The sequence below is a fragment of the Duganella sp. Root336D2 genome (genome assembly GCF_001425005.1).
GTDB lineage: Bacteria > Pseudomonadota > Gammaproteobacteria > Burkholderiales > Burkholderiaceae_D > Rugamonas.
On the sequence record NZ_LMDB01000001.1, the window covers coordinates 229,906 to 287,576 of the forward strand.

At 63.9% G+C, this 57,671-nt stretch carries 38 protein-coding genes (2 of these 38 only partly in view); 10 read left to right on the plus strand and 28 right to left on the minus strand.

The features are described 5' to 3' along the window. The 9 genes from ASD07_RS00910 to ASD07_RS00950 all read right to left on the minus strand — a co-directional run. A protein-coding gene (locus ASD07_RS00910) for an AAA domain-containing protein (RefSeq protein ID WP_055923817.1) crosses the window boundary here: on the minus strand, positions 1 to 902 show its start. 1,822 nt of this gene lie to the left of the window's left edge; the window shows 902 of its 2,724 coding nt (coding positions 1-902); the start codon lies at positions 900 to 902; its stop codon lies beyond the left edge, outside the window. A 244-nt stretch (positions 903 to 1,146) separates the two neighbouring features. Then, positions 1,147 to 2,916 (minus strand): IlvD/Edd family dehydratase, encoded by a 1,770-nt coding sequence (locus tag ASD07_RS00915; protein ID WP_055925173.1) that lies wholly within the window; start codon positions 2,914 to 2,916, stop codon positions 1,147 to 1,149. 13 nt (positions 2,917 to 2,929) lie between these two features. Further along, positions 2,930 to 3,697: an SDR family NAD(P)-dependent oxidoreductase gene (locus ASD07_RS00920; protein ID WP_055923820.1), complete on the minus strand. Its 768-nt coding sequence runs from the start codon at positions 3,695 to 3,697 to the stop codon at positions 2,930 to 2,932. A gap of 17 nt (positions 3,698 to 3,714) precedes the next feature. Beyond that, a complete protein-coding gene (locus tag ASD07_RS00925; protein WP_229207014.1) occupies positions 3,715 to 4,869 on the minus strand; it encodes a fumarylacetoacetate hydrolase family protein in 1,155 nt (384 codons plus the stop codon). 118 nt (positions 4,870 to 4,987) lie between these two features. Continuing rightward, entirely contained in the window at positions 4,988 to 6,484 is a 1,497-nt protein-coding gene (locus ASD07_RS00930; RefSeq protein ID WP_055923823.1) for a tryptophan halogenase family protein, read from the minus strand. 13 nt (positions 6,485 to 6,497) lie between these two features. Further along, complete coding sequence (locus ASD07_RS00935; protein WP_055923826.1) at positions 6,498 to 8,144, minus strand: DUF5597 domain-containing protein; 1,647 nt, start codon at positions 8,142 to 8,144, stop codon at positions 6,498 to 6,500. 55 nt (positions 8,145 to 8,199) lie between these two features. Beyond that, a complete protein-coding gene (locus tag ASD07_RS00940) occupies positions 8,200 to 11,256 on the minus strand; it encodes a TonB-dependent receptor (protein WP_055923829.1) in 3,057 nt (1,018 codons plus the stop codon). 307 nt (positions 11,257 to 11,563) lie between these two features. After that, complete coding sequence (locus tag ASD07_RS00945; protein WP_055923832.1) at positions 11,564 to 13,225, minus strand: alpha-L-fucosidase; 1,662 nt, start codon at positions 13,223 to 13,225, stop codon at positions 11,564 to 11,566. Positions 13,226 to 13,251: 26 nt separating this feature from the next. Next, the gene (locus tag ASD07_RS00950; RefSeq protein ID WP_055923835.1) at positions 13,252 to 14,736 is read right to left on the minus strand and encodes a tryptophan halogenase family protein; all 1,485 of its coding nucleotides are present in this window, start codon (positions 14,734 to 14,736) and stop codon (positions 13,252 to 13,254) included. 159 nt (positions 14,737 to 14,895) lie between these two features. Here ASD07_RS00950 and ASD07_RS00955 point away from each other — a divergent pair, with 159 nt between their 5' ends. Further along, the gene (locus ASD07_RS00955) at positions 14,896 to 16,893 is read left to right on the plus strand and encodes a glycoside hydrolase family 2 TIM barrel-domain containing protein (RefSeq protein WP_082507034.1); all 1,998 of its coding nucleotides are present in this window, start codon (positions 14,896 to 14,898) and stop codon (positions 16,891 to 16,893) included. 4 nt (positions 16,894 to 16,897) lie between these two features. On the opposite strand, the gene ASD07_RS00960 is transcribed toward ASD07_RS00955, so the two are convergent. After that, the gene (locus ASD07_RS00960; protein ID WP_055923840.1) at positions 16,898 to 18,481 is read right to left on the minus strand and encodes a beta-xylosidase; all 1,584 of its coding nucleotides are present in this window, start codon (positions 18,479 to 18,481) and stop codon (positions 16,898 to 16,900) included. 181 nt (positions 18,482 to 18,662) lie between these two features. Here ASD07_RS00960 and ASD07_RS00965 point away from each other — a divergent pair, with 181 nt between their 5' ends. From ASD07_RS00965 to ASD07_RS00975, 3 genes are read left to right on the plus strand one after another with little or no spacing between them, the layout of a single operon-like run. Next, a complete protein-coding gene (locus ASD07_RS00965; RefSeq protein WP_082507035.1) occupies positions 18,663 to 19,562 on the plus strand; it encodes an alpha/beta hydrolase in 900 nt (299 codons plus the stop codon). A 10-nt stretch (positions 19,563 to 19,572) separates the two neighbouring features. Next, positions 19,573 to 21,912, plus strand: coding sequence for a glycoside hydrolase family 31 protein (locus ASD07_RS00970; protein WP_055923846.1), 2,340 nt, complete (start codon positions 19,573 to 19,575; stop codon positions 21,910 to 21,912). Then, positions 21,909 to 23,555: a family 43 glycosylhydrolase gene (locus ASD07_RS00975; protein WP_055923849.1), complete on the plus strand. Its 1,647-nt coding sequence runs from the start codon at positions 21,909 to 21,911 to the stop codon at positions 23,553 to 23,555. Before ASD07_RS00970 ends, ASD07_RS00975 begins: the two co-directional genes overlap by 4 nt. Here the strand turns inward: ASD07_RS00975 and ASD07_RS00980 are convergent. Then, positions 23,552 to 24,385, minus strand: a complete 834-nt coding sequence (locus ASD07_RS00980; RefSeq protein WP_229207015.1) for a galactose-1-epimerase — start codon at positions 24,383 to 24,385, stop codon at positions 23,552 to 23,554. The two genes, ASD07_RS00975 and ASD07_RS00980, sit on opposite strands and share 4 nt — an antisense overlap. Positions 24,386 to 24,728: 343 nt before the next feature. On the opposite strand from ASD07_RS00980, the gene ASD07_RS00985 reads away from it, so the two are divergent. Continuing rightward, positions 24,729 to 26,405 carry a sodium/solute symporter gene (locus ASD07_RS00985; protein ID WP_055923852.1) on the plus strand — a complete coding sequence of 559 codons (1,677 nt, stop codon included), beginning with the start codon at positions 24,729 to 24,731 and terminating at the stop codon, positions 26,403 to 26,405. Positions 26,406 to 26,577: 172 nt separating this feature from the next. Further along, positions 26,578 to 28,980 carry a sialidase family protein gene (locus ASD07_RS00990; protein ID WP_055923855.1) on the plus strand — a complete coding sequence of 801 codons (2,403 nt, stop codon included), beginning with the start codon at positions 26,578 to 26,580 and terminating at the stop codon, positions 28,978 to 28,980. Positions 28,981 to 29,040: 60 nt separating this feature from the next. On the opposite strand, the gene ASD07_RS00995 is transcribed toward ASD07_RS00990, so the two are convergent. The 5 genes from ASD07_RS00995 to ASD07_RS01015 form a co-directional block, all read right to left on the minus strand. Beyond that, a complete protein-coding gene (locus ASD07_RS00995) occupies positions 29,041 to 31,281 on the minus strand; it encodes a glycoside hydrolase family 3 C-terminal domain-containing protein (RefSeq protein WP_055923859.1) in 2,241 nt (746 codons plus the stop codon). Positions 31,282 to 31,493: 212 nt separating this feature from the next. After that, positions 31,494 to 32,681, minus strand: coding sequence for a DNA-binding transcriptional regulator (locus ASD07_RS01000; RefSeq protein ID WP_055923861.1), 1,188 nt, complete (start codon positions 32,679 to 32,681; stop codon positions 31,494 to 31,496). Positions 32,682 to 33,040: 359 nt separating this feature from the next. Beyond that, positions 33,041 to 34,261 (minus strand): AraC family transcriptional regulator, encoded by a 1,221-nt coding sequence (locus ASD07_RS01005; protein WP_156397801.1) that lies wholly within the window; start codon positions 34,259 to 34,261, stop codon positions 33,041 to 33,043. A gap of 113 nt (positions 34,262 to 34,374) precedes the next feature. Continuing rightward, entirely contained in the window at positions 34,375 to 36,609 is a 2,235-nt protein-coding gene (locus ASD07_RS01010) for a glycoside hydrolase family 3 C-terminal domain-containing protein (protein WP_055923864.1), read from the minus strand. A 145-nt stretch (positions 36,610 to 36,754) separates the two neighbouring features. Further along, complete coding sequence (locus ASD07_RS01015) at positions 36,755 to 38,167, minus strand: glycoside hydrolase family 5 protein (protein ID WP_055923866.1); 1,413 nt, start codon at positions 38,165 to 38,167, stop codon at positions 36,755 to 36,757. A gap of 174 nt (positions 38,168 to 38,341) precedes the next feature. Here ASD07_RS01015 and ASD07_RS01020 point away from each other — a divergent pair, with 174 nt between their 5' ends. After that, entirely contained in the window at positions 38,342 to 40,468 is a 2,127-nt protein-coding gene (locus ASD07_RS01020) for a beta-galactosidase (protein WP_055923869.1), read from the plus strand. Positions 40,469 to 40,495: 27 nt separating this feature from the next. On the opposite strand, the gene ASD07_RS01025 is transcribed toward ASD07_RS01020, so the two are convergent. The 5 genes from ASD07_RS01025 to ASD07_RS01040 all read right to left on the minus strand — a co-directional run bounded on the left by ASD07_RS01025 (position 40,496) and on the right by ASD07_RS01040 (position 44,198). Then, positions 40,496 to 41,218, minus strand: coding sequence for a GDSL-type esterase/lipase family protein (locus tag ASD07_RS01025; protein WP_055923873.1), 723 nt, complete (start codon positions 41,216 to 41,218; stop codon positions 40,496 to 40,498). 4 nt (positions 41,219 to 41,222) lie between these two features. Then, positions 41,223 to 42,482 (minus strand): GDSL-type esterase/lipase family protein, encoded by a 1,260-nt coding sequence (locus ASD07_RS31540; protein ID WP_055923876.1) that lies wholly within the window; start codon positions 42,480 to 42,482, stop codon positions 41,223 to 41,225. A gap of 75 nt (positions 42,483 to 42,557) precedes the next feature. Further along, positions 42,558 to 43,301, minus strand: a complete 744-nt coding sequence (locus ASD07_RS01035) for an ABC transporter substrate-binding protein (RefSeq protein WP_162246521.1) — start codon at positions 43,299 to 43,301, stop codon at positions 42,558 to 42,560. A gap of 82 nt (positions 43,302 to 43,383) precedes the next feature. Beyond that, positions 43,384 to 43,515 (minus strand): hypothetical protein, encoded by a 132-nt coding sequence (locus ASD07_RS31995; protein WP_255356972.1) that lies wholly within the window; start codon positions 43,513 to 43,515, stop codon positions 43,384 to 43,386. 5 nt (positions 43,516 to 43,520) lie between these two features. Continuing rightward, positions 43,521 to 44,198 (minus strand): esterase family protein, encoded by a 678-nt coding sequence (locus ASD07_RS01040; RefSeq protein ID WP_055923882.1) that lies wholly within the window; start codon positions 44,196 to 44,198, stop codon positions 43,521 to 43,523. Positions 44,199 to 44,457: 259 nt separating this feature from the next. Between ASD07_RS01040 and ASD07_RS01045 the strand changes: the two genes are divergently transcribed. The 3 genes from ASD07_RS01045 (at position 44,458) to ASD07_RS01055 (ending at position 50,082) form a co-directional block, all read left to right on the plus strand. Then, positions 44,458 to 45,462 carry a sugar kinase gene (locus ASD07_RS01045; protein WP_055923886.1) on the plus strand — a complete coding sequence of 335 codons (1,005 nt, stop codon included), beginning with the start codon at positions 44,458 to 44,460 and terminating at the stop codon, positions 45,460 to 45,462. 206 nt (positions 45,463 to 45,668) lie between these two features. Next, on the plus strand, positions 45,669 to 46,952 hold the full coding sequence (locus ASD07_RS01050; protein ID WP_156397802.1) for a hypothetical protein: 1,284 nt from the start codon (positions 45,669 to 45,671) through the stop codon (positions 46,950 to 46,952). Positions 46,953 to 46,992: 40 nt separating this feature from the next. Beyond that, complete coding sequence (locus ASD07_RS01055; protein WP_055923892.1) at positions 46,993 to 50,082, plus strand: TonB-dependent receptor; 3,090 nt, start codon at positions 46,993 to 46,995, stop codon at positions 50,080 to 50,082. Between the two features lie 75 nt (positions 50,083 to 50,157). Here ASD07_RS01055 and ASD07_RS01060 read toward each other — a convergent pair whose 3' ends face one another. The 7 genes from ASD07_RS01060 to ASD07_RS01090 form a co-directional block, all read right to left on the minus strand. Beyond that, positions 50,158 to 52,314, minus strand: a complete 2,157-nt coding sequence (locus ASD07_RS01060) for a hypothetical protein (RefSeq protein ID WP_055923894.1) — start codon at positions 52,312 to 52,314, stop codon at positions 50,158 to 50,160. 141 nt (positions 52,315 to 52,455) lie between these two features. Next, complete coding sequence (locus tag ASD07_RS01065; protein ID WP_055923897.1) at positions 52,456 to 53,409, minus strand: GntR family transcriptional regulator; 954 nt, start codon at positions 53,407 to 53,409, stop codon at positions 52,456 to 52,458. A gap of 13 nt (positions 53,410 to 53,422) precedes the next feature. Beyond that, positions 53,423 to 54,106 (minus strand): FadR/GntR family transcriptional regulator, encoded by a 684-nt coding sequence (locus tag ASD07_RS01070; protein ID WP_200953734.1) that lies wholly within the window; start codon positions 54,104 to 54,106, stop codon positions 53,423 to 53,425. After that, entirely contained in the window at positions 54,096 to 54,938 is an 843-nt protein-coding gene (locus ASD07_RS01075; RefSeq protein ID WP_200953735.1) for an amidohydrolase, read from the minus strand. The genes ASD07_RS01070 and ASD07_RS01075 overlap by 11 nt, the downstream gene beginning before the upstream one ends. Further along, positions 54,935 to 56,056 carry a D-mannonate oxidoreductase gene (locus ASD07_RS01080; protein WP_055923903.1) on the minus strand — a complete coding sequence of 374 codons (1,122 nt, stop codon included), beginning with the start codon at positions 56,054 to 56,056 and terminating at the stop codon, positions 54,935 to 54,937. The genes ASD07_RS01075 and ASD07_RS01080 overlap by 4 nt, the downstream gene beginning before the upstream one ends. Continuing rightward, positions 56,057 to 57,067, minus strand: a complete 1,011-nt coding sequence (locus tag ASD07_RS01085; RefSeq protein ID WP_055923906.1) for a zinc-binding alcohol dehydrogenase family protein — start codon at positions 57,065 to 57,067, stop codon at positions 56,057 to 56,059. 1 nt (position 57,068) lies between these two features. After that, positions 57,069 to 57,671: the end of a glycoside hydrolase family 97 protein gene (locus ASD07_RS01090; protein WP_082507037.1), read on the minus strand. It continues 1,341 nt past the right edge of the window; 603 of the gene's 1,944 nt are visible here — the last part of the coding sequence; the start codon falls outside the window, past its right edge; the stop codon is at positions 57,069 to 57,071.

Consider the following 57,671-nt stretch of genomic DNA (forward strand, 5'->3'; position numbering starts at 1 on the left):
CGCGCTACCCTGCCCCGGGCCTGGAGAAGCCCGCTCAACTTGCGCAGGCAGATCTGGATTTGCTCCATACTCGGCGCCGCGGCAGGATCGCAGCTGTGGACCGGGGCAAGCGACTTGAAGAACTCATGGCGATTTTCCTGGCTCCCCAGCCTGGCAACCAGCCAGTCCAGGTCAACCTTGGCAAGCTTCTCGTAGACGTTGTCGACCGCGGCGTTGTTGTTGGACAGGATCGCAACGGTCTTTCCTCGCAACACAATATTTGCGACCATGTTCAGGATTGTCTGCGTCTTGCCAGTACCTGGCGGACCTTCAACCAGACTTACCTGGGACGTGAAGGCCTGCTCTACCGCCTGCAACTGGCTCTCGTTCACACCAAATGGATAGATCAGTTCCCCGTCCGGTTGCCGCGATCGCCACTGCCCCGAACAATACGCGTCAAGTACGCTGTCTTCATGTGCAGGCAGCTTCTCAAGTTGACGCAGGATATTCTCGGTGATTGGCCTGTCCGCTGGCGCAGACATCGCGATCCTGGCTTGCGCGACGTCCGCCAGGTAGCGAAATACTGGTCCCTCCTTGACGGAGGATACTGAACTAAGGGTAATACCCGACGCATTCCAGACGTAGTCGTTGGGGTTTCCGGCGTACCGTACCACCGCATAGCGTCCGCCGTAAATTTCGGCGCTGTCGATCGCATTGAACACGCTTCCACCCGCGCGCGACAGCAATCTCGCATCCACTTTGACGGTCGGTTGAATCCGGCATTTACCAAGCGGGTAATGAAACGACTTTCCCGAATGAAAATAGCAGGTAAGAACGAGCTTCTTCTCCTTGTTATCCCGCCAAATCTTCCAATCCTTCACTTGCCGGGTTCTATCGACATCATCCACAAATATGGAAACCATACCCGCCTAAGCCCGTACTTGCGGCAACCAGCCGGCCGTGTGCGCGACGGCGCCTTGGCGTGAACGTTCCGGGGCGGGCTGGATAAGCAATTGCTTGAATCTCCTGTGAAATGAAGTGCCGGGCGTGCGACCGCGCCCCGTACACTATAGGCCTTCCTTCCCGGGAGATTCTCTTGAAATGTCACCGCCGCATATTGATGATAGTTCGCGTAAAAAAGCCCCTGCGAAATTCAGGGGCGGCAGCTTAATGGTTATGGCGCGGTAAATCGTGGCCAACCCCGCGGTATGATACGGCCAATTCCAGGCAGGCCCCGGATTGCAACTGGCCGACGGTAGCGCGGTACAGCTCCTGCCACGGCGTCTGGCTGGGAGGGACCGGTGCCGGAGCCAGCTTTTTCCGCTCGGCGAACTCCTCGTCGCCGATCAGCACATCGCAGCGCCCCTCGTTCAGGTCGACGCGGATAATGTCGCCGGTGCGCAGCCATGCCAGGTTGCCGCCGGCCGCGCTTTCCGGCGATGCGTTCAGGATCGATGGGCTGTCCGAAGTACCGGACTGGCGGCCGTCGCCCAGCGTCGGCAAAGCGCTGATACCCTGTTTCAGCAAGGCATCCGGCGGCTGCATATTGACCACCTCGGCCGAGCCCGGCCAGCCGATCGGGCCGGAGCCGCGAATGACCAGCATGGTGCGCGCATCAATCTCGAGCGCAGGATCGTTGATGCGGGCATGGTAATCGTCCGAGCCGTCGAACACTACTGCGCGGCATTCGAACACGCCTTCATGTCCCGGTGCAGACAGGTAGCGCTGGCGAAAGTCCGCCGAGATTACACTGGTCTTCATGATGGCGAAATCGAACAGGTTGCCTTTCAGGACCAGGAACCCGGCCTGCTTCTTCAGCGGCTGTTCAAACGGATAGATCATTTCACGGTCGGAAGTGGCGCGGCCTTCCAGGTTGGCGGCCATGCTGCGGCCCGTGACGGTTGGGCGATCGGAAAGCAGGCGGCCAGCCTGCAGCAGCTCCCACATGATGGCCGGTACGCCGCCAGCGCGATGGAAGCGCTCGCCCAGGTATTTTCCAGCCGGCTGCATATTGAGCAGCAAAGGCACGTCGTACCCAAAGCGCATCCAGTCCTCCGGCGTGATTTCAACGCCGGCATGGCGCGCCATGGCCATGATATGCGGCTGTGCGTTGGTCGAGCCGCCAATGGCGGCGTTGACCACGATGGCATCCAGGAATGCCGCGCGCGTCATGACCTGCGATGGCCGCAAGTCCTCATGCGCCATGGCCACGATGCGGCGCCCGGTTTCATACGCCATCTGCCCCCGTTCGCGGTATGGCGCGGGAATGGCCGAGCAACCGGTCAGCGACATGCCGAGCGCCTCGGCGATCGCATTCATGGTGGAGGCGGTGCCCATTGTGTTGCAATGTCCCGAAGAAGGGGCGGACGCCGTTGCGATCTGCAGGAACTTCTCTTCATTGATCTGGCCCGCCGCCATCATGCGCCGGCCTTTCCAGATGGCGGCGCCCGAACCCACCAGTTCCCCGTCGAGCCAGCCGTCCAGCATCGGCCCGCCCGACAGCACGATGGCTGGAATGTCGACCGTGGCCGCGGCCATCAGCTGGGACGGGGTGCTCTTGTCGCAACCGGTCATCAGCACCACCGCATCAATCGGATAGCCGTGCAGGATCTCTACCAGCCCCAGGTAGGCCAGGTTGCGATCGATAGCGGCAGTCGGCCGCCGGCAATTCTCGAAAGTCGGGTGTACCGGGAATTCCATCGGAATGCCGCCGGCGTCGCGGATGCCCTCGCGCACCCGCTTGGCCAGTTCCAGGTGGATGCGGTTGCATGGATTGATGTCGCTGCCGCTTTGGGCGATGCCGATAATCGGCCGGCCGGACCGCAGTTCCTCGGCCGTGATGCCGTAATTCATGAAACGCTCGAGATAGAGCGCAGTCATGTCGATGCGCTCTGGATTGTCGAACCAGTCCTGCGAGCGGAAGCGGCGTTTGTTCATGGTGTCACCCTCCTTAAGCGCCATACCAGCCGCCATCGACAAAATACTCGCGTCCGCTGCAGCGCGCCGCGTTGGACGACGCCAGGAACAGCGTCAGCGCCGCGACGTCATCCGGCTCAACGCGTTGCGGCAGGCATTGCGCTGCCAGGATTGCCCCTTCGCTCTCCGGCGTCTGCCACAGCGCCATCTGGCGCGGCGTGTTGACCGCGCCCGGCACGATGCAGTTGACGCGGATGCCGTGCGGGCCCAACTCGCGCGCCAGGCCGCGCGTCAGGCCTTCGATGGCAGCCTTGGCCGCCATGTACAGCGGTAAGCCGGCCAGCGCAAGATGCCATGAGATGGAGCCGAAGTTCAGGATCACGCCGGCGCCTTTCGACTGCATGCCGGGCACCACCGCCTGGGTGCAGAAGAACTGGTGGCGCAGGTTGACGGCCAGGCTCTGGTCCCAGTACTGCGCCGTAACGTCCTGCACCTGGTGGCGCTGGTCGTTGGCGGCATTGTTCACCAGGACGTCGACAGCGCCGTAGTCGCGCGTAATGGCGGTAAACGCAGCGCCGAGTTGCTCCAGGTCGGTCAGGTCGCAGTGCACATAATGCGGCGGGTGGCTGCTTCCGGCCAGCCTGGCGGCCAGTTCGCGCGACGGTTCGTCCTGCACGTCCAGGAAGACCACCTGCGCCCCCTGGCCGGCAAAGGCTTCGACGATGGCAGCGCCGATACCGCTGCCGCCGCCAGTGACCACGACCAGTTTGCCCGGCAGGTCCGGATAGCGCGCAAATTCCATTGGTTTGCCAGCCATGTTCACTCCCCGAGCGCGATGCCGCGCTGCGCCAGGTTGCTGTACAGGGCACGCACGCCGAAGGTCCAGGGCGGCAGCTGGTCGCTGCGCTGCACGTGGTTGGCCAGGGTTCCCAGCGCCGGGCTGCTGATGCTGACGCGGTCACCCAGGTGGTGGGTGAAGCCGCCGCCAGCCGCAGCGCGGTCCTTGGTCGGCGAAAACATGGTGCCGAGGAAGAGCATGAAGCCATCGGGATACTGGTGGTGCTTGCCGCAGGTCTGGGCCACCAGGTCGAGCGGATCGCGGCTGATCTCGCGCATGCGGCTGGTGCCCGCCAGCTGGAAGCCGTCGTCGCCTTCGATCGCGAGGCTCACTTCCGCGTTGCGGATTGTGTCCATGTCGAAGTGCTGGTCGAACAGGCGGATGAAGGGGCCAATCGAGCACGAGGCGTTATTGTCCTTGGCCTTGCCCAGCAACAGGGCGCTGCGGCCTTCGATGTCGCGCAGGTTGACGTCGTTGCCCAGGGTGGCGCCCAGGGCCACGCCGGCGCCATTCACCGCCAGCACGATTTCCGGCTCGGGATTGTTCCATTTCGAGGATGGATGGAGGCCCACGGCGTCGCCATGGCTGACGGCAGACATTGGCTGCGATTTGGTAAATACTTCGGCGTCTGGTCCAATGCCCACCTCCATGTATTGCGACCACAAGCCCTGCGCCAGCAGGTCTTGTTTCAGGCGCATGGCTTCATCGGAGCCGGGGCGGATTTCGGACAAGTCGACGCCAATGCGCGACTGGATCTCACGCCGCAAGCCCGCGGCGTTTGCCGGATCGCCCTTTGCGCGCTCTTCGATCACGCGTTCGAGCAGGCTGACTGCAAAAGTGACGCCGCAGGCCTTGATGGCCTGCAGGTCGCACGGCGCCAGCAGGCGCAAGCCGCGGGCGGCGGCCGAGCCATCCACCAATTCTTCCGCCGTCCCGAGCAGCTCGCCGTGCAGGTTCGCCAGCAGTTCCTGCAGGCCGGCGCGTTCGAGCAGCGCGGACACGGTCGGCGCGTGCTGCGTGATGTCGAATACTTCGCCTTGGCGCACTACGACGACTGCAGGGCCCACGTTTTCGCGCCAGACACGCCCTACCAGCAGCGCCCGCTCCAGGTCGGCCGGCAATATTCCATTCGTCACTTGAATCTTCTCCCTGACTGGGTTGGTTGATTTACGAATGGAATGTTGCCCGCTAGCGCTGGTCTCGGCAATTATGAAAGTCACCAACGGCGTTCATAATTACGCGTACTGGGTTCTTCTATCGTAATTGCGCAATGTATTGGCCATGCCCGGGCATGGCGGCCACTGCCTGGCTGATGGTCTCGCGCAGCCGGCTGAAGTGCTCATGCAGGCGCGCCAGGTCGAAAAGGTCGACCAGCGGATCGTAGGCCCTGGGTACGATCCCCAGCCCCATCAGGATCGAGACGTGGGAAGCGACGCTAAAGCCGTCCCGGTCGTAAATGGCCACGCGCCCAGTGGCCCGGAACAGCTCGATCTGGTGCCGCAAGGTGTCCGGGATCGCCATATTGGCGCAATAGCGCCAGAATTCGGAATCGTCGCGCCGGGTCGCCTTGTAGTGCAGGATGATGAAGTCGCGCACATACTCGTAGCGCTGCGACACCAGCCGGTTGAATTCATCGGCCAGCTCCGGGCTGGCGTCACGGTCGGGGAAATACTGCAGCAGCCAGCCAACCGAGTTTTCGATGATATTGATGCTGGTCGATTCAAGCGGCTCCAGAAAGCCGCTCGACAAACCGATTGCCACGCAATTCTTGACCCATGACTTGCGGCGCCGTCCGGTGGTGAATCGCAGCTGGCGCGGGTTATCGAGGGCGCGGCCGTCCAGGCCGGCCAGCAGCACGCGTCCCGCCTCTTCGTCACTGGTAAAGCCGTTGCAATACACATGGCCATTGCCGGTGCGGTGTTGCAGCGGGATTCGCCAGGTCCAGCCGGCGCTGCGGGCGGTGGACGTCGTGTATGGCGTCAGGGGCTCCACCTTTTCAGAGGGTACGGCCTGCGCGCTGTTACACGGCAGCATGGCGCTCCAGTCGTCGTACCCGGCCTGGTAGACGCCTTCGATCAGCAGGCCGCGGAAGCCGGAGCAGTCGATGAACAGGTCGCCCTCGACGCGGCGCCCGTCGTTCAGCTTCACCGCGGTGATGAAACCCGTTTCAGGATGCTGCTCGACCTCACTGATCAAGCCTTCAATGCGCTGCACGCCGCGCTCCATTGCATAATCGCGCAGGTAGGCCGCGTACAGGCTGGCGTCGAAATGATAGGCGTAAGAGAAGGCATTGGTCGCGGCAGGCTGGTCGCCGTAAGGCTCCATGAAGCGGTTACTGCGTGCCATGGCGGTCGCTGTCGACCATTCCTCGTAGGACGGCATGTCCTTGTATTCGCGGGCCAGGCGCAGCCAGTAGGTCACCGGCGAACGGTTTTCGATGGTGGGGCCGAAGTCGCCGAAGCCGTGGAAAAAGCGGTTGCCAACATGCCCCCAGTCCTTGAACTCGATACCGAGCTTGTAGGTGGCCTGCGTCTTGCGGACGAAATCGGCGTTATCCAGCCCCAGCGCGTGGTTGAAGTAGCGGATGGTGGGCAGGGTCGCCTCGCCAACGCCCACCGTTCCGATCTCCGGCGATTCGACCAGCACGATCCGGCAGGCCTTGCCAAGCTTGAGCGCCAGCGGCGCAGCGCTCATCCAGCCGGCGGTGCCGCCGCCGACAATTACGATGTTCCGGATCGGCTTACCTGCCATGCCTGCTTCTCCTTCAATAAGTGCCCAGGCGGATCTTCAGTACCGTGGGGTTGGCGGTGAAATTGATGCCATAGTCGGTCTGGTCGCCGTTCCAGTTGCGTTCCATAACCCATTTGCCCGCGTTGTCGAAATGACCCTCTTCCACGCGGGCGTACATCGAAGGCTTGCCGGCGTTCGCGCCGGCGCCCTCAAAGGCCAGACGTATATTCTGGCCGATCACCACAAACTCGTTGGCGGCCACCTGTGCCAGGGCGGCGCCGCCGTTGGGCGACTCGGTGCCGGGCGGGCGGTCGCCGTTGTTGGCAGTCCCGAATTGCCATTCGCGGAACGATGCCGTGATTTTCCAGCCATTGGCATCGATCGTTTGCGGCTTGCGGTCCTCGGCCTCGGCAATGCCGAAAGTGCGCCCGTCCAGCGCCCACTGCGCCCACTGTCCCTGCATCGGGCGGAACGCCGCGTAGATCCTGCCGAAAGGTTCGGCCATGGCCTTGTCCTTCAGCTTTGATCCGAGCGGGTAGTTGCTGTAGTCGGCATAGTCGATGCCGAATGGCGCGACCCCGATCGCTCCGCGGCCCAGGATCTGGTAGACATACCGTGCATATCCGGCCGCATTGCCCATTTCAGGCACAAGCAAGGCATTGTCCGGACGCTGGAACAGGGAGAGCGTGGCCCCCACCTTGCTCGATTCAGGCGAGTACACGTCCGGCGCGGCAATGTCGATATGCGGCGCGGCTGCCTTGTAGATATCGATCACGTCGAAAGTCGGCCCGCCGCTGGCAAAGTTGCCCTTCCATGGCGCCATCGGCTCGATCGGGTCGCGCAGCGCGTTGTTGACATACATCGGCAGGTCGTAGACCGCACGCCCTGCTTTGGCCAGCGCTTCGATATAGCTCGCCACCGCGTAAGCGTGGAAGTATTCGTCGGCGTACGGGCCATACACTTCGGCCCAGGTGCCGCTGGCCGCACCCGGCACAGGCGCCTTCTTGCGCGCCAGGATAGCCGGCGGCACCGGCTGGCGGAAGGCCGCCTCCGCCTTCGCCCCGAAGTCGCGCACGGTGCCATAGGTGCCCACTTCGTTTTCTACCTGCACCATGATCACGGTGCGCTGCGCTGCATCGATCTTTTTCAGGTGCGCCATCAGGGCGACAAAGGCTTTCTTATCGGCCTGCAAAGTCTGTTCGCCAAACGGCGACAAGCAGTAGATCCCCTTCCCCTCCCTGTCGACCATGCGCGGGAAACGCCGGTTATCAAACTTCACCCACTCTGGCGTGTACTGCGGTCCGGTGTTCTTCCAGGTGCCGAACCACAACAGGACCAGCCGCATCTTGTTCTGGCGCGCCTGCGCGACCAGGGTATCGACGAAGCTGAAGTCAAACCTCCCTTCGTCCGGCTCCAGCTGCTCCCAGGCCACCGGAATTTCGACCGTGTTGGCATGCGCATCTTTTGCCGCCGCCCATACCTTATCCAGTGCGGCCGGATAATTGCTGGAATTGTGGGCCTGCACGCCCAGCATGGTGAACGGCTTGCCGTCGACCAGCAGCGCATAGCGCCCGTCTTTACCTGCCAGCTGTGGAATCGGCGCCTGCGCCGCATCGGCAGTCGCAGCCAGCACGGCCATCAAGCCAAACGCCGCCATGCGGCGGCAGTGAATTCTTTTCATGCGTCTTCCATGATGAAATAGGCAGCACGCCGCCTCGGCGTGCCGCCAGACCGTTCTAGAACGAGTATCGCGCCTGCAGGTAGTAGCTGCGGCCGGTGAAGTTGGCGAAGTGCTCCTTCATGCCGATGTGCTGCTGCACGTACTGCTTGTACATGGCATTGTTCAGGTTGCCGACGTTGAACGCCACGGTCATATTGTCGGTCACCTTGTACTGCAGTCCCAGGTCCAGTTGGCCGTACGCGCCACCCCACACCGGCAGGGCGTAGTTCACCGAGTTCAATTGGCCCTTGTTCGGGCTATCCGGGTTCTGGTCGATACCATCGGTGCCATTGCTGCCATAGGCATTGATCACCTGCAGGTACTTCGAACGCCAGCTATATGCCAGGCGTCCCGACCACGGACCTTTATCGTACAACAACGCCAGGTTGTAGGCGTTCTTCGACATGCCCGTCAGCGGCATATTGCCGATCACGCGGCCGTCGGTATCGCAGCCGGCGAGGTCACGCAGCGTATTGGCCACCAGCGTGCCCTTCGGCGTGCACCACAGGCCGGTCGGCGCGTGCATGTCCAGCTTGCTGTCGATATAGGTGTAGTTGCCTGAGACACCAATGCCCGACAGCAAACCCGGCAGCTTGTCGAAATAGTGCTGGAATCCGAGTTCGGCGCCACGGGCGCGGCCCTCGGCACCGTTCACCGGTCCCGTAGTCAGGAAATCGTGCGCCGCGCCCGCACCATCGGTCAAGGTGTAGAACGAGGTGCGGTTGATGATGATGTCCTTCAGCCGTTTGTTGAACAGCGACAGCGTCGCCGAACTGCCATGGCTGCCATACCATTCTGCCGTCAGGTCCAGGTTGTTCGAAGTGGTCGGCTTGAGCATGGGGTTGCCGTTGGCGCTGCCCTTGTAGTCGATCGAATCGAGCACCGTCTGGTTGGTCGCCGCGTCGGTGTGCGTGTTCACCTTCTGTTCCAGCGTGGTGTACTGCTGCATCATGTAAAAGTCCGGCCGCGTCATGCCTTTCGACGCGGCGAAGCGGAACTGCAGCTCGCTGCCGACCTTCATGCGCAGGTTCAGGCTCGGCAGGACGTTGGTGTAATTATGTTCGACGGTACGCTTTTCAGACAGCTCCGCAATTGCCGGCACGCCCGGCGGCTGGGTTCCGGTCGGCGGGCTGAACAAGAACATCCCGACCGCCTGCGCTTGCGTCTTGACGACCCGCGTGCCGATGTTGCCATCGACCGGATAGGGCAAGCTGTCGATGGCGAAACGGAGCTGGGCATAGGCCGCCTTGGTGCGCTCGTGCTGCTCGTTGGTATCGCTCGGGCCGCCGAATGGCGAAGGCTTCCAGTTGGTGCAATCGCCGGTCGGCCCCGGGTTTTTGCAGAAGTTGTTGGCGTAGCCGTGCAATTCATTGAACATCGCCGGCGTGGCGTCAAAGGAGCCGGCCACTGTCGCCGGGGTTGGCACAACGATTGTCGGCGGTGCCGGCAAGGTGCCGTTGAAGAAACTGCCGAAAGCGTGCGTGGTGTAGTTCTGTCCCAGGCGCGGATCGGTCAGGACGGCGAACTGGCTGTATGGCTGCCAGCTGTCACCGACCGACCAGGTCTGCGTGATGTTGGACCATTCGTTGCCGCCATTGCCGCCATGGGTACGGTTGGTGAGCGAGTCGCGCTTGGTCGCGCGCACACCGAAACGCAGGTCCTGCAGGACGGGCGAATCAAAGATGAACCTGGCGTCCAGGCGTGCCGCATTTTGCGTGGCAACCGCCTTGTCGCGGTGCTCCTGGCCAAAACTCCAGTAATAGTGCGAGGGATCGGCCAGCCAGGCACGGTCGGCGGCGTCGAAGGTGTAGGTCGGCGGCGAGGTCCTCAGGTCCATCGTTTCCTTGGGCATGAAGCCGCCCAGGCCGACCGTGTTGTCAAATCCTTTGGTGGTGGCGCGGGTGTGCTGCAAGTCGGCCTTGAACACCCATTGGTCGGAAGCGCGCCACTGGGCGTTCCAGGACAGGTCGGAGGTGTCAGCCTTTCGGGCGGTGGTACGCGCGTCGGTGCCGAAGCCGATGCCGTTGCTCAGGCCAAAGCCGCCATCGGTCGGATTGCGCAATACGCCCGTCAACAGCGCCCCTTTTTCGTCGTACGTCGCGCCCGGATCGACGGTGAGCGTCGATGCAGTGGTGGTCATGAAGAACCCGCTCTCCTCCGTATGGATCTTGTACTTCGATTTGAAGTACGTCAGCCCGGAGGAGAGATCGCCCTTCTTCCATTGCAGGGCGCCATACAGGCCCTGGCGGGTGCGGTCGAACGTGTTCGAGTTCCAGCTGGCGCCCGGGCTGATCCAGCGCAACTGGCCTGGCGTGATATCGGCGCGCGGCAGGTAGTTGCTGACGCCGAGGGCATCGCTGGCGGTGGAAATCTGCGAATGCGAAAGGTCGAGCAGCGCGCCGACCTGTCCGATCGGGGTGTCCCAGCGGTTCGACACCAGGCCGGACACCGCCGGCTTGGTCTTGCCGCTGCGGCTGGCGCGCGAGCCTTCCACCGACAGCGCGGACTTGAAACCCTTGTAGTCGAATGGCATGGCGGTGCGCAGGTTGACCAGGCCGCCCACCGCGCCTTCGATCTGCTCGGCCGATGGATTCTTGTACACGTCCACGCCGGCCATCAGCTCGGGCGGCACGTCCTCGAAACTCAGCGCACGGCCACCGTTGGCGGAGAACGAATCGCGCCCGTTCAATTCCGAGCGCACATAGCTCAAGCCGCGCACCGACACGCCCGTACCTTCGGCGGCGAAGTGCTGGATGCCATCACCCAGGCCTTGCATCGGGTCAGCGCGGTTCATGGTGCGGTCGATGCTCACGCCAGGAATGCGCTGCAGCACTTCGGTAACCGAACGGTCCGGCAATTTGCCGATGTCGTCGGCCACGATCGAATCGACAATCTCGTCGGAATTCTGCTTGATCTTCAGTGCCGATTCCAGCGCGGCGCGTTGGCCCACCACTACCACGGTGTTCTCACTGCCCTTGCCGGCAGCTGCTGTTTGCGCCAGGGCGGCGCCGCTTGCCAGCAGTGCGATGTGCGCCGCGGCCATGGCGATCGCTGTCTTCCTCAAGTGTTTCACTCTGAATCCTCTCGTTCTAACTTATTGATCTGGTCACCGTGACCCGATGCAGCGCGGCTACGCCGCCGTGCCGGCGCGCGAGCTGCGCATTGCTTAGGAGTGCCTGGCGGGATAAGCCTGAATCGCGCCGCGCCTAGACGGCGCGTGCTGTTTCGCCGCTTTGCGCGGCAAGAATTCGAATTTTCATTGATATCTCCATTATCTGTTTTATAACCTCTGGCGGGCAAACCATTCTGCCTTCGGCTGCACCCGGCGGCAATTGTGAAAATCACCAATACAACAAACGAAAATCTGTAATCCCGCCCTGTCAGGTGATCTTCAGCACGTTGGCGTAGGCCAGCGCAGGTTTGTGTGCCGGCAGCGTCACCTGCAAACCGTCGGCGCCCTGGCGGAAAGCCAGCGGGCGCCCGCTGCTTGCCAGCTCAATGCGCGCAATGCGTTTTTTCAGGTACGGCGTTGCAGCGCGCAGCGTCTTGATCAGCACCTTGCCATCCTGCGGCCAGCCCATCACGAAGGCATACACCGCATCGCCCTTGGCGGTGAAGCGGATATCGGCCGCCGAGAACGGCTTACCCTTGCCTTCGTTGAAGCCCGCACCGGACACCGGTGCGGCTGCGTCTTCCATCACTGGGCCTTCACCAAACACAGTCCAGGGGCGCGTGTCGTAAATTGCCTCGCCGTTGCGCGCCATCCAGCGTCCGATTTCCTCCACAATCGCGGTCTCCTGCGAGTCGATGGTGCCATTGGCGCGCACCGGAACGCTGAGCAGAAGGTTGCCGTTCTTGCTGACCACGTCGATCAGGGTGTGCACCACGGCCTGCGCGCTCTTGTAGGCGCGGTTATCGTAGATGCGCCGGTCGTAGTGCCAGCTGCCGATGCAGGTGCAGGTCTGCCATGGCAATGCCTCAATCTTGTTACTCTGGCCGCGCTCGATGTCCCATACCATGCTGCGGCGCTGCTGTTCATTCAGGATCTTGCCGTTGACGACAGCTTCCAGCTTGCCCTTGGTGGCAATGCTGCGGTTATACATGTGGGCCGCAAGGCGCAGCCCGACATCGCTGAACGGATACAAAGGCAGCACGGTATCGTCGTAGTACACCAGGTCCGGATCGTAGGTATCGATCAGGTCGCGCGTGCGGTCGAAGAATTTGTCGCAGTAAGCCTTGTCCGGAATCGCGGCTCCTCCACCCCAGTGCCATTGTTCGTTGTTCACGCCGCCGTCGCCTTCCGCCTTGCTCAGCGGATGGCGCTGTGCATACAGTGCTTGCGGGTCGATCCCTTCCCACCACCTTCCCAGGCCATCGAGGCGCGTCAGGTTGCCGTCGTAAGGGATGCCGGCATAGGGACCGCTCTTGTCCGAACGCTGCGCCAGTTCATACCAGGTCCAGGCATGGGCGGCGTGCACACTGACGCCGAAACGCAGGCCGTTGGCGCGGGCTGCCTTGCTCCAGCCTGCGATCAGGTCCTTGCCCGGTCCGATCTTTGTCGAATTCCATTCCGGCTGGTAGCGGCTGCTGTAGGTGTCGAAGTTGTCATGGTGGTTGGCCAGGGCGACAAAGTACTTCGCGCCTGCTTTCTTGTACAAGGCGACCAGACCGTCCGGATCCCATTTTTCAGCCTTCCATTGATGGATGACGTCCTTGAAACCGGCTTGCGAAGGGTGGCCGTACTTCTGCAGGTGATTGCGGTAGGCGTCGCTGCCCTCCTCATACATCAGCCTGCCGTACCAGTCGCCGAACTCCGGTGCGCATTGCGGGCCCCAGTGGGCCCAGATGCCGAACTTGGCGTCGCGGAACCATTCAGGTACCTGGTATTGGTCCAGCGATTCCCATTCCGGCTTGAACGGCCCGGAGGCGATCGGGGTCGCGGCGCCCGGCGCCAGGGTGTCGGCCGCAGCGCGCGCCACGCCAGACAGTGCGGCTGCAGGCACGGCGGCTCCCATATGCTTCAATAAGTCTCGTCGTTTCATCAAACTTCCTATAAACAGCGTCTCGGTCAGCGTGCCAGCACGCTGTGCAGGTAATCCTGGTGGCTCGGCATGGTTGCGACGGTGGCGGCGATGCTGTCGCGCCGCATGCGCAGGGCGCGCAAGGCATCTTCGTGCGGCATTTCGTGCAGCGAGGGATCCGCGCGCTCGGGCCAGTGGCCCATGCCCGCGTGGATCGCCAGCCAACTGGTAGCGTCGAAACCTTCCTGGTCGTACTGGTGCAGGGCGCCGGCCTGGCGCCATGCGTGGATTTTGAAAGCCAGCGTCTCCGGCAATTCCATGCTCGCCATATCGCGCCAAAGCTGGCTGTCGCGGCGAGCCGTCAGGCAGTAGTGGAGGATGATGAAGTCGCGGATACGCTCGAACTGGCGCCGCATGCCGGCGTTGTAGGCGGCCACGGCTTCCTGGCCGGGGCGCGCGCCGGCCAGCAGCAGTTCGATCAGTCGTCCCAGGCCGCTCTGGACCAGGAAGATGCTGGTCGACTCCAGCGGTTCGAGGAAGCCGGAAGACAGGCCGAGCGCCACCACGTTGTGCACCCAGAACCGCTCACGGTGCCCGGCGCTGAAACGCAGCAGGCGCGCGTCGGCCAATGCTGCGCCGTCGAGCTGCTGCATCAACTGTTCCCGCGCCCGTTCTTCGTCGATGTAGCGGCTGGCGAACACATGGCCATGCCCGGTACGGTTGCTCAAGGGGATACGCCATGCCCAGCCCGCTTCCAGCGCGGTACAACGCGTAGAGGGCGTCAACGCCGCACCATTGCGCGCGGACGGGCAAGCCCAGGCCCGGTCCACCGGCAGCCAGCGGCTGAAATCGACGTAGCGCTCTTCCAGCGCACGCCCGAGCAGCAGCGAAGCAAAGCCCGAGCAGTCGGCGAACAGGTCGCCTTCCACCACGCGGCCGTCGGCAAGCGCCAGGTGGGCGATGCCGCCGTCGGCACGGCGCACCGCGTCGACGATACGGCCTTCGCTGCGGCGTACGCCGCGCTGCAGCGCCATCGTGCGCAGGAAGGCGGCGTACAGCGCAGCGTCGAAATGGTAGGCGTAATTGAACTGCCGCCCGTCGCCGGGACCGGGGGCCATGAAACGTCCCTGGCTGGCCATCACGCTGGGCAGGCATTGCCGGTCCAGCGCACCCAGCTCCGCCTCGCCGAGGCGGCGGTGCTGGCCCCACAGCGCATACGGGCCGCTCAGTCCACCGAAATCGCCGAAGGTATGGAAGTATTTCGCTCCCGCTTCGCGCCAGTCGCGAAACTCGATGCCCAGCTTGAAGGTGCCGTCGGTGGCGCGCAGGAATTGCGCTTCGTCGATACCGAGGATTTTGTGGAAGGCACGGATGGAGGGAAAGCTTGCCTCGCCAACGCCGACAATGCCGATTTCCTCCGATTCAACCAGCTCGACCGTGCTGGCCGGGAAAGCGGTCGCCAATGCGGTGGCTGTCATCCAGCCGGCCGTTCCGCCGCCAACGACCACGATGCGCTTGTATGCGGTATTCATCCTCGTCCCCTTCGCGATCTCGTGTGTGGATCGACTCTTTATGCGTCTGGATTGTGCAAGTGGCCACCGGCCTTCGCAATTGTGAAAACTACCAAGTCGCACAATGAAATCTTGCAGGGCAATTGAACTGCGGCGCACTGCGGTGGACAATGCGGCGCTATGAAACCGACCCTCGCATTGATATCGTGCGCATTGCTTGCGCCGCTGGCCGCCGCCGCACCACCGCGCGAAGCGATTGCGCTTGATGCGGATTGGCTTTTCCACAAGGTTGGCGACCATGGCTGGCAGGCGGTCACCCTGCCCCACAGCTACGGCGCCTACCGCGGGCCCGCCTGGTATAGCCGCACGCTGCACCTGTCGCGCGTGCGCAACGGCCAGCGCCATTTCCTGGAGTTCGATGGCGCCCTGCTGGTAACGGAAGCCTGGATCAACGGCCAACAGGCAGGCCGGCACGCAGGCGGCTTCGCCCGTTTCCGCTTTGACGTCACAAACCTGCTTCGGCAAGGCGACAACACGCTGGTGCTTCGCGTCGACAATGCGCCTGATGCCGCCGTCGCGCCGCTGGCCGGCGACTACACGCTCTCCGGCGGGCTCTATCGCAAAGTCCGCCTTGTGGCGACCAGCGATCTCCATTTCGACATGCTTGACTACGGCGGCCCGGGCGTCTACTTCAAGCCCTATGCCATCTCACACGAAACGGCATCGCTGGCCTGGACCGCACGGGTCCGCAATGACCGTGATCGCAGCGCGCGGGCCGTCGTCACCACGCGGCTGCGCGATGCCGGCCAACGGATCGTCGCCAGCGCGCGCAAAACCGTCGAGCTGCCGCCCCGCAGCGCGGTGGAAATCGATTTGCAAGCGGTGCTGCCGGCACCGCACCTGTGGCAAGGGACATCCGATCCCTACCTGTACACCAGCGAAGCCGAACTGGCCGAAGAAGGCGGCGCCGGGGCCAGCTTGCGCGACCGGCTCTCATTTGCAGCCGGCATCCGCGATATCCGGCTCGATCCCGAGCGCGGCCTGCTGCTCAACGGTGCGAGCTACCGGGTGCATGGCGTCAATGTGCACCAGACTTCGCTGCCCGGCAAAGGCATCGCCGCTTCCGACGCGGACATCGACGCCGACTACCGTATCCTGTCGGAACTCGGGGTCACCGGCCTGCGCTATGCGCACTACCAGCATCCGCAGCGCGGCTATGACCTGTCAGACCGTGCCGGATGGCTGGTGTGGACCGAACTGCCCCTGACCGCCGCCGTCAACGGCTCGGATGACTTCCTTGCCAACAGCACGCAGCAGCTGCGCGAGCTGGTGCGCCAGAACAGCAACCATCCTTCCGTCATGCTGTGGGGTCTGGGCAACGAGATTTACCAGAGCGACGCGGCGAGCGCGCGCGTATTGGCAAAGCTGCAGCAAATCGCACATGAGGAGGACCCGAGCCGCCCGACCGCCTACGCCAATTGCTGCGCACCGATCGATGGCCCGCAGGCGTCGCACACCGATGCCGTCGCTTCCAACGTCTATTTCGGCTGGTACGACGGACAATTCGCCGACCTGGGCCCCTTCCTTGATGCCAACCGCACGCGCCGCCCGGCAACTGCGCTGGCCATCAGCGAGTATGGCGCGGGCGCCAGTGCACTGCAGCAGGAAGACCCGCCGCGACGCCCGCAGCCGGGCGGCCGCTGGCACCCCGAGCAGTACCAGGCGCTGTACCACGAGGCGGCCTGGCCGCAGCTGGCGGCGCGGCCCTGGCTCTGGGCCAGCTTCGTCTGGGTCGGGTTCGACTTCGCGTCGGCCGGCCGCAACGAGGGCGACACCCCGGGATTCAACGACAAGGGCCTGGTCAGCTTCGACCGTACGATCAGGAAGGACGCCTATTTCTGGTACCAGGCCAACTGGGCGTCCCAGCCAATGGCCTATATCACCTCGCGCCGCCACGCCCTGCGCACCCAGGCTGCCACGCAGGTCAAGGTGTACAGCAACCAGGCCAGCGCGCGCCTGCGCCTGAACGGCGTCGACCTCGGCCAGCGGCCGGTGGCCGGCCACATCGCCACCTGGCAGGTGGAACTGGCCGAGGGCGCCAACCGGCTGCAAGTCTCGGCGGGCGGCGCCGCCGATTCCGTTGAATGGACTTTCCGGCCGGCGCCGCCGGCGCGCTAGCGCTTCAGCGCTTCCCCACCGGTTCCAGCGTCAGCAGCACCACGTCATTGCTGCGCATCGGTACGGTGAGCGAGAAACTGCCCGACTTGCCGATGCTGACTTCGCGCACCGTTTCCGGCGCGTCGCTGGTCAAGGCCGTGAGCTTGTCCAGCTGCTCCGGCGTCAGCTTTTCCGGCATGCCCATTTCAATGTAGGCCGTATGGGCATCGTTGGCGCGGAAGCCGGTGCGGTGCACCTGCACGCGATACTTGCCGGGCTTGGCGTGGCGCACCGTGAACGCCAGCGGCGCGGACGGCGTGGCCGGCAGCACCTTGGTGAAGAAGGAACGGTTGCTGACCGCCTGTTGCGGCTGCTGGAAGTCCCAGGCCACGGCGCGCACCGCCTTGCCATCGCTGGCCGCCATCACCTGCCCGTCGGCCACCGGAATTTCCTTGCCGCTCAAGGCGTGCAGGTATTGGTACGAGAAATACGGACCCTTGCGCACGCCCTGTGGCGTCATCAGGCCGAAGCCGCCGTCGAATGGCCTGGTCTGCGGCCCGGGTTCTTCGAACAGGTCGGTGTAGGTCCAGTAGCTCATGCCTTGCACCAGGCCCTTGGTCCCTTTCAGCTTGCTCAGGATGTAGGCCGCGCCGATATAGGAGTCGTGCACCTTGTCGCGCGGGTTGTAGCTGGTACTCCATTCGGTGAAGTACAGCGGCAGCTGCGGGTACTTCGATGCGGCGATCTGCTGGCGCACCTTGCGCACGTCGCCGATGATGGCATCGGGCGATGGCGACAGCTTGGTGTCCTCCACGCCCTTCTCGTCCAGGAAGCCGCTATCGACGCCGTAGGTATGGGTGCTTACGAAATCCACCGCCGCGCCGCTGCTGGCCACATGCTCGAGGAACTCGGGCACCCAGGCCGCGCCGGCAGTGGACGGACCGCCTACGCGCAGGGCCGGATCGATGGCCTTGATCGCCTTGGCCGAGACGTCGTACAGTTCGAAATACGCCTTCTGCTCGGCGCCCTCCCAGAACCCGTCGAGGTTCGGCTCATTCCAGACTTCAAAGAACCAGCTGCGCACTTCCTCCTTGCCATAGCGCTGCTGGCAGTGCTGGACGAAGGCCGTAACCAGGTCGCGCCAGCCAATGAGCTCAGGGTGCGAGGTATTGCCCTCCCAGTAGAAAATCCTGGCGTTCGAAGTGGCCAGCGCCTGGGGTGTAAAGCCCAGTTCGACGAAGGGCTTGATATTGCGCGCCAGCAGGTCGTCATACAGCTTGTCGATGCCGCTCCAGTCGTAGACCAGCTTGCCGTTTTCCTTCTTCACGGTCTGCAGCACGTCGTGGAAGATGGCGTGGAAGCGGATGTAGCGGAAGCCGGTTTCGTCGACCAGGGTCTTCAACTGGGCCATGCTGTCTGCACGCCGCAGGGTGCCCGGATAATCGGAGCCGATCGACAGATCGTAGAAACGGTCCAGGGCCTGGCCGGCTTTCGCAGCGTCCAGCACAACCTGGCGCGCCGCCGCCTTGGCGGGCGTGGCGGCATTCGCCGCGCTATTCGATAAACATGCCGCGCCCAGCGCGGCCAGGCAGATGTGTTGCAGCTTCATTCGGTCGGACTCCTGTTGTTTCTGGTTGTGCGAGGCATGCTATCACCGGGCATTCGGACTGGGAATGTGGCCGCTGCCGCTTGCGGTAAATCATTCTGCCGGTCGGTGATTTTCATAATTGCAGCGCCACGGCCAGTCTGCAAAGATGGCCTGGTTTGTCAATTCCCGGAGAATGCAACCAATGCGATCATGGATCCTGGCCCTGCTGTTCATGGCCGCCAACAGCGCCCTTGCGCAAACCAGCGTCATACCGGTCTGGCCCGATGGGGTCCCCAACGCGCGGCCGCAGGCCGGCCCGGAACGCGCCGACGGCGAGCGTATCAGCAATGTCAGCCAGCCGACCCTGGCGCTGTATCCGGCTGCCCTGGACCGCCCGACCGGCACGGCCGTCATCATCTGCCCTGGCGGCAGCTACCAGTTCCTGTCCAATACGCGTGAGGGCCAGCAATACGCACAATGGCTGTCCAGCCTTGGCATCACCGCCTTCGTCCTCAAGTACCGCCTGGCCGATTACGGCCATCCGGCTCCCTTGCAGGACGTCCTGCACGCGATCCGCCTGGTGCGCTCGCAGGCGGCAAAATACGGCATCGCACCGGACCGCATCGGCGTCATGGGCAGTTCGGCCGGCGGCCACCTTGCCGCCAGCGCCTCCACCCTGTTCAACCATCCGGCAGGAAGGGCCGGCGATGCGCTCGACCCTGTCAGCGCACGCCCCGATTTCGCCATCCTGATGTATCCCGTGATCAGCATGCAAGCGCCGGCCGTCCACGCCGGCTCGCGCGACGCACTGCTCGGCCCCAGGCCGCCGGCCGCACTGGTGCAGCTGATGTCGCTCGAGAAGCAGGTCAGCGCGGCTACGCCGCCCACCCTGCTGATCCACTCGCAGGACGATGGCCTGGTGCCGGTCGACAACAGCATCCTCTACTTCCAGGCCCTGACCCGCGCCAAGGTGCCGGCTGAAATGCTGGTCTTCGAGCACGGCGGCCACGGCATGGCCATGCGCACCGGCAACGGCACTGCCTCCAGCTGGACCCGGCGCGCCGAAGACTGGCTGCGCGACCGCAAACTGATTTCCCAATGAAGGAGTTTTGATGAATGTGCATTGCAAACGCACGGCCCTGGCCGCTGCGCTTTCCTTGACCGGCCTGGGCGCCGCCCACGCAGCGCCAATCGCTACCCTTGACCGCAACGGCGCCTGGGTCTCGGTGGAGGCCTATGGGCCGAACGTGCTCCACATCACCATTGCGGCCGACAAGGCCGAAGCACTGAAGGGTCCGGGATTTGGCATTTTGCCGCAGAACGCCGACAATTCGGCCTTCCGCCACAGCAGCGGAAAAGATGGCGACAGCTTCGCCTCGGCGGCGCTGAACCTGCGCCTGCCGCCCGCCCCGCAACCGCGCGTGCCAAGCCAGATGGAAAAGTACTTCGCACCGCAGCTGGCGCCGGTCGGCCTGCAGGTGCGCAACGCCAAGGGCGAGCTGGTGCTCGACATGACGGGCTGGGAGCTGGCGCCGCACACGGTTGCCGGCGAAAAGACCTACCAGGCCGGCGCCAGCTTCAGCGCGCCTGCCGACGAACATTACTACGGCATGGGCCAGAACCAGGAATCGACCGGCCCGCTCGACCTGCGCGGCCGTGTGCTCGACTGCAAGCACTGGTACGATGCACCGGCCGGCGAGACGGTCTGCGTGCCGTTCATGGTGTCCTCCAAGGGCTACGGCATTGTCTGGGACAATGCCTCGGCGACCCGCTTCATCGCCGGCGTCAACGGCCGTACCGCCTTCCAGTCGAACGTCGGCGAGCGTGTCAGCTTCTTCGTCATCACCGGCAGCACGCCGGAAGAAATCTATTCGGGCTACGCGCGCGTGACCGGCAAGACGCCGATCCCGCCCAAGGCCGCTTTCGGCCTGATCCAGTCCAAAGCGCGCTACGAAAGCCAGCAGGAAATCCTCAGCGTGGCGAACACTTACCGCCAGAAGAAATACCCGCTCGACATCATGGTGCTTGACTGGTTCCACTGGACCCGCATGGGCCAGCTCGATATCGATCCGGCGCAATTCCCCGCCCCGGCGGCCATGAACAAGGAGCTGCACGAGCTGGGCATGCAGTCGATCGTCTCGGTCTGGCCGCGCTTTGAAACCTCGGGCCGCTATTTCAACGAGCTCGATGCCAAGGGCTACTTCCTGAAGGACAAGGACGGCAAGACCGTTGACGGCCTGCCGTTCCGCTCCGACCGCGTGGGCGCCCTGATCGATGCCACCAACCCGGCCGCGCGCCAATGGTTCTGGGAGCGCATGCGCGACAATATCCTGTCGCAAGGCTTCGACTACCCATGGCTCGACGAAACCGAGCCGGACCTGGTACCGGACGGCTATTTCTATTCGATCGGCTCCGGCGACCGCTACCACAACCTGTTCCCGCTGCTGCATACCGAAGGCGTACACCAGGGCATGCGCGCCTGGAAGCCGAACAAGCGCGCCCTGATCCTGTCGCGCGCCGCCTACCTCGGTTCCCAGCGCACCGGCGCCCTGTTCTGGTCTTCCGACATCAACCCGTCGTGGGAAGCGCTGGCGCGCCAGATCCCGACTGGCCTGAACATGACCGCTTCCGGCATCGCCTACTGGGGCAACGATATCGGCGGCTGGCAATGGCTGCCGCAGTCGACCCGGGCCACCAGGCAGCCGCTGGTCGACCCGCGCGGCGGCGAAGAGACCATCGGCCAGAACCACGACTATCCTGAACTGCTCACACGCTGGTTCCAGTACGGCACCTTCCTGCCCACACTGCGCCTGCATGGCGACCGCAAGCATGCGGAAATCTGGGCCTTCGGCCAGCACGCCGAAAGCATCATGGCGCGCTACGACCGCCTGCGCTACCAGCTGATCCCTTACATCTACAGCCAGGCCAAGGCGACCTGGGACAATGGCGCGCCTTTCATGCGCCCGCTGTGGATGGACTTCCCGCAGGACCCGAACGTCGCCAATATCGGTACCGAATACATGTTCGGCCCGGCCTTCCTGGTGGCGCCGGTGACCGAGCAGGGCCAGACCGAAAAGGATGTCTACCTGCCCGCGGGCAGCGACTGGTACAACTTCTGGACCAATGAAAAACTGGCTGGCGGCCGCTGGATCAAGGTCGCGGCACCGATCGAGCAGATCCCGGTCTTCGTGCGCGCCGGCTCCATCGTGCCGCTGGGCGCCGAGATCCAGTCGACCGCCACCAGGCAGGCAATTGCCGAGATCAAGGTCTATCCGGGCAGGGACGGCGAATTCACCCTGTATGACGACGATGGCGTCTCCTACGACTACGAAAAAGGCAAGGCCACGCTGGCCAGGCTGAAATGGGACGACAGCGCCGGCCGCCTCACCGTCAGCGGCGACGCCGACTTGTCGCGCAAGGCGCCAGGCATCACCAGGGTGGCAGGAAAATGAGGCGCGACAGCAAACCAGCCGATCCGGCGCGCCGCCGCGGCCTGCTCAAGCTGGCCCTGGCCGGGGCCGGGGCCGCGGCAGCCCCCTTGGCGCCGCTGGCCGGCGCCGCCGCCGCCGGCGTGCCGGCATGCCCGCCGGGCGCGCCGCGCCCGCCGCAGCCAGCCTACGGCATCGAGGGGCAACGCAAGGCCGACTCAGGCAATGGCATGTTCATGAATCCGATCGTGCCCGGCGACCATGCCGACCCCACCATCCTGAAGGACGGCGACGATTACTACATGACGTTTTCGTCCTTCCTGTCCTACCCCGGCGCCGTCATCTGGCATTCGCGCGACCTGCTCAACTGGGCTCCCATCTGCGCCGCCCTGAGCCAGCCGATCGGCAGCGTATGGGCGATGGACCTGGTCAAGCACCAGGGGCGCTACTTCCTGTACATCCCGGCCGGCGACTCGATCCACGTCATCCATGCCGACAATATCCGCGGCCCGTGGAGCGATCCGGTCGACCTCAAGCTGCAAGGCTGCATCGACCCCGGCCACGCGGTGGGCGAGGATGGCAAGCGCTACCTGTTCTTCAATGGCGTGCGCCGCGTCGCCCTGTCCGACGACGGCCTCTCGACAGCCGGAGCGCTGGAAAAAGTCTATGAGCCCTGGCGCTACCCGGAGGACTGGGTAGTCGAGATGTTCGCGCCGGAAGGCCCCAAGCTATTCCGGCGCGGCGAATGGTTCTACCTGGTGACTGCCGTCGGCGGCACTTCCGGCCCGCCCACCAGCCATATGGTGACCGCGGCGCGCTCGCGGTCCATCCATGGCCCCTGGCAGGACTGCCCGGCCAACCCGATCGTACGCACCCGCAGCGCAGACGAACCGTGGTGGTCGCGCGGCCACGCCAGCGTCTTCGAAGGACCGGGCGGCGACTGGTGGATGATCTACCACGGCTATGAGAATGGCTTTCGCACACTGGGCCGCCAGGCCTTGCTGGAACCGGTCGAATGGACCAGCGACGGCTGGTTCCGCGCACGCGGCGGCACCCTGTCCAGGCCCCTGCGCAAACCCAGGGGCGGCCAGCTCTCGCCTGCCGGGCAGGCGCTGTCGGACGACTTTTCAAGCAACCGCTTCGGCGTTCAATGGAGCTTCTTCGCCCCCGGTGCCGATGAAATGCTGCGCGCCCGCTACGACGGCAAGGGGCTGGTCATCAAGGGCAAGGGCAGCTCGCCCGCCGACTGTTCGCCGCTCACCTGCATCGTCGGCGACCGCGATTACGAAGTGTCGGTGGTTCTTGATATTTCAGAAGGGGCGCAGGGCGGCCTGCTGCTGTATTACAGCCAGCGCGCCTTCTGCGGCATCGGTTTCAGTCCGGCGCAGATGTTCACCTACCAGTGCAGCGAAGAGCAAAGCTGGATGCGGCAAAACGTCGCCGCCGGCACCATCCACATCCGGCTCACCAACCGCAGCAACGTGGTGACTTACCATTACTCGCGCGACGGCGCAGCGTGGGTCAAGCACCCGTGGCAGATGGAAGTCTCGGGATTCCACCACAACGTGTTCGGCGGATTCATGAGCCTGAAAGTCGGCCTCTACAGCGCCGGCAGCGGCGAAGTCCGGGCGCGGCAGTTTTCCTACCGCGGCCTGACGCCTGCCTAAGCGTCCAGCGACAGCCGGTAGACCGAGGTCTGCCGGTACACCTGGCCGGGCAGGACCATCATGTTCGGCCAGGCGGCGCTTGCCAGCTCCGGGCGCGAGCGCGCTTCAAGGGTAAAGCCGCCCAGCGGGCCGGCGCAAAACTGCATCGCCGCTTCAGTGGTATACACCTGCAGGCAGCGCCCCGACCCTGGATCGACGACACGGGCCACCTTGCGCAGCGGACCCTGGCCGCCGGCAAAATGGTCGCGCACGAAGAAACAGTGGTCGAAGCCGGCCCGTCCGACCAGCTGGCTATCGGGCCAGCGCAGGCGCGCACCAATCGGCGCCGGCTGGCGGAAGTCGAAGGCTGTGCCGGCCACGGCGGCCACTCCGGCCGGGGCGCCATTGGCATCCGCTTCGACGTAGTAGTCGGCGTCGATCTGCAGCATATGGTCGCCCACGTCGGCCATGCCGCCGTTCAGGTTGAAACAGGGATTGGATGCCGTTTCGAGCGGGGCCAGCGCCATGGCTACCACCTCATGCTCCACCGTCAGGCTGCCATCGTCGTCCAGGCGGAACCTGGTCATCTGGGCCAAGGCATCGCCATCCCCCATGCGCAACAGCTGGACGCCGCCATCGGCGTGGCGTCCTTGCCACAGTGCCATGCCGGCACTGCGGCCGGGCGCCTGCAGCACATCCGCCATCCGCCCGTAGCGGTCCGGCGCACGCCAGGCCCACAAAGCGGCGCCGCGTTCGCTGACCGTGACCACCATATCGTTGGCGTTCCTGAGTGTAAACAAGCGGTATTCGTCAGCCTCTGACGCTGCGCCGGAAAAATGTTTCGTCATCATTGAAAAATCGGGCTCCCTGTGCACACTTCGGCACCATGCCATTCTGCAATCCGGCGCATGGCGATTCAATTACTAAAATCACCAAGGCCCGGAACGATTCTGGCGAACTGTCGTTCCGGGTGGCCTGCAAGCGCCGGGATTGGGCAATAATGCCAGCGCAGCGGAGCGGAACCGCATGAGAATTCCGACCCATATGCAATCCGATATAGCTGCATGCAAAAGTGTTATTGGAAATGAGAGGCGGCTATCGCCTACGATTTCCGGATATCGATTCGAAAAAACGGGGGACGGCGCACAGTCCACGCGCTCCCGCCCAGAGACAACCCCACTTTGTGAGCACCGCATGAGTACCTTTTCAACCCTGGACTTGATTGTCTTCCTGATTTACTTCATCGCCGTGGCCGGTTACGGCATCTGGATCTACCGCCGCAAGCAAAGCAGTTCCGGCCAGGCTTCGCACGACTACTTCCTGGCCGAAGGCTCGCTCACCTGGTGGGCCATCGGTGCTTCGCTGATTGCCTCCAACATCTCCGCCGAACAGTTCATCGGCATGAGCGGCTCGGGCTACAAGATCGGCATGGCGATCGCCGTCTACGAACTGATGGCGGCCGCCACGCTGGTCATCGTGGCCGTGTTCTTCATGCCGGTGTACCTGAAGAACCGCATCTATACCATGCCACAGTTCCTGGAACAGCGCTACGGCAAGGCGGTTGCCACCACCATGGCCCTGTTCTGGCTTGGCTTGTACGTGGTGGTCAACCTGACCTCCATCCTGTACCTGGGCGCGCTGGCGATCTCCAGCCTGTCAGGCATCGCCCTGCTGCCCTGCATGCTGTTCCTGGCCGTGTTCGCAGCCATCATCACCCTGGGCGGCATGAAGGTGATCGGCTATACCGACGTGGTGCAGGTGGCCTGCCTGGTGGTCGGCGGCCTGGTCACCACCTGGCTGGCGCTTGACCTGGTGGCTGGCCTGGCCGGCAAGCATGGCGCGATGCATGGCCTGTCCGAACTGTTCGGCGCGGCACGCGGCCACTTCGACATGGTGCTGAAACGCGAAGACCCGAACTACATGGACCTGCCGGGCCTGTCGGTACTGCTGGGCGGCATGTGGATTGTCAACCTGAACTACTGGGGCTGCAACCAGTACATCACCCAGCGCGCCCTGGGCGCCGACCTGCCGACGGCGCGCAAAGGCCTGCTGTTCGCCGCCTTCCTCAAGCTGCTGATGCCGGTCATCGTGGTACTGCCGGGCATTGCCGCCTACGCCCTGGATAAATCCGGCGCACTGGGCGATGCCATGCGCCAGGGCGGCGAGCTGAATCCCGACCGCGCCTACCCGGTCCTGCTCAACCTGCTGCCATCGGGCCTGAAGGGCGTAGCCTTCGCCGCCCTGACCGCTGCCGTGGTGGCCTCGCTGGCCGGCAAGGCGAATAGCATTGCCACCATCTTCACCCTCGACATCTACAACAAGAACTTCAACAAACAGGCCACCGAGCAGCGCATGGTGTGGATTGGCCGTGTCAGCGTGGTGGTGTCGATGGCGCTGGCCGTGCTGATCGCGCCAATGCTGGGCATCGACAAGAAAGGCGGCTTCCAGTACATCCAGGAATACACCGGCTTTGTCTCGCCTGGCATCCTGGCCATGTTCCTGATGGGCTTCTTCTGGAAAAAGACCACGCAGGGCGCAGCCATGTTCGCCACGGTCGGCGGCCTGGCCGGCTCCATCCTGCTGAAGTTCCTGCCGACCATGATGGACCTGTCCTTCCTGCTGCCGATCGGTTTCGCCAAAGTCACCGAGGCCGGCGTTGCCGAGATTCCTTTCCTGGACCGCATGTTCATCGTGTTCTGGTTCGTGATCGCCGGCATGGTCCTGCTCAGCAAGCTGGCCGAAGCCAGGCGCGACGGCGTCATCAAGCACCTGCACGTCGACAGCTCGATGTTCCGGGTTGACGGCGCCTTTACCGTCGGCTCGGCCATCATCGGCGTGGCGCTGGCTGCGATTTACGGTTCGCTCTGGTAACCGCAAGCCGAACTGCAGCTGCATAAAAGGGCCGCAAGGCCCTTTTTCATTGTGCCGGCCATTACGCAATTTCATTCACCAGTTTGGCGTTCTTGAGAATTGCCAGCGCACCTACCGGCTTGCACAATGCATGGCGCGTTAGCGGCAATTTTCACTCTTTGGAAGGGATAGCATGAATAACTACAAAATGCGGGCGATCGTCCTTGCGATCGCAGCCAGCCTCGCCGCGGGCTGTGGCGGCGGCTCCGACGGCACAGGCAGCGGGACCACCCCAGGCAACACCAGCGCACCAGCCCCAGGCAGCGCCGGCAGCACGCCGGCCCCGGGCGGCAGCAGCGCACCGGATCCTGCCGGCAGCACCCCGGATCCGGCCGGCAGCGCCACGCCCACCACCAAAGCAACCACCTGGAACAGCGTGAAATGGGGCGGCGGCGGCTACGTCAGCGGCCTGGTATTCCATCCGAGCACCGCCAACCTGCTGTACGCGCGCACCGACATCGGCGGCGCCTACCGCTGGAACCAGGCGACGTCCTCGTGGACGCCGATCACCGACGGCCTGGGCTTCGGCGCAGCCGAGAGCAAATACCACGGCATCGAAAGCATCGCGGTCGATCCGAATAACGACCAGCTGGTCTACATGGCGACCGGCATGTACACTTTCGAGGGCAACGGCCGCCTGTACATCTCCAGCGACCGCGGCGACCATTGGACCCACGTCGACCTGCCCTTCCCGCTGGGCGGCAACAACTCCGGCCGCGCCATCGGCGAACGCCTGATGGTCGACCCGAACAAGCCTTCTACCCTGTTCTTCGGCTCGCGCACGGCCGGCCTGTGGAAGAGCACCGACTCCGGCAAGACCTGGTCCCAGGTCACGGCACTGTCTTCGCTCAAGATGACCCAGGACCAGGTCAATGCCGTCGGCGGCAGCGCCATGGGCGTCGAGCTGGTGGTATACGACACCGGCACCAAGGGCAGCGGCACGGCCACCCAGACCATCTACACGGCCGTGGCCCCGGACTATGCCGGCGCAGCCGGACTGGGCTCGAGCATGTACAAATCCACCGATGGCGGCACAAGCTGGAGCCCGGTCGCGACCCCGGTATCGGGCTACCACATCCCGCACATGGTGCGGGCCGCAGACGGCATGTTCTATGTCGTGTTCACCAAGGATGCCGGGCCCGGCGCCGGCGGTCCCGGCCGCCTCTACAAATTCGACGGCAGCAGCTGGACCTTGCTCAAGAGCGTAGACCCGGCGGGCGGCACCAACTTCGGCCTGGGCGGCGTCTCGGTCCACGGCAGCGGCGCCACCACCCGCATCGCACTGGGCGTGACCAACTCCTGGGGCAACTGGAACGGCCAGCAGATCGTACAACTGTCCGACAATGCCGGCGCGACCTGGCGCGAAGTCGAAGCCGCGATGCCGGGCGAAAGCGCCTCGGGCTGGGTCGACGACGTCGAAATCGATCCGTCCAACCGCGACCACATCCTGCACGTGCACGGCGGCGGCATCATCGAGACCCGCAATGCTTCCTCGGCGACGCCGACCTGGCTTGGCGCCATCACCAATATCGAGGAAACCGCGACCCAGGCCATCGTCACGCCGCCGGCCGCTGCGCCATACAAGTTCATCAACAGTGCCGGCGACATCGGCACCTGGCTCCAGACCGACGTCGCCAGCAAGCCGACCTTGGCCCCCAACGCCAACTGGAGCAACGGCAACACCGCCGACATGGCGTGGGCCGACCCGCTGTATATCGCCGGTGCCGGCGTGGCCAACTGGTCCGGCGCAGGCGGCTTCGGCTTCTGGTCCGGCGACGGCGGCAAGACCTGGGCCGATTTCGCCACCCTGCCCGCCGGAGCCCAGGCCAACATTGGCTCCGCGGCCAGCCTGGTAGTCCCGTCGCGCAACAACATCGTCTGGGCGCCTGCCAACTCGGTGCCGTCCTACAGCACCAATAGCGGCGCGAGCTGGACTGCGACCAACCTGCCGGCGCTTCCTGTGGTCGGACAGAACTGGGATCGCGGCTATCACCTGGCGGCGGACCGCAAAAATCCGAACAAGGTGTATGCCTATGATTCGGGCGGGGCAACGTGGGGCACCCCAGGCAAGTTCTATGTCTCGACCGATGGCGGCCACAGTTTCAGCCTGAGCCAGGGCTCGGTGACGGCCAGCCTCGCGCCAAGCGCCTTCTGGACCACCTCGATGGCAGTCAACCCCAACGCCGAAGGCGACCTCTGGCTGGCCGACGGCAATACCGTCTACCACTCGGTCGATTCGGGCGCGAACTGGACCAAGCTGAATACCTTCGCGGCGGGTGCCGGCACGCAGGGCGCGAGCCTGATCGCGCTGGGCAAGGCGGCCAGCGGCGCCAAGTACTCGGCCGCGATCTATGTGGTGGGGACGATCAACGGCGTTTGGGGCGTGCACCGCTCGGACGACGCGGGCGTGAGCTGGACCCGCTTCAACGACGATGCCCACCAGTTTGGCGGCATTGGCGTGATGGCGGCCGACCACAACACCTACGGCCGGATCTACGTGTCAGGCACCGGCCGCGGCCTGCTCTACTCCAACTGAGGACAGCCGATCACAAACAGACCGCCCGCCGCATGGCGGGCGCTGCACTGTGAACAAAGCTTAGCGCAAACGCTTGCCACGCACGTCGTAGGTGGCGGCCTCCAGGTGCACAACCTGGCTCAGTGCCTTGCTGCCGGCGGCGTCGGCGGCAAGGATCACCTTGTAATCGCCGGCGGCCACCTGCCAGGTTTTCGACGCCGAATCATACATCGCCAGCAGGCGAGGATCGACCGTGACCGCCGCATTTGCGCTGGCTCCCGGCTTCAGGTCGACTTTTTGGAAACCTGCCAGGCGCTTCGGCGCTTCCCAGCGCACGCCAAGCGGGGCCACGTAAACCTGCGCGACTTCCTTGCCTGCGACCTTGCCGACGTTTTTCACCGCAAACGAAACGTCCAGCGCGCCGTCCTTGACGCGCGCAGCCAGGCCGGACAGCGCGAATTCTGAATACGACAGGCCATGGCCGAACGGGAACAGCGGTTTTTCCCCTCTCAGGTCGAACCACTTGTAGCCTACCGCCGCGCCCTCATGGTAATCGACGTCGAAACGGAGATCCTTCACTTCGGGATACCCGTCAAGCACCGGGCGCGGCAGTTGCGCTTCCGAGGCTGGGAAGGTGACCGGCAGGTGCCCGGACGGGTTGGCTTCGCCAAACAGCACAGCGGCGATAGCCTCGCCGCCATTGCTGCCCGGGTACCAGGCTTCCAGCACGGCCGGAACATGCGCCAACCACGGCATCGTGACCGGCCCGCCGGTTTGCAGGACCACCACGGTATTCGGGTTGGCTGCGGCCACCGCGGCAATCAGGTCGTCCTGCCTGTTTGGCAGCGACAAGCTTGGCACATCGAGCGCTTCGGCGGTCCATTGGTTGGCAAACACCAGCACCACATCGCTGCTGCGCGCCAGCCTGGCGGCGCCGGCCAGGTCCACGCCATCGTGGTACGACACCGCGGCCGACGGCACGCGCTTCCGTATCGCTTTCAGCGGCGAGGACGGGTAGTACATGACCGGACCCGGCCAGCTTTTCGGTTCCAGTCCCGCTACCGCGTTGCCGCCTTCCGCCGTCACCAGTGAAGAACCGCCGCCTGCCAGCACACCCTTGTCGGCATGCCCGCCGATCACGGCAATGCGCTTCGCGGTCTTTTTCAGCGGCAGCGCGCCGGCACTGTTCTTCAGCAGCACCATGCCTTCCTGCGCATCGGCCAGCGAGACGGCGGCATGCGCCTTGCGGTCGAAGCTTTCAGGCGCCGGCTTGACCGGGTGGTCCACCGCACCCTGTTCGAACATCGCGTGCAGCACGCGGCGTGCCATGTCATCCAGGCGCGCCGGCAGCACCCAGCCATTGAGCACGGCTTCTTTCAGCGGCGGGCCGAAATAGTCGGCCAGGTCGAACGGCATGCCCGATTGCTGGTCCAGCCCCGCATTGGCGGCCGGGACGGTACTGTGCACCGCGCCCCAATCCGACATCACCCAGCCCCTGAAGCCCCAGTCCTGCTTCAACACTTCGGTCAGCAGGTAGCTGCTCTCGCAGGCATGCACGCCGTTGACGCGGTTGTAGGAGCACATGACGGCCCCCGGATTCCCCTCTTCCATGGCAATCTGCAGCGCCAGCAAGTCCGACATGCGCGCCGCCTGGTCGCCGATCCTGGCGTTCAGCGTGGTGCGCCCGGATTCCTGGTCATTCAGCGCAAAATGCTTGAGGGTGGAGATCACGCGGTTCGACTGGATGCCGCGGATCTGCGCGCCGACCATCTTCCCGGCCAGCAGCGGGTCTTCGCCGCCATATTCGAAGTTGCGGCCATTGCGCGGTTCCCGCACCAGGTTCACGCCGCCAGCCAGCATCACGTTGAAGCCAAAGGCACGCGCTTCGGCGCCGATCATGGCGCCGCCGCCGTAGGCCAGCCCGGGGTTCCAGGTGGCAGTCGTATTCATGCCCGAAGGCAGTGCCGTGCCGGGGCGCACATCCGGACCGGCCTGGCTGGCTACGCCCAGGCCGGCGTCGGTTTCCCACAAATGCGGAATGCCCAGGCGCGCCACGCCATGAATAAAACCGGCCGACTGTAGCCGGGATTCGGCCGGGCGTTTCGAGTTTTTCCACTCCAGGTCGGCACCCAGGTAGCCGTACACCAGCTTGAGTTTTTCATCCAGGGTCATGGCCTGGACCACCATTCCGGACCGCTCTCCAGGCGCCAGCCGGGCGTCCATCCAGGGCTGGCCGGTGGATGCCGGGTTCGCCGCGACCGGGCCAAGCGCGGCAGTGCCGCAGCACACTGCGGCGGCAAGGAAAATTCTCTTTGATCTCATGTCTTCTTTCACTATTGAACACCCGCCGGCCCGGCGAACGCGGGCGGAAAACAGGGATTCTGGAAGCTGTGCCACGGCGGCCCGGTGGCGACAAGTGCGCTGGCGGCACCAGTTGCCGCCGCGCGCACTTTCCGGCCACGCTGCCCCTGATCGGCAGTTCGCCGGTACGATACCTGCCCCATCAAAAGAAACAGGGCCCTCAGGCCCTTGCTTCACTGCGTCTCGAGCGCCAGCGCCCTGTCACGGTAGGCCCGCGGCGTACATCCCAGCTCGCGCTTGAACACCAGGTGCATGTATTGGGTCGAGGTAAATCCGCAGCCGAGCGCCACGTCGGCAATGCTGCGTTCAACGCATTCCAGGCCGGCCTTGGCGGCATCGAGCTTGAACTGCAGGATCACGTCGTGCACGCTGCAGCCAAGCTCCTGGCGGAAATAGGCTTCCAGCGAAGAACGCGACACGCCAACGTATTCCGCCACCTGGTGCGTCTTGATGCCCTGGCAGGCATACTGGCGGATGAAATGACGCGCCCTTGCCACGTGCGGATGGCGCACCGCCTGGTGCTGGCTCGACGCGAACACATTGATCCCGGCCGGCGGCATCAGGATGCGCGTATTCGACAGGCGCACGCCATGCAGCATCTGGTCCAGCAAGTGGGCCGCGGTACGTCCCATTTCCTGCGCGCCCTGGATCACGGAACTGAGCGGAATGCGGGTCAGCATGCGCACCAGCGGGTCATTGTCGATGCCGATCAATGCCACCTGTTCCGGCACGGCGATGCCGGCGATGACGCAGGCCTGCAGCAATTGGCGGGCGCGCGCATCGGTCACGCCGATGATGCCGACCGGCTTGGGCAGGCTGCGCAGCCAGGCAATCTGCCCTTCCACCGATTCGTCCCAGGCGGAAGCACTGGTTTCGCAGCCGCGGAAAATCTCAGCATCCATCTTGTCCGCTTCCATCAGGGCGCGGAAGGCTTTTTCGCGCTCCTGGGCCCAGCGGTTATCCCGGGCCTTGGGCAGGCTGAACATGGCAAAGCGGTGCAGGCCGACGTCGATCAGGTGGTCGCGGGCCAGCTTGATCAGCTTGAAATTGTCGGTAGCCACATAGGGCACGCCGCGCGGGTAGTCCGCTTCGTCGACGTACGAGCCGCCGACCGCCACCACCGGCACGCTGCAGCGGCCCAGGGCCGCGGCTACGGTTGGATCATCGAAGTCGGCAATAATGCCGTCACCCTGCCAGTCTTCGATACCGGCCAGGCGCAGGCGGAAATCCTCTTCCAGGAATAAATCCCATGCCGCGCGGGTGCTGCCAAGATAAGCGGCAATCCCGGAAATAACTTCACGGTCGAAACTCTTGTTTGCATTAAAAAGCAGGGCAATACGGTGTGCTTTCGAAGTATTCATAATCGCCAATCGCAAAACAGGTTCAAATGAATGCTAAGCGGCGGATTTTTCCGCCGCAGCACGCTTTCGGCGTACCGCGCCTGTTTGCATTGGCTGGCCGGGCAATTGCACTTTGCCGGCACTGATACCGAAAAGATTCTTTTCCATGATGTCTCCAATAAGCCGGGGTGGGCCGACAGGCACCCCCGGTCTTCGCATTCAAAAAGAAAGGTCGCCGCTGACGGCAATTAATGGCTGGCAGCAAGCGCCAAGCCATGGACCAAGCATAGCAACGGGGCCTCCCTGCACGGTAGCGCCCGTGGAGGAATTTCTATCAATGTGCAAGAAATGCGATTAGTTGTGCAGGGAGTGCAAGCCGCTCAGGCGGTTTCTGCGCCCTGGGAAGGCTGGTTTTCTGCCTGGGAGGGGGGATTTACCGGAGCCTGCTGGCTGGCCAGCAGGCGGAAAGATTTCGGCGTGCAGCCGTATTCTTCCTTGAACAATTTATTGAAATAGGAGACGTTGGAGTAGCCCACCGAATAGGCGATTTCCGAAACCGTCGCCGTGCTTTTTTCCGACAATAACCTGGCCGCCTGCGTCAGGCGTAATTTATTGAGGTAACTGGTAAATGTCATCCCCAACTCGGTTTTTAAAACCTCATTGACTTTATTGCGATTGGTCCCGGTGGCCGAAACCACGCATTCCAGGTCCAGATCCGGATTGGTGTAATTGGTGGCGATATATCGCAGCACGCTGGCTTTTTCTTTATCCTTATATGGTTCCAGGGTTAATTCGCGATAAGCGACCAGCGGCAGGTCTTCCTTCATCTTGGAGTCAAGGCTGGAAGTCAGGGCCTGCGCGTGGGCGCGGAAGAACCACAGGGCAAACGCCAGCCAGCTCGCCAGCACGCTCGCCACCAGGGCGGCGATATAGCGGTAGTCGCGGCCATGCAGGGTCAGTTCACTGATATCCAGGTAGGAATCGACGTGCATCGGGCTTTGGCTGCTGGTCCCGAACATGAGCTTCGACACCTTGTTCAATTCATAACCCTGGTGCGACAAGTCCAGCTTGACCGAATAGAACCACCAGTCGGGAATGGTGAGGCGCGACAGGTCCAGCGAGACCGGGACCCCGCGCGCGTTGCAGGAAAAATAAGTGCCGGGGGAGCGGTAGGTGATGAAATCGCCGGCTTTGGAAATATTGTCGTCGAAAGTCGATATGCCAAAGATCATCGAATTGGACGGCGCGCACTTGGCAAGGAAGGAAATCTCGCTATACCTGGCCCAGTTGGCCTGGGCCACCTCCCCCCTGGCATCGCGCAAGATCATTCCGGCAGAGGCAAACGGGTATTGCCCGGCATTGGTCAGCTTGAAGTCGAAGCGCAGTTGCGCGCGCTGCGGGTCCGGTATCCGGGCGCTTGACGTGCCGCCCATGACCTGGTCGGTGTTGGTCATGTATTGCCAGCCCGCCCCGGCTCCCTGCGCCGCCAGCAGGGGGACGGACAAATAACTTTGGTAGATCAGGAAGAACGCCAGCAATGCATCCGCGATCACCAGGCCGATCAGTGCCAGCAAGGCCTGCTTGTAGAATTTTTGCATCATTACAGATGGTTGAACTGTCTCCGTATGCGAAGCCTCTTGCCGGGCTTGCTTATTGCATCATAACAGTTCAACGAGTGAAAGGGGCGCCAATCGTGCCCCCTCCAGTATCATCGTCAGCGGCGCAACGGCTTGCCGTTCACATCATAGCTGGCAGCTTCCAGGTGAACCACCGTGCTGACGGCCTTCCCGCCCGCGGCATCGGCCGCCAGGGTGACTTGATAGTCCCCCTTGGCGATGTTCCAGGTCTTGCTGGCGGAATCGTACATCGCCAACAGGCGCGGATCGACCGTGACCGTGGCTTTGCCTTCGGCCCCCGGCTGCAGCGCCAGCTTCTGGAACCCGGCCAGCCGCTTCGGCGCTTCCCACTTGGCATTGAGCGGCGCCACATAGACCTGGGCCACCTCCTTGCCTGCCACTTTGCCGGTGTTCTTCACCGTGAACGTCGCCTGCAGCGCACCGTTTTTCACACTGGCGGACAAGCCTGAGAAACCGAATTCGGAGTACGACAGGCCGTGGCCGAACGGGAACAGCGGCTTCAGCCCTTTCAGGTCGAACCATTTGTAGCCGACTGCCGCTCCTTCGCGGTATTCGACATCGAAACGCTTGTCCGCCACTTCCGGATAGCCGTCCAGTACGGGACGCGGCAACTGCGCTTCCGACGCCGGGAACGTGGCAGGCAGGTGGCCTGACGGGTTGACCTCGCCAAACAGCACGCTGGCAATCGCCTCGCCGCCGCTGGTGCCCGGGTACCAGGCCTCCAGCACGGCAGGCACTTTCGCCAGCCATGGCATGCTTACCGGGCCGCCGGTTTCCAGCACCACCACGGTCTTCGGATTAGCCGTGCTCACCGCCGCGATCAGTTCGTCCTGCGCGCCGGGCAGCGACAGGCTGGGCATGTCGAACGCCTCGCCGGTCCATTGCGTGGCGAAAACCAGCACCACATCGCTCTCCTGCGCCAGTTTTGCCGCGGCAGCCTTGTCGCTGCCGTCATTGAACGACACCTGGGCCGCCGGTACGCGCTGCTGGATCGCCTTCAGCGGCGAGGACGGGTAATACATGATCGGTCCCGGCCAGGTCTTCGGTTCCAGGCCCGGCACCGCATTGCCGCCGGCCGGGTACACCAGCGAAGAGCCGCCGCCGGCCAGCACGCCCTTGTCGGCATGGCCGCCGATCACGGCGATGCGCCGCAGCGACTTCGCCAGCGGCAGCAATCCTGCCTGGTTTTTCAGCAGCACCATGCCTTCTTGCGCGTCTTTCAGCGAAACGGCGCCATTCGCCTTGAAGTCGATCTTGCCCGGTTCGGACGCCACCGGGTGATCCACCACGCCATGTTCGAACATCGCGTGCAGCACGCGGCGCGCCATATCGTCCAGGCGCGACTGCGGCACCCAGCCGTTCAGCACCGCCTCTTTCAGCGGCGCGCCGAAATAGTCGGCGAGGTCGAACGGCATGCCCGATTGCTGGTCCAGGCCGGCATTGGCGGCAGGGATGGTGCTGTGGGTGGCGCCCCAGTCCGACATGACCCAGCCCTTGAAGCCCCAGTCCTTCTTCAGCACCTCGTTCAGCAAGTAGCTGCTCTCGCAGGCGTACACGCCGTTGACGCGGTTGTAGGAGCACATGACCGAGCCGGGATTGCCCTCTTCCTTGGCAATCTGCAAAGCCAGCAGGTCCGACATGCGGGCCGACTGGTCATCGATCTTCACGTTCAGCGTGGTGCGGCCGGTTTCCTGGTCGTTCAGTGCGTAATGCTTCAGGGTCGACACCACGCGGCTCGACTGGATGCCCTTGATCTGGGCGCCGACCATCCTGCCGGCCAACAGCGGGTCCTCGCCGCCATATTCGAAATTACGGCCATTGCGCGGGTCCCGCATCAGGTTGACGCCGCCGGCCAGCAGCACATTGAAGCCGTAGCCGCGCGCCTCCGCACCGATCATGGCGCCGCCTGCGAAGGCGGTCTGCGGATCCCAGGTGGCGGCGGTATTCAGGCCCGATGGCAGCGCGGTCGCCGTGCGCACCTGGGGCCCGCCCTGGCTTGCCACGCCCACTCCGGCGTCGGTCTGCCACAGGTTCGGGATGCCCAGGCGCGGTACGCCATACACAAAGCCTGCCGACTGGTTGTACGATTCTTGCGGGCGCTTGTATTTCTTGCCCTCGTTATCCATGCCGAAGTAGCCGAAAACCAGCTTCAGCTTTTCGTCCAGGGTCATTTCCCTGATCACCAGGTCGGCCCGCTCGGCCGCGCCCAGTTTCGAATTCATCCAGGGCTTGCTATCCGATGCGGCCAGCGCAGGTCCGCAGCACAAGGCAACAGCGGCCGACAGGAGACTGATCGTTTTCTTCAATTTCATGGGTTCCTCAAAAAAGGGGGCAGCCGCGGCCGCCCCGGAAACTACCGAAATAGAGGTAGAGGAGACTACAGGTTACAACAACGGTGCCGGGGCACCGGCGCGCAGCGCGCACCGGTTCCAGTGTGCGGGCAATCGGGTCATCGGATCATTTCGACGCATTGACGATGCTACCGATCACGTCGGGGAAGGCTTGCGCACCGCTCGCGCGGTCGAAGAGGCCCATCTGGTGATTGCCGGTGTAGCCGTTATCCCAATACATCGGCACGATGCCGCGCGTGAACGCCGCACGCGTGATGTACTGGTCCCACGACTTGCGGTAGATGCCGGCGGGATCGTACTCGGTGCGCACGATCGCGCCGAACTCGCCCAGCAAGACAGGCACGCCTTTGTCGATAAAGCCGGTTTTCATCATCTGGAACTGGCTATCGGCATAGGCCTCGTTGGCCCAGCCCGACGGGTTGGCAGCCTGGCCCCACTTCCAGGATGTGCTTTTCTCGTCCAGCGCGAAGTCGAACGGGTCGTAATAATGCACTTCCATCATCATGCGATTGGCGACCCTGTCGCCTGGCATGGCGGCGTTGCAGGAGTTGGCGTGGTTGATATTGGTATTGAAGGCCTGCACCACCAGGTGCCGGCTGGCGTTATTGCCGCCGGTAGCACGTACAGCGGAGATGAACGCCTGGTTGAAGCCCTTCTGCACGTCGCAGTATTCGGCGGTCGGCGGCTGGTAATTCCCGTCGACCATCACCTCGTTGGTGCCAGCGAAGAGCAGCGTGTCGTCATGGTTCTTGAAGTTGTTGGCGATCTGGGTCCAGAATTTGGCCAGGCGCGCATTGGCAGCGGACTGCCGGGCATAAGTCGGCTGCATCCAGCCCCCGTCCCAGTGGATATTGATCATCGCCACCAGGCCTGCGCTGTGCGCGTAGTTCACAACTTCGGTCACGCGCTCCATCCATTGCGGGCTGATGTTGTCATCTGCGTCGGCGTACTGCTTCCACGAGACAGGAATGCGCACGCTTTTGAAGCCGGCTGCCTTGACGGCATGGAACAGGGCCTGGGACGCCCTGGGATTGCCCCACCCCGTTTCATTGAAGTTGCTGCTGCCCCAGACGTAAGTGCCGCCCGTCGCTTCCAGCGAATTGCCCAGGTTCCAGCCGGGCGCCATCTGCGCCGACAACTGCATGCTGCTCAGGTTGCGCATCACGCCGACGCGCACGGCATGCGCCGCACCCGAGCTGAAGCTGCCGCCACCGGTGCTGAACTTGATCCAGTACCAATAGACAGTCCCCGCTGCGGCGCTGTTGTCGGTATAGCTGGTCGCGCTCTTGCCCAGCGCGGCAATGCGGCTGCGGCCATTCGGGTCGCTATCGGTATCGCGATAAACCTGCAGGCCGCTGACGGCGCCGCTGACGCTCCAGTTCAGGCGCACGTCGCTGCCGCTGGCGCTGGCGTTCAGGCAGACAGTGGCGCCGCCGCCGCTGCCGCAATTCTGCGCATGCGCGAACGGCGCCGCACTCAGCGCCAGGGCGAACACAGTCCTTGTCAGCACGGGTCTCATTTACTCTTCCTTTCATGTTTTGGACCATTGTGTGAGCTGCGCCAGCACGCCGCAATTGCAAAAAACGCCAACCGGCAAAATGAAATTGCGCAGCTTGTGGCCAAAGCATTGGCCCGGCCGCGGGGAGCCGCCACAATGGAATGACTGGAAATTCAACCTGAGGAAAAAGACGCAATGTTACGACACAGGATCCTTTCGGCGGCACTGGCATACAGTCTCGCCAGCGCTGCCTGCGCCCAGGCCCCCTCCCCGGCCGTTGCACCCCTGCCCACCATCCTGTATGGCGCCGCCTATTACCATGAGTACATGCCATACGAGCGGCTGGAGAAGGATGTGCAGATGATGAAAGCTGCCGGCTTCAATGTCGTGCGCCTGGGCGAATCAACCTGGAGCCTGTGGGAACCGGAGGACGGCCGTTTCGAGTACGCCTGGATGGACCGTGTCATCGATGCCATGGGCAAGGCCGGCATTAAAGTGATCATGGGCACCCCGACCTACTCGATCCCGGCCTGGATGGCCAAGCAGAATCCCGAAATCCTGGCCCGCAAGTTCAACGGCGCCCAGAACATGTACGGCATGCGCCAGAACATGAATACCGACTCGGCAGCCTACCGCTTTTACGCCGAGCGCCTGATCCGCAAGATCGTCAGCCGCTACAAGGATAACCCGAACGTCATCGGCTGGCAGGTCGATAACGAAACCAGCACCTACGGCGCGGCCAACGACGATGTCTTCGTACGCTTCCAGCACCACCTGGAAAAGAAATTCGGCACGCCGGAAAACCTCAGCAAGGCCTGGTTCCTGAACTACTGGGGCCAGAACCTCCACTCGTGGCTCGACCTGCCGCGCCCCGATGCCGCCCAGAGCACCGGCTACAAGCTTGAATGGTCGCGCTGGGGCCAGATGCGCGTGACCGGATTCCTGCACTGGCAGGCGAACCTGGTGCGCGAAAACGCTTCGCCGCGCCAGTTCGTGACCCATGATTTCGCCGGCGCGATGCACAGCGACGTGAACGAGGAAGCTGTCTCCGCCGCCCTCGACATGCCGGCCGTGAACATCTACCACTGGGGCCAGCGCGAGTACTACAACGGGGCCGAGCAAACCTTGCAGGCGGACTTTACACGTTCGCTCAAGCGCAACAACTTCCTGGTAACGGAAACGAATGCGCAAAGTACGGACTGGAGCTCCTCGTTCCAGTATCCGCCCTATGACGGCCAGTTCCGGCAGGACGTATACACCCACCTGTCGAATGGTTCGAACATGGTCGAGTACTGGCATTGGTCGTCGATCCACGCCAACCAGGAGACCTACTGGAAAGGCGTGCTGTCGCACGACATGGAGCCGAACCGGGCTTACGCCGAAATGAGCCGCACCGGACGCGAGCTGCAAAAGATCGGGCCGCGCCTGGTCAACCTGAAATTGCGCAACGACGTCGCCATCCTGTGGAGCCGCGATTCCCTGAACGCCCTGAACGACATGCCATTTGCCAAGGACGCCCAGTGGGGCGCGGGCGGCAGCAAGGCCGATTACGGTTCACTGGTACGGCAGATGCACCGCGCCCTGTACGACATGAAGGTGGGCGCCGATTTCGTTTTCCCGGAGGTACAGGACTTCTCGCAATACAAGCTGCTGCTCGTGCCGGCGCTGTACGTCGCCGACGACGCGCTGCTGAAGCGTATCGCCGGCTACATCCGCCAGGGTGGCCGCGTGGTAATGACCTTCAAGAGCGGCTTCGCCAACGAAAACGCCGCGGTGCGCTGGAGCATGGCGCCCGGCCCGCTGCGCGAGGCCCTCGGCTTCCATTACCAGGAGTTTTCCAACCTGGCGCAGCCCCTGGCGCTGAAAGGCGATCCATTCCAGGCCGGCGCCGACAACAAGGTCCAGTACTGGGCCGAGTTCCTGCAGCTCGATACGGCCAGGGCCCTGGCCTACTACGACCATCATTTCTTCGGCCGCTGGCCGGCCATCACGCAGAACCAGTACGGCGCGGGCACGGTTATCTATGAGGGAACCTACCTGACGGACAAGCTGCAAAAAGCAGTGCTGAAGTCGGCACTGGAGGATGCAGGGCTGTCCAGCCCCGACCAGCAACTGCCGCCGCAGGTCCATACCCGCAGCGGCACCAACGGCTACGGCAAGACGGTGCGCTACTTCTTCAATTATTCCGCCGCCGCGGCCAGCTTCAGCTACCAGCACCAGGCCGGTACCGACCTGTTGTCTTCGCGCCCGGTCAAAGCCGGCGATACGCTCAACCTTGGCCCATGGGACCTGGCCATCGTCGAGGAAGGCACGGGCCGCTGAAGCAGTGGCCGGGCCCTGCCGCCCGGCTCACTTCAGGAGGGCCTCGATATCCGGCCGCATCGCACCGGCCAGGACCTGGTAGCCCTGTTCGGAGAAGTGCAGGAGGTCGGGCTGCAACTGCCTCGACAGCACTCCGCCCTCACCCACGAAGTGGCGGCCATAATCGCGGAAGAAGATCGTCTTCCCGTCACCCAGCGCCCTGGCCTTGCGGTTAAGCGCGCCGATGCGGAGGCGCTCTTCCGATTCCGGCGTGCTTTCCGGCAGCACGGCATTGAGCAGGATGCGCGCCTGCGGGTACTGCTTGCGCAACTGCCCCAGCACCGCCTGGATGCCGGCAAATACCTCTTCCGCGCCTTCGCTGCACAGGTTGATATTGTTCACGCCGATCATCAGCACCACCAGCTTTGGCTTCAGGGCAGCGATGGCCGGATGCTGCAGCCGCCATAGCACGTTGCCGGTATGATCACCGCCTATGCCGAAATTGGCGGCCTTGAGATGCCCGAAATTCTTGTCCCACAGCGCTTTCGGCCACATTTCCGTGAGCGAATCGCCAACGAACATCACGTCGACATCGCCCTGCGTGGCGCGCGCAACCTGGTCGGCGTGCATCTGGTGCCAGCGCTCGACCGACATCCAGGGGTATTCGAAATAGCGCTCGGCCGGGGCCGTGGCGCAATTTCCGGCCCGCGCGGATTGCATCGCACCGGCTGCCAACAGCAGGCAGGCCAGGACCGCCCTGGTCATCTTCATAGAATTACTCCGTCATCAGTTTCGTCAGGACCGGTTCCATGCTGCGCGCCCAGATCTCGTACCCCTTCTCCTGCGGGTGCAGCAGGTCCGGCATCACGTCGCGCGACAGCGTGCCGTCCACATTCAGCAGCGCGCCATTGATATTGGCGTAGAAGACGTGCTTACCGTCCGCATAGCCCGAAATAAGGGAGTTCACCCTTTCGTTCAGGCGGCGCAGGAAGGCCGTCGGCTGTTCCTCCCGGGGGAAGATCGCCAGCAGCAGCACCTTGGTACGCGGCAAGCGGCTGCGCATCTCGTCAATGACTGCCTTGACGCCGGCCGCGGTTGCCCTTGGGTCGTCAAGACGGTCGCCGCTATTGTTGGTGCCGATCATCAGCACGGCAACCTTGGGCGCCAGGCCGTCCAGCTCGCCGTGCCGCAAGCGCCATAGCACATTCTCGGTATGGTCGCCGCCGAAGCCCAGCGCGACCGCATCATGCCTGGCGTAATAGCGCTGCCAGACCGCCTGGCCGGGCGTCTCCCAACCCTCCGTGATGGAGTCGCCGATGAATACCATTTGCGGCTTCTTGCCCGCTGCCAGGAGTTTGCGATTCTCCTCGAGCTTCCTCTCGTGGCGCGCCAGCCAGGAAGACAGCGCCCAGGAATGGTCGAGCGGCCCCGGCGTTGACGATTGGGTGCGGTAATCGGGGCAGCCCGCATTGGGGACACCGGACTGCACAAGCTTGATGCCGGCAAGCGCGACCTGCCCCGTCCCGTTGGCCTCGAGGGAAAATGGAAGCGGCACTTTGCTGAAATCGTCCCCATCGCGCATGAAGCACGACAGTGCGAAAGACAGGTGCTGCCAGGGTTTGCCCTGCAGGGCCTTGCCGGCCACGACATAGGAAAGCTTGCGGTAGCAATCCGGCCCGCAACCCAGGGCAAAATAGATGCCGCCCTGGCTCAAGTCAAGCACCTTCAGGTCAAACTCCAATGTGCCGCCGGCAGCGAAGGGACGCAAGTCTAGCGGAGGCCCACCTTCCAGGCGCATGGCGGTAGTCCAGGAATCCTTCCATTGCAGCGTGAGTGCCCCCTGCTTGCCATCGACCTCGCCGATACGCAACCCTGCCGAGGCGCCTGGCGGCGCTTCGAACGCGCCTATCGCTGCGCTCCAGGATGGCGCCGGCCTTCCTGCGAACAGGACGATTTCATTGTCGCCAGCGGCGCACGGGCCGGTCCCGGCGGCCGCCAGAAGCAAGGCCGCCAACACTCCAGGGGATTTTGTCATGCTGCGATTTTGCCGACGCCTTGCATACCGGGCAATTACGAAAAGCGCCAGGCAGCCGAACGATATTCAGTAAAATCAGAACCACTTCTTATGCAGCGCAGCAAATATGCCGTGCACCTTGATGGTCTCAAGGCCTTTGCGGAATCGCTCGACCAGGTAGTCGTCGGTCTTCGGGCCAAACGCCATATAGCTGCCGCCGCTGCCCAGTTCAGACAGGTGCAGGGCCCGCACCAGGATTTGCTCGGGGTCGCCGCCCTCGCGCCGTACCAGGTCGAGCGCGACGATTTCACTCATTGCCCAAAAATCAACGCGACCCAGTTTCAGCTTCTCATATGTCGTTTTCGGCAAGGCATTCCCCTGCAGCTGCAGGCCTTTGACAAAGCCCTTGGACTCGAGGTACTGCTCGCGCGCATCGCCATTGATGGTCCCGATCTTGTAGTTGAGGGCATCGCTGAGGCTATGGATCTTCAGCTTGCGCTCGCGCAGGGCGAACAGGTAGGAACTGTCCGGCGGGGAAACCACGCCGACCCATTTGAACAATTGTTCGCGCTCCGGCGTGCGCAGGATGGAGAAGATCAGCACATTTTCAGAATGCAGGGCCGTTGAATAAGCGCGCGCCCAGGGCATGACATGGAAATCGCATTCCACGTCGATTTCCTTCAGCACGGCCTGGATCACTTCCGTGCTGAAGCCGGTGACCTTGCCGTTCTCCAGGAAATTGACGGGCCGGTTCTCCTCGGTGACGCAGGTCACCGTGGTCGCCGCGTGTGCGGAGGCCGCAATGCATAGCAAGCCTATCCAGGTCAACAGGCGAAGCATGTTCATTGTTCAGCAATCTGTGGCTCTTGAGCCATTTTACACAAATTCATCATGACGCTTTCGCCACTTGACGGCTGGGCGTTCAGCGGAAGACCAGCTGGGCAAACTGGTACAAGGCCTCGGCCCAGCTCTCGCGCTCATGTCCATAGTCGTCGACATGCCAGATGTGCGGCACCCCGAGCCGGCGCAGCGCCTGGTGGAAATCCTGCGACACGCCGATCAAACCATCCTGCTTGCCGCACGACAGGTACAGCAGCCGGCGCGGGTATTGGGCGCCGCAGAGAATCCGCCCACCCAGGAAAATGCCTCAGGGTGGCCAAGTCCGAAATTCAGCGCCTGGCCGCCGCCCATCGACAGGCCGGCTATCGCCCGCTGTCCTGCGCCGGGCAAGGTCGGGTAGTTGCGCTCGATCGCCGGAACCAGGTTCTCCAGCAGGTCGCGTTCAAAGTTGGCAAAGCCTGCGACATGTTCTTCCGAAAACTTGCGTTCTTCGGGAGCAGGCTGGTCGTCGGGCAGCGCGCGGCCATTGGGCATGACGACGATCATTGGCACCGCCTTTCCAGCCGCGATCAGCTGGTCGAGAACCGGTGCGGCGCGGACATAAGCGGGCCATTCATCATGGGTCCCGGCCAGGCCATGCAATAAATACAGCACCGGATATCGGCGCAGTGCAGAATAGGCTGGCGGCAGGTACACGCTGGCCTTGCGCCGCTTTCCCGTGACCGCCGAGTCGTATTCGAATTCCTTCACCAGCCCTTGCGCAATGCCCGGCTGCCTGTCCGCGAAGCCTGCCGGCGGCACCGGGAATGCACGTACATCGTCGCTCGCCAGCCGAATGGCGCGCGGCTGCGTGGCGCCCGGCCGCTCCGGATTGCCGGCCGCCGGGCCTTGTTGCACTGGCAGCGTACACGCCGTCGCCAGTCAGGCGGCGACGATAAGGGCGAGTCTGTTCAACATCGGAACGCATTCCTGGTAAGCGGGGCATTGTCGGTATGGCTTGCGGCCGATTTTCGGCTGCGCCACTTTGCCGGGCAATTCCAATATTCACCAGCCGGCTCCATGTTTTTCCGTATCGGCTGCCGTCTGGCGCATTTCATTGGCCGCCTTGGCCGTTTTCGCCATTGCGCTGCAGGGACGAAGTTCCCAACATAGTCGCATGGAAAATGACATCGTATGCTTCGGCGAGCTGCTGCTTCGCCTGTCGGCGCCGGGCGGCCAGGTGATGCTCCAGTCGCCGCACCTTGATACCTGTATTGGCGGTGCCGAGGCCAATGTCGCCGTCTCCCTGGCCCGCCTGGGACACCGCGCCGCGCTGGTCAGCAGCCTGCCCGACAATGCGCTGGGCCAATCGATACGTGATGGCGTCCGGGCCCACGGGGTCGATACGCGCGCCATCCGCTTTGCGCCTGGAAGGGTCGGGCTGTATTTCCTGACCAGCGGAGCGGTGTTGCGCCCCGCCGAAATAATTTACGACCGCGAATGCTCCGTCTTCGCCGCGACCGAGCCGGCCGCCTATCACTGGCCGGCGCTGCTGGAAGGCGCGGGCTGGCTGCATGTTTCCGGCATTTCGGCAGCCACCGGCGAGCGCGGTGCGCAAACCACCCTGGACGCCATGCGCGCCGCACGCGCGCTGGGTGTCAAAGTCTCTTTCGATGGCAATTACCGTGCAGCGTTGTGGGCACGGCGAGGCAGCGACGGCGCCGACGTGCTGTGCGAACTGATGCGCCACGCCGACCTGGCTTTTGCCGACCAGCGCGACTTCGCACTGGTGCTGCGCCGCCCTGGCCTGGGCCAAGGCAGCCGCACCGAAGCCATGGCGGCAGCATTCGCTGCATTTCCACATCTTGCATCGATCGCGGCCACCAGCCGTAGCCAGCTCGCCAACGAGCGCCATGACCTCAGCGCTACGCTGTGCACGCGAAGCGGCTCGATACAGGCCCGCACCTACGAAATGCACGGCATCGTCGACCGCATCGGTACCGGCGATGCATTCGCCGCGGGGATTTTGCACGGCTTGCTGCACGGCTGGGACGACGACCGGACGCTTGGCTTCGGCCTGGCTGCTGCCGTGGCCAAGCATTCAATCGCCGGCGACTTCAACCTGGCCAACGAGGCGCAGATCGACGCTGTCAGCAACTGCGCACTCGACGTGCGGCGCTGACGCACGCACTCTTGCTTGCGGAAAAATGTCTGTTGTATTGACGTTTTTTGTAATTGATGGTGAGCGCCCGCGCTTGCACCATACAGTTTGCTGACACCTGCCTGCATTCAACAGCAGTGAAGTAAAAAAAGGATTTGCCGGTGCCATTGGATTGGCCGGAGGCAGACAAATCAAAACCTGGAGAACAAATCATGAGGAGACATGCGATGAGAATCCCTGTATCGATGGCGGGGCTGGCCTGTATCACCGCGCTAAGCGCCTGTGGTGGCGGCGGAAGCGGCAGCGACAGCTCGGGCAGCAAATCCCAATCGATCGATTTCCCCTACCCGGGAGCACGCTATCTGGCGACTGCGCCGGAAGCCCTGGCCGCGACCGCGACATCGGGACTGGCGATCACGTTCAGCTCGAACACGCCGGACTTCTGCACTGTGGCCGACGGCAAGCTGGTGCCAGTCAAGCCCGGCGAATGTTCGATCACCGCCAGCCAGGCCGGCGACGCCAGCTATGCGCCGGCCAGCTCGCAGCAGCTGTTCAAGGTCCTGAAGAAGGCCCAGTCCATCAATTTTGAATCGCCCGGTTTCCAGGCCATCACCGGACAACCGGCACCGCTGGCGGCAGTTGCCACTTCCGGCTTGCCGATCACCTACGGTTCCACCACGCCGGACGTCTGCACCGCCAGCGGCACCGCTTTGACGCTGCTGTCCAAGGGCCAGTGCACCCTCTCGGCCAGCCAGGAAGGCGATACCAACTATGCCGCCGCAACGCAGCAGATGGTTAGCTTTACTGTCGGCGACGCACCGCCGCCGGTGCTGACGTTCGCTTCCGGCTACGCCTCGGCCAGCGCGACGCTGGATGGCGGCGCGATCACCACCTTTGCAGGCAGCAATATCGACGGCTGGTGGTGCAGCGATGCCAACTGGTGTGGCGCCAACGCCAGCCCGGACGGCAGCACGTTCAGCTTCCATTACCTGATCCAGACCAAGGATCCCAATCATCCAAACAACGACGGCTGGATCGGCGGCTACGCCGGCTTCAGCATCCTGGGCCCGAACGTCGGCAGCATCAGTAAAACCGGCAACACCACGGGCGGCGTCCAGGTCGACAAACAGACGTCGGTGAAATTCAACCTGGGACAGAACAGCGAATGGTTCAGTGCTTCCGCCAAGGCCGTCAAAGTCACGCTGGTGCTCGGCCACTTCGCCAACAAGGTTTCGGACAACAACAAGGCCTGCAACGTCACGCTGAATACCGTGTTTACGCCAAAGGGTGCAGCCGTCCAGAAATACGAACTGCAACTGGGCAGCTTCACGGCAATCGGCGAAACCTGCGACCTGGCGGGATTGACTGCAGCCGGCGAGCTGGCCAGCTATCCGATCGTCAGCATCGGCTTCGACGCGGCGCAACCCAACTTCTCGGTGCAGAGTGCCACGGCGAGCAGCCCGACCTATCCAACCGAGATCACCCTGAGCGGCGCAATCACCGTGCAGTAAGCAGGCTATCGAGCACTATTTCTTGAGGGAGTTTGAAGTGATGCGGAGACAAATCAAAAGAACCGCGCTGTCCGTCGCGGTCGCACAAGCAGTCCTGGTTGTGGGGGGCGTGGCACATGCGCAGGAATCCGGCGATGCTACGCCGAAGATCGTGGTAAGCGGCCAGCGTGCAGCGCTGCAGTCGGCACAGAAGATCAAGCAGCATGCCGATGAAATCGTCGAGGCCGTGGTGGCAGAGGAAGCCGGCAAGCTGCCCGACAAATCGATTACCGAAGTACTGCAGCGGGTCAGCGGCATTACCATTGACCGCAACCGCTCGCGCGGCGACCCCGAGCACTTTTCCGTGGAAGGCTCCGGAATCTCGATCCGCGGCTTGACCTGGGGTTCGTCCACCCTGAACGGGCGGGAAGCGTTTTCGGCGGGCTGGCCGGGCCGTGAGCTGAGCTGGGGCGACGTGCCGCCGGAACTGATGTCCGCCGTCATCGTGCACAAGAACCCGCCAGCCAGCCTGATTGAAGGCGGCGTCAGCGGCCAGGTCGACCTGCGCACCGCGCTGCCATTCGACTACAAGAGCGAGAAATTTGCCTTATCGGCCAACGGCAATTACAACCAGCTGGGCAAGCAGAAATCACCCGGCGCCTCCGCCCTGTATTCGAAGCGCTGGGATACCGCCAGCGGCCAGTTCGGCGCCCTGATCGACCTGTCGTTCAACCGCACCAATACGCTCAACGACACGGTGCAGATGGACGCGTTCTATCCACGCACCGGTATTGTCGACGGCCAGACGGTGTGGGCGCCCAAGTCCGCCTCCTGGCGCCGCAATACGGGCGAGACCAACCGCGCCGGCATCTACGGCGCGCTGCAATGGAAGAACGACAAGCTGGAATCGGCCCTCACCTACTTCCATTCGGGCTACAAGGAACAAAGCGAAGAATACGCCCTCTACAGCGGCGTGGAAAACCCTTACAAGTCCAAACTCGTCGATCCCGTGTTCGACGCCAATGGCGTACTGCAATCGGCCACCTACACCTACCCGTTCGGCGGCCTTGGCGCCAACAATTTCGCCGCCGGCGGCCTGAATTTCAATTCCAACACCGGCTTTGCCGACCGCCGCTCGCAGACCAGGGAGATCGCCTGGAATACCAAGTGGAAGATCAACGATCGCTGGACAGTGCAGAATGACCTGCAATGGGTCCATTCGACCAACAAGAACTTCTCCACCAATCTGGCGATGGTGACCTATGTGCCAAGCATGGGCATCGCCACCGCCGGCACCCCGCCCAGCATCAGCTTCGACCAGTCGGCGCGCGACTTCCTGTCCAATCCGGGCAACTATTACCTGGACCACATGATGCCGAGCCTGAGCAAGGCGTCGGGCGACCTGTACGCCTGGAAAGTCGACGCCAAGGTGCGCTTTGACCACCCGGTACTGCGCGACCTGGGCTTCGGGATACGCCTGACCGACCGCTCCGCAACGCGCATCAACGCCGGCGGCAGCGGCTGGTACAGCGTGGCCGAGCCATGGAACGTCAAGACCACCAGCGTGCCGGGCCGGCTGCCCAGTTCGACCGATATGCAAAGCTGGCAGAGCCGCGGCAGCTTCGGCTACCTGAGCGATCCACGCTATGCCGCCCTGGTGCCGAACCAGCTAGTCAATTTCAATAATTTCTTCAACGGCAAAACCAATCTGCCGCCGTCGCTGGTGATGCCGACCCTGGGCTTCACCCGCGACTATCCGGGCGCTTACCAGCAGGCGACCCGGATCATGCAGCTGCAATGCCAGGACGGCAACCAGCTGTATGGCACCAGCAACGATTGCTCGACCGCCGGCAACAACTGGAAGGCGCTGACCTTCGATGGCGATCCCGCCAACACCGGCCGCCAGAAGGAAAACACCCAGGCCGGCTATGTTTCGGCGCGCTTTGCCTTCGACGAATGGCGCTTCCCGGTGGAAGGCAGTGCCGGCCTGCGCGTGGTACGCACCAACACCAGAGCCCAGGGCTACACGGTGTTCAAGCCGAACTACGGCAGCAGCCCGCGGCCGGAAGTACCGCAGTTCGGCACCATCGACGAGCCGCTGGAGGCACAGCATAAATACACCAACTACCTGCCAAGCCTGAACCTGAAGGCAGACCTGACCGACAAGCTGCAGGCCCGCTTTGCATTCGCCAAGGCGATGTACCGCCCGGGCTTTGGCGACCTGCGCGAATACATCACGCTCAACCAGACCGTCACCGACAACGACGACCGCAGCGTGAAAAACATCACCTATACCGGCAAGGACGACGGCAACGTCAAACTGAAGCCGATCACGGCCAACAGCTACGACTTGTCGCTCGAATGGTACCCGGGCAATGGCGCATCGCTGACCCTGGGCCTGTTCCACAAGAACGTGCGCGACATCATCCTGCCGTCGGCCTTCACGCGCAGCTACAAGTCGCTCGATGGCAACGAGCAAAGCTTCCTGATCACGGCGCCGAACAATGTCGCCAACGGCTCGGTGAGCGGAGTTGAAGTCGCCGGCCAGACATATTTCGACCACGTGCCGGGATTGCAGCAGCTGTTGCCGGAATGGGCCAAGGGTTTCGGCATCTCCGCCAACTACACCTACATCAAGAGCAAACAGAACCTCGACCACCCGTTCGACCTGAAATACTGCCCTTCCTCGAGTACCTTCAACAACAGCTCGCTGGCCGTGTACGGCTGCGATACCAACGGCCTGCCGTTCACTTCGCTGCCTATCATGTACCTGTCGAAGAATGCCTACAATGTAGCCTTCCTGTACGACCGCGGGCCGCTGTCGGCGCGCCTGGCCTACAGCTGGCGCGGCCGTTTCCTGCAGGGCGTGACCGTCAATGGCACCCAGGGTACGGATGCCACCAGCGCCGATCCGGCCCGTCCCGGCATGCAGGACGTGGGCTGGGGCTTGCCGACCTGGCAGGAAGCGATGGGACAGCTTGACTTCGGCATCGACTACAAGGTGACCGAGCGCCTGTCGGCCAGTTTTGCGGCCAATAACCTGACCGATACCGTGGTCAGGCAGACCCAGCAGCAACACCCCGGCAACATGGGGCGCGCCTGGTTCGAGCCGGGCCGCAGCTACCGCGTCTCGCTGCGCTATATGTTCTAAGCCTCCCGCCTGCTCCCGCCGCGTCCCTTGCGGACTGCGGCGGGAGCATATTTCCTTCCCTGTTTCCTTCCCTGCCTACGGCTTGCCGACCACCATGCCGCGGCCCGCGGTGCTCATATACACCACGCCGTAGCTATTCATATCGCCCACCACGAAGCGGCCATTGCCAACCCCGCCGTACTGGTGCGCGTTGTCGTTGATGCGGGTCCAGTTGGCGCCGGCGTCGGTCGAACGGAACAAGCCGCGTACGCCGCCCACCGTGCCCCAGATGAAGACCGTCGGATAGCTGGCGCCATCGGCTGCCTTGCCGAAGCCGACCGCGCTGCAGTAGCTGACATTGGCGAAGGTGCTGAATTGCCACCCCGAGCTGGTGCTGCGCGCCAGGCCGCCGCCGTACAGCGGCACCCAGATATCGCCTTCCCGGCCAGGCGCCGCCCGGATCACGTCCGAACCCCAGCTGGCAAGCGTGTTGAATTTCCAGAACGAGGCGCCGCCATCGGTGCTGATCATGAAACTGCCGTCGGCCGGGTTGTAGACGTAGAACTTGCTGGCATTGGATGGATCGGCGACGGGACGCGCATTGTTTACGCCAAGGCCGCCAACTGCCGACCAGCTGCCGCCCATATTGGTCGAACGGTAGGTGGTGGACGAGTTCTCCGGGCTATGCAGCAGCGCGGAACCGCTGGCCGACAACGCGACCTGCCCTTTGCTGCCGTTCATCGCTACCTGGCTCCAGTTGACGCCACCGTTGGCCGAAGTGTACATATTGGCGCCGACCCGCACCGCCATGCTGGTGTTGGCTGCGGCCACCGCCAGGCCGGTGGTCGTTCCCATGCGCGGCTCGTGCATGGGATTGGTATAGGTGGCGGTGTTGTAGTGGCGGAAGCCGTCCACGTCGCCCAGCGCCGACAGCAGTGGGCCGCCGGGAATGCTGACGGCGTTCAGCGGCACCGTTTCTTCCAGGCCCTTGCTGTTGAAGGTCCAGGTGGTCGTCGCAGCATCGATATCGCTGGTCTTGAAGATGCCGTTGCCGGAGGTGACCCACACGGTTTTGCTGTTGAACGGATCAAAGCTCACTGTGCCGGCCCAGTGGATGGAACCATTGCCGATCCAGCTGATGCCGCCGTTGTCGCGGGCAAAGCCGCGCGCAATCACGTCGGTCCAGCTGGCGCCGCCGTTGCTGCTGATGTATACGCGGTCGCCCCAGGCCCCGCCTTGCGCGGCGTACTGGTTGACCGTCGACGCCACCATGCGCTGCGGATTGGACGGATCAACGCTGATACCGCTGAACGCGCGCGCCACGCCGGCCGGGGTGATATTGGTCCAGGCCCCGTTCGAAATGGTGTACTTCCAGACCTGGCCATTGTCCATCGGCTCCGATCCCGACTGGTTGCCGTGCGGGCCGGCGCCATTGCCATAGGTGACGATCAGGTTGCCTGCGCCATCGAACGCTGCGCGCTGCGGCATGAATCCCGATGGCGCGCCCGACACGGCGGAGAAGGAAGCACCCGCATTGTCGCTGCGATAGAAGTTCGTTCCTGCCGAACCGTAACGCGAGACGCCGACGAACAGGCGCTGCGCCACGCCGCCCGACACGCTGGACGGGTCGGCCATCACGAGGCTGATGCCGTTGTCGTTCGGCGTCGCGGCCACGTTCAGCGAAGTCACCTGCGACCAGGTGGAACCGGAATTGGTGCTCTTGAACAGACCATTCCAGCGTGTGCCGACATACAGCACGTTGCTGGAACCGGGATCGACCACCAGCCGCTCGCCACCCTGGCGCCCCATGCCATTGCCATGCGCCTTGAACTGGCCGCTCACGTCGATGGTGGTGAAGCTCGCGCCGTAATCGGTGGAGCGCAGGATCGCGCTCTTGCCGTTATTGAAGTAGCTGATGCCGACCAGCATATAGACATTGCGCGCACTCTTGGGGTCGACCGCCAGCGATTCGACGCCCAGGTAGCCGGTCTGTTCGTCCGAGACCCAGTCCAGCAGCGGCACCCAGCGGCCATTGGCATTATCCCAGCGGAAGGCGCCGCCGACGTCGGTGCGGGCATACACCACGCCGGCCTCGGTCTTGCTCGGGATGACCGCCGAGACGAAGCCGCCGCCGCCCATGGCGACGGTATCCCAACTATAGGCTGCGGCGGGCTGCTGGACCGCAAGGGCCACCGCCGCGCAAGCGGCTGCCCGGGCCAGCGCGCTCCGGAACACTGATTTGATCCACTTCATTTGATATGTCTCCTGTTGGATTGAACTGCATGTGGACGATAAAAAACCTGCTGCCGCTGTGGGCGGCAGGCGCTGCTTCCCGGCCGCCAAAAGCGGGCGGCGGGAATGGATAAAACATATAGGAAAGCCCGGCGCCGCGCGTCAACGTGGCGGCATTTGAGTCAAATCATTGTTGTCGTTGGCCGAATTCGTAAAGGCCAGCTGGCGGCTGTTGATCGACTGCAGCAGCGTGCTGCAGGCCGAATCGAGGTGGGCGCGCATGGCGGCCAGTGCCGCTGCCGTGTCGCGGCGCGCGAGGGCCTGCAGGATGGCGAGGTGTTCGTGCACAGCATGCTGGTTGCGCGCCTTTTCCGAAGCCTTGTCCCATTGGTAGTGATAATGGAAGACCAGCGAGACAATGTCGTAAAAGTCCTGCGCGAAGCGGTTTTCCAGGCAGCCGATCAGGAAGGTATGGAAGTCGCGGTCCAGCGCCGGGAAGTCCTGGTGGCGCTGCGCCATGCCGGCAGCCAGCTGCTCGTGCCTCACGATCAGCTGGCCGAGAGCGGCCAGGGCCGGGTCGCCAGCCGCCAGGGCAGCGAAGCGCTCGATGGCGGCCAGTTCGAACATCTGGCGGACCTCCGCCACTTCCATGGCGAAGGCGCGGTCGAAGGCAGACAGGCGCCAGCCGCCTTGCGGCTTTTTCCTGATCAGTCCATAGCGCGAGAACCCGATCAGAAACTCACGCACGCTGACTGTGCTGACTCGCGCCGCGCGCGCCAGCTCCGCCTCGGTGAACTCGGCACCTGGCAGCCAGTCGCCCTGGTAGATCAGCTCCATCAGCGCTTGCCGCACCCGCTCGGCTCCGCTCTGCAAATCGGCAACATCGAAATAGTCGCCCGGCGCCGGCTTGCGCAGCAGGAGGCGCCCCTTCCTGCCGCTGATCAGCCCACGCGCGAAAAAGTGCGCAATGGCGCTGCGAACGGCACTGCGGCTGCCCGCCGCCAGCGCGGCCAGCCGGTGTTCGGTGGGCAGCGCCTCGCCCACCACGATGTTTTCTGCGATATGGTCCAGCAGCAGGTTGGCGCTGCGCCGTGAGACGGTGGGCAAACGGGCCACGGATCGCGACGCCTCAGCCGCCGGACAAGGTGCGGTGCACGCGTGCCAGGTGGGCACGCATCGCCTGCCGCGCGCCGGCCTCGTCGCGCGCGGCAACGGCGCTGAAAATGGCGCGGTGGTCGGCCAAGGTCGCCTTGCCCAGTTCCTCGGTGCGGTAATGATGCTTGAGCCGGTGCGCCATGGCGCCGCGCTGGTTCCACAGGTACTCCACGAGCGCCACCAGCGCCGAATTGCCGGCCGCCCTTGCCAGTGCCAGGTGGAAGCGCCGGTCCGCCATCTCATGGCAGGCTGGATCGGCGTAGGTTTGCTCCATCTCGAGCAGCGCGGCGAGGATCGCATCGAGCGCCGAGTCGCTGCTATTGCGGGCTGCCCTGGCTGCCACTTCGGCCTCCACCACCCTGCGCGCCGCCAGCACCTCGAACGGCCCCGGGCCCGATTCCACGCCGGCGGCAGGCAGCGCGGGCCTGCCCGCCACATACACCCCCGAGCCGCTGCGCACCTCGATTACGCCGCCGATCTCCAGCGCCACAAAGGCTTCGCGCAACGAGGCGCGGCTCACGCCCAGGCTGGCTGCCAGCTCGCGTTCCGCCGGCAGGCGCGCCCCTGTCGCCAGCCCTTCCTGCCGGATCAGCAGCTCGATGCGCTCGGCCACCAGCCGGTAAAGGCGCGCTTCCGGCCTGCCACCTTCACCCTGCATGGCAGGCCATCCCGTAGAATCGGCAGGCATTCAAGCCAAACACGGCCCGCTGCTGCGCTTCGTCAAGATGCGCCAGCAGCGCTGCGCTGGCATCGATCCAGGCCCCGTATTCGGCGGCCAGCGTAAGCACCGGCCAGTCGCTGCCCCACAGCACACGCTCCGGGCCGAAAACCTGCAGGATATGCCGGGCATAGGGCTGCAACTGCGCGACCGTCCAGCCGCTGCCGGCCTCGGTGACCATGCCCGATAGTTTGCAGTGCACCTGCGGCTGGGCCGCCAGGCTGGCCATGTCGCTCAGCCAGCGCGTATCGGGTTCGCTGTGCATGGCCGGTTTGGCCAGGTGGTCGATCACGATGGGGAGCTGCGGGTTGCGGCGCGCAAACGCCAGCAAGGCCGGCAAATGGCGCGGCAGGACCAGGGCATCGAAGCGCAGGCCGTGCTGCCGCATGGCCGCCACGGCGGCTGCCAGGGCGGGATCACCGATCCAGCCATCGTCGTCCAGGTCTTGCAGCATGGGGCGCAGGCCGCGCAGCTTGGGACGGCACGCCAATGCTGCAATGCGCTGCGCTGCATCGGGTGCTTTCAGGTCGGCCCAGCCAACGACCGCGCCGATAAAACTGTAGCGCTCCGACAGGTCCAGCAAGAAATGGGTATCGGCCTCGTTCGGCAGCGACTGCACCAGGACGGTCGCGGCCACGCCGTGCCGGCGCAGCAGGCCGCCCAGGTCTTCCGGGTAAAAGTCGCGGTAGAGCGGCGCCAATTGCGGCGGCGGCCATGCTCCCTTGCGGTCGGCCAGGCGCCAGAAATGCTGGTGGGCGTCGACGCGCATCATGCCGGCGTGCTCCCCGCCATCGCGGCGCGCAGGCGCGGCTGCGGCAGTTGCAGCCCCAACCCGGCGGCCAGTTCCAGCGCCGGCAACAGGCGGCGGCGCTTCTTTTCCTCGTGGTTCTGGGCGATATCGGCCAGCCGGTGGTCGAGGAAAGGATTGCAGAAGCGGTCCCTTACCTGCGCCAGGTAGGCGCGGCTCGCCCCGCCTTCGCCCAAGGCGGCAAACAGCGGCAGCACCTCTTCTTCCCAGAGCGCTTCCAGCATTGTCCGCAGCGCAGGATCCGCCATCGCTTCGCGCACGGTTTCCCCGGCCGGCCGCGCCCCCAGCAGCCAATGTTCGGCCAGGAAGCTGTGCCCCAGGTTCAGCATCAGGAGCTTGCGCCGCTCGTAAGGAGCCAGGCATCCGGTCACCACCAGCTGGGGATGGCTGCATGGCAGCACCATTCCTGCTTGCGCCTCAATCGCCCACAAGGCGTACGGCTCGGCCACCGCTCCTGCCGGTTCAAGCGCCTGCGACACGATGCGGTCGACCAGCGAATTCACCCAGATACAGGAACCTTCCAGCCAGGCCAGGAAAGCACGGTCCATCTCCCAGCGCCGCGCCAGACCCGCTACCGTGCCGCGCAGCGCGCTGCCATTATTGGCCAGCAGCTCGCATGGCATCAGGGTGAGCGGCGCCGCGCCGTGCAGATAGCGAGCGTGCAGCAGCACCAGCAATTTGGCCGGAAAGCTGCGCGGCACCCGGCCGCCTTGCAGCAGGCCGGCATCATCGGACGGCTCCAGTTCGTATCCCCGGTCGCCGGTATTTGAAATGATCACCTGCGCAGCCAGCGCCGCCTGCAGCACCTGCGGCCATTGCCGGCTGGCCTGCAGGGCGTTCGCCACCGACCGGACCTGCACTTCGCGCCGGACAGGCGCGCCATCCTGCCAGCCGCGAATGACGACCGGATATGCGCCGCCCTGGCTGAACGCCGCCACCCGGCGCGCGCTTGCGGCGCTGGCGGTGGTTTGCACCACCGTCACCCTGCCCAGCGCGTTGCCGCTCTCCAGCGCTTCGCTGATGAACAGGTCGGCGTGCGCCTGCAGGAAGCGGCTGGTGCCGAATTGGAGAATGGGCTGCATCTATACCTCGACGATGGCCTTGATCACACCGCTGGCCGGATCCATCCATTGCGGCAGGGCGTCGATCAAGCCCTCCAGCGTGCAGCGGTGGGTGTTCATCAAGCCGGTCGGTACCTGGCCCGCCCTCATGGCAGCGAGCACCGTGCGAAAATCATCGGCAGTAGCGTTGCGGCTGCCCAACAGGCTGGTTTCCCGTTTGTGGAACTCGGGGTCGGCGAAGGAGATCCGGTCCGGCACGATCGATACCAGCACATAGGCGCCGCCGTGTGCGACGAACTCCAGCCCGCGTTCCATGGCCTTGGCATTACCGGTGGCGTCGAACACCACGTCGTAGAACTCACCCTCGGTCAATGCCGCCATCAGCTGCTTGTCGCCCTCCCCGGCCAGCACCGTGTACGGCGCCTTGAGCACTTCGCGGCTGAACGCCAGCCGGTCCTCGCGGGTATCGAGCACAGTGACCCGGGCCCCGTTCAGGCGCGCAAACAGCGTCGCCGCCAGGCCGATCGGCCCAGCCCCGACCACCAGCACGCGCTGGCCTTCCTGCACCGCAGCACGGCGCACCGCGTGCGCGCCGATCGCCAGGAATTCCAGCATCGCCGCCTCGTCGAGCGAGATGCCGTCGGTCTTGAATACAAACTGCGCCGGCAGCGCCAGGTACTCGGCCATGCCGCCGTCGCGGTGCACGCCCAGCACCTGGATATTGGCGCAGCAATTGGTCTTGCCCCGGCGGCAGGCCACGCAGCGCCCGCACGACAGGTAAGGCATGACATATACCTGGTCGCCCGGCGCCAGGCCGGAACCTTCCGGCGCAGCCACGATTTCCCCCGACAGCTCGTGCCCCATCACGCGCGGATACTGCAGGAAAGGCTGGCTGCCGCGGAAGATATGCATGTCGGTGCCGCACAAGCCGATACGGCGCACCCGTACCAGTGCCTCACCCGGCGCCGGCACCGGGACCGGCACCTCGCTCATGCGCAGTTCGCCCGGCGCCTGGCATACCAGTGTCTTCATGCTATTTTCCTTCGCTTGCGGTAATCGGTTCCAGTATCACGGCGGCGCCGCCGGCAGAGGCCAGCCGCAGCGGCAGCACGTCGCCCGCCTTCACCATGCGCTGCGCGCGCCTGAGTTCGTTGGGCGAAGCGCCGTCTTCCCACAGCGTGGCGCGGTAGCGGCCAGCGGGCAGGAAACCCAGCGCTATCTTTTCGATCCGGCCGCCGCTGGCGCCGTCGGCTGTCATCGCGCCCAGGTACCAGGTGGCGCCCTGGCGCCGCGCCAGCACGATGTCGCGTCCCGGCGTGCCGGACAGGAAGCGCGTCTCATCCCATGCTGTCGGCACGCGCCGGATGAAGTCGAAGCCGGGCGCATCGCGATAGCCCTCCGGCGCGCCCGACACCATCTGCAGCGGGCTGTCGTAGACCACGTACATGGCCAGCGCCTGGCCGCGCGTCGTCTGGGTTTGCGGATTCACTTCGCGCACCTTGAACGTCGCCGGCTGTCCGTTGTCAAACCCGCCAGGGGTGTAATCGATCGGGCCGGCCAGCATGCGCGTGTAGGGCAGCATCAGGTTGTGCTGCGGCGTGATCCTGGTGCCCATCTTGTTCCACTCCGCGCCCAT

What these genes read in the sequence shown, in the direction of transcription:
- ASD07_RS00920 (WP_055923820.1), bottom strand. Translation starts at nt 3,697, where the DNA reads ATGGAATTTGCGCGCTATCCGGACCTGCCGGGCAAACTGGTCGTGGTC.
- ASD07_RS01045 (WP_055923886.1), top strand. Translation starts at nt 44,458, where the DNA reads ATGGAAAATGACATCGTATGCTTCGGCGAGCTGCTGCTTCGCCTGTCG.
- ASD07_RS01085 (WP_055923906.1), bottom strand. Translation starts at nt 57,067, where the DNA reads ATGAAGACACTGGTATGCCAGGCGCCGGGCGAACTGCGCATGAGCGAG.
- ASD07_RS00915 (WP_055925173.1), bottom strand. Translation starts at nt 2,916, where the DNA reads ATGAACAAACGCCGCTTCCGCTCGCAGGACTGGTTCGACAATCCAGAG.
- ASD07_RS01050 (WP_156397802.1), top strand. Translation starts at nt 45,669, where the DNA reads ATGAGAATCCCTGTATCGATGGCGGGGCTGGCCTGTATCACCGCGCTA.
- ASD07_RS01025 (WP_055923873.1), bottom strand. Translation starts at nt 41,218, where the DNA reads ATGAAGATGACCAGGGCGGTCCTGGCCTGCCTGCTGTTGGCAGCCGGT.
- ASD07_RS01070 (WP_200953734.1), bottom strand. Translation starts at nt 54,106, where the DNA reads ATGCAGGGTGAAGGTGGCAGGCCGGAAGCGCGCCTTTACCGGCTGGTG.
- ASD07_RS31540 (WP_055923876.1), bottom strand. Translation starts at nt 42,482, where the DNA reads ATGACAAAATCCCCTGGAGTGTTGGCGGCCTTGCTTCTGGCGGCCGCC.
- ASD07_RS00960 (WP_055923840.1), bottom strand. Translation starts at nt 18,481, where the DNA reads ATGAAGCTGCAACACATCTGCCTGGCCGCGCTGGGCGCGGCATGTTTA.
- ASD07_RS00970 (WP_055923846.1), top strand. Translation starts at nt 19,573, where the DNA reads ATGAATGTGCATTGCAAACGCACGGCCCTGGCCGCTGCGCTTTCCTTG.
- ASD07_RS01020 (WP_055923869.1), top strand. Translation starts at nt 38,342, where the DNA reads ATGTTACGACACAGGATCCTTTCGGCGGCACTGGCATACAGTCTCGCC.
- ASD07_RS00975 (WP_055923849.1), top strand. Translation starts at nt 21,909, where the DNA reads ATGAGGCGCGACAGCAAACCAGCCGATCCGGCGCGCCGCCGCGGCCTG.
- ASD07_RS00950 (WP_055923835.1), bottom strand. Translation starts at nt 14,736, where the DNA reads ATGAATACCGCATACAAGCGCATCGTGGTCGTTGGCGGCGGAACGGCC.
- ASD07_RS01075 (WP_200953735.1), bottom strand. Translation starts at nt 54,938, where the DNA reads ATGATGCGCGTCGACGCCCACCAGCATTTCTGGCGCCTGGCCGACCGC.
- ASD07_RS00965 (WP_082507035.1), top strand. Translation starts at nt 18,663, where the DNA reads ATGCGATCATGGATCCTGGCCCTGCTGTTCATGGCCGCCAACAGCGCC.
- ASD07_RS01010 (WP_055923864.1), bottom strand. Translation starts at nt 36,609, where the DNA reads ATGAAATTGAAGAAAACGATCAGTCTCCTGTCGGCCGCTGTTGCCTTG.
- ASD07_RS01080 (WP_055923903.1), bottom strand. Translation starts at nt 56,056, where the DNA reads ATGCAGCCCATTCTCCAATTCGGCACCAGCCGCTTCCTGCAGGCGCAC.
- ASD07_RS00995 (WP_055923859.1), bottom strand. Translation starts at nt 31,281, where the DNA reads ATGAGATCAAAGAGAATTTTCCTTGCCGCCGCAGTGTGCTGCGGCACT.
- ASD07_RS01015 (WP_055923866.1), bottom strand. Translation starts at nt 38,167, where the DNA reads ATGAGACCCGTGCTGACAAGGACTGTGTTCGCCCTGGCGCTGAGTGCG.
- ASD07_RS01005 (WP_156397801.1), bottom strand. Translation starts at nt 34,261, where the DNA reads ATGATGCAAAAATTCTACAAGCAGGCCTTGCTGGCACTGATCGGCCTG.
- ASD07_RS01035 (WP_162246521.1), bottom strand. Translation starts at nt 43,301, where the DNA reads ATGCTTCGCCTGTTGACCTGGATAGGCTTGCTATGCATTGCGGCCTCC.
- ASD07_RS01055 (WP_055923892.1), top strand. Translation starts at nt 46,993, where the DNA reads ATGCGGAGACAAATCAAAAGAACCGCGCTGTCCGTCGCGGTCGCACAA.
- ASD07_RS01060 (WP_055923894.1), bottom strand. Translation starts at nt 52,314, where the DNA reads ATGAAGTGGATCAAATCAGTGTTCCGGAGCGCGCTGGCCCGGGCAGCC.
- ASD07_RS00935 (WP_055923826.1), bottom strand. Translation starts at nt 8,144, where the DNA reads ATGAAAAGAATTCACTGCCGCCGCATGGCGGCGTTTGGCTTGATGGCC.
- ASD07_RS00955 (WP_082507034.1), top strand. Translation starts at nt 14,896, where the DNA reads ATGAAACCGACCCTCGCATTGATATCGTGCGCATTGCTTGCGCCGCTG.
- ASD07_RS00980 (WP_229207015.1), bottom strand. Translation starts at nt 24,385, where the DNA reads ATGATGACGAAACATTTTTCCGGCGCAGCGTCAGAGGCTGACGAATAC.
- ASD07_RS00985 (WP_055923852.1), top strand. Translation starts at nt 24,729, where the DNA reads ATGAGTACCTTTTCAACCCTGGACTTGATTGTCTTCCTGATTTACTTC.
- ASD07_RS00930 (WP_055923823.1), bottom strand. Translation starts at nt 6,484, where the DNA reads ATGGCAGGTAAGCCGATCCGGAACATCGTAATTGTCGGCGGCGGCACC.
- ASD07_RS01000 (WP_055923861.1), bottom strand. Translation starts at nt 32,681, where the DNA reads ATGAATACTTCGAAAGCACACCGTATTGCCCTGCTTTTTAATGCAAAC.
- ASD07_RS00945 (WP_055923832.1), bottom strand. Translation starts at nt 13,225, where the DNA reads ATGAAACGACGAGACTTATTGAAGCATATGGGAGCCGCCGTGCCTGCA.
- ASD07_RS00990 (WP_055923855.1), top strand. Translation starts at nt 26,578, where the DNA reads ATGAATAACTACAAAATGCGGGCGATCGTCCTTGCGATCGCAGCCAGC.